The organism is Cohnella sp. CFH 77786, assembly GCF_019400745.1.
Classification (GTDB): Bacteria; Bacillota; Bacilli; order Paenibacillales; family Paenibacillaceae; genus Cohnella.
This window is the reverse complement of sequence record NZ_WJIB01000009.1, coordinates 288,358-331,099: the sequence shown is the minus strand read 5'-3', so window position 1 is coordinate 331,099 and position 42,742 is coordinate 288,358. Positions and strand designations below refer to the sequence as shown.

The 42,742-nt window shown below is 59.2% G+C and carries 38 protein-coding genes (1 of these 38 cut by a window edge); 13 read left to right on the top strand and 25 right to left on the bottom strand.

What is annotated here, in order from left to right:
* Positions 1 to 429: 429 nt before the first annotated feature.
* The 4 genes from GE107_RS15445 to citZ all read right to left on the bottom strand — a co-directional run bounded on the left by GE107_RS15445 (position 430) and on the right by citZ (position 5,183).
* Complete coding sequence (locus tag GE107_RS15445; RefSeq protein WP_219640864.1) at positions 430 to 657, bottom strand: hypothetical protein; 228 nt, start codon at positions 655 to 657, stop codon at positions 430 to 432.
* Between the two features lie 178 nt (positions 658 to 835).
* Positions 836 to 1,780 (bottom strand): malate dehydrogenase, encoded by a 945-nt coding sequence (gene mdh / locus GE107_RS15440; protein ID WP_219640863.1) that lies wholly within the window; start codon positions 1,778 to 1,780, stop codon positions 836 to 838.
* A 697-nt stretch (positions 1,781 to 2,477) separates the two neighbouring features.
* On the bottom strand, positions 2,478 to 3,770 hold the full coding sequence (gene icd / locus GE107_RS15435; RefSeq protein ID WP_219640862.1) for an NADP-dependent isocitrate dehydrogenase: 1,293 nt from the start codon (positions 3,768 to 3,770) through the stop codon (positions 2,478 to 2,480).
* 297 nt (positions 3,771 to 4,067) lie between these two features.
* Entirely contained in the window at positions 4,068 to 5,183 is a 1,116-nt protein-coding gene (gene citZ / locus GE107_RS15430) for a citrate synthase (RefSeq protein WP_219640861.1), read from the bottom strand.
* Between the two features lie 305 nt (positions 5,184 to 5,488).
* On the opposite strand from citZ, the gene GE107_RS15425 reads away from it, so the two are divergent.
* Positions 5,489 to 7,018, top strand: a complete 1,530-nt coding sequence (locus GE107_RS15425; protein WP_219640860.1) for a Ppx/GppA phosphatase family protein — start codon at positions 5,489 to 5,491, stop codon at positions 7,016 to 7,018.
* Here GE107_RS15425 and ppk1 read toward each other — a convergent pair.
* The 8 genes from ppk1 to GE107_RS15385 all read right to left on the bottom strand — a co-directional run bounded on the left by ppk1 (position 6,975) and on the right by GE107_RS15385 (position 18,556).
* Positions 6,975 to 9,131, bottom strand: a complete 2,157-nt coding sequence (ppk1, locus tag GE107_RS15420) for a polyphosphate kinase 1 (protein WP_219640859.1) — start codon at positions 9,129 to 9,131, stop codon at positions 6,975 to 6,977. The genes GE107_RS15425 and ppk1 overlap by 44 nt on opposite strands.
* Positions 9,132 to 9,292: 161 nt before the next feature.
* A complete protein-coding gene (locus GE107_RS15415) occupies positions 9,293 to 9,697 on the bottom strand; it encodes an FxsA family protein (protein WP_219640858.1) in 405 nt (134 codons plus the stop codon).
* A gap of 13 nt (positions 9,698 to 9,710) precedes the next feature.
* The gene (locus GE107_RS15410) at positions 9,711 to 10,190 is read right to left on the bottom strand and encodes an acyl-CoA thioesterase (RefSeq protein WP_219640857.1); all 480 of its coding nucleotides are present in this window, start codon (positions 10,188 to 10,190) and stop codon (positions 9,711 to 9,713) included.
* Positions 10,191 to 10,302: 112 nt separating this feature from the next.
* Entirely contained in the window at positions 10,303 to 12,057 is a 1,755-nt protein-coding gene (gene pyk / locus GE107_RS15405; protein WP_219640856.1) for a pyruvate kinase, read from the bottom strand.
* A gap of 121 nt (positions 12,058 to 12,178) precedes the next feature.
* Positions 12,179 to 13,159, bottom strand: a complete 981-nt coding sequence (locus GE107_RS15400; RefSeq protein ID WP_219640855.1) for an acetyl-CoA carboxylase carboxyltransferase subunit alpha — start codon at positions 13,157 to 13,159, stop codon at positions 12,179 to 12,181.
* Positions 13,149 to 14,030 (bottom strand): acetyl-CoA carboxylase, carboxyltransferase subunit beta, encoded by an 882-nt coding sequence (gene accD / locus GE107_RS15395; RefSeq protein WP_219640854.1) that lies wholly within the window; start codon positions 14,028 to 14,030, stop codon positions 13,149 to 13,151. The genes GE107_RS15400 and accD overlap by 11 nt, the downstream gene beginning before the upstream one ends.
* A gap of 100 nt (positions 14,031 to 14,130) precedes the next feature.
* On the bottom strand, positions 14,131 to 14,319 hold the full coding sequence (locus GE107_RS15390; protein ID WP_219640853.1) for a glutamate decarboxylase: 189 nt from the start codon (positions 14,317 to 14,319) through the stop codon (positions 14,131 to 14,133).
* A gap of 457 nt (positions 14,320 to 14,776) precedes the next feature.
* Positions 14,777 to 18,556 (bottom strand): DNA polymerase III subunit alpha, encoded by a 3,780-nt coding sequence (locus GE107_RS15385; protein ID WP_219640852.1) that lies wholly within the window; start codon positions 18,554 to 18,556, stop codon positions 14,777 to 14,779.
* A gap of 105 nt (positions 18,557 to 18,661) precedes the next feature.
* Between GE107_RS15385 and GE107_RS15380 the strand changes: the two genes are divergently transcribed.
* The 3 genes from GE107_RS15380 (at position 18,662) to GE107_RS15370 (ending at position 20,051) form a co-directional block, all read left to right on the top strand.
* Complete coding sequence (locus tag GE107_RS15380; protein ID WP_219640851.1) at positions 18,662 to 18,988, top strand: YtrH family sporulation protein; 327 nt, start codon at positions 18,662 to 18,664, stop codon at positions 18,986 to 18,988.
* A 6-nt stretch (positions 18,989 to 18,994) separates the two neighbouring features.
* Positions 18,995 to 19,492 (top strand): sporulation membrane protein YtrI, encoded by a 498-nt coding sequence (locus tag GE107_RS15375; protein WP_219640850.1) that lies wholly within the window; start codon positions 18,995 to 18,997, stop codon positions 19,490 to 19,492.
* Between the two features lie 265 nt (positions 19,493 to 19,757).
* A complete protein-coding gene (locus tag GE107_RS15370; protein ID WP_255570502.1) occupies positions 19,758 to 20,051 on the top strand; it encodes a YtpI family protein in 294 nt (97 codons plus the stop codon).
* Between the two features lie 3 nt (positions 20,052 to 20,054).
* Here the strand turns inward: GE107_RS15370 and GE107_RS15365 are convergent, their stop codons facing one another.
* The 8 genes from GE107_RS15365 to GE107_RS15330 form a co-directional block, all read right to left on the bottom strand.
* Positions 20,055 to 21,398 carry a DRTGG domain-containing protein gene (locus GE107_RS15365; RefSeq protein WP_219640849.1) on the bottom strand — a complete coding sequence of 448 codons (1,344 nt, stop codon included), beginning with the start codon at positions 21,396 to 21,398 and terminating at the stop codon, positions 20,055 to 20,057.
* 24 nt (positions 21,399 to 21,422) lie between these two features.
* Positions 21,423 to 22,001 carry a hypothetical protein gene (locus GE107_RS15360; protein ID WP_219640848.1) on the bottom strand — a complete coding sequence of 193 codons (579 nt, stop codon included), beginning with the start codon at positions 21,999 to 22,001 and terminating at the stop codon, positions 21,423 to 21,425.
* A 19-nt stretch (positions 22,002 to 22,020) separates the two neighbouring features.
* Positions 22,021 to 23,823 (bottom strand): ABC transporter ATP-binding protein, encoded by a 1,803-nt coding sequence (locus tag GE107_RS15355; protein ID WP_219640847.1) that lies wholly within the window; start codon positions 23,821 to 23,823, stop codon positions 22,021 to 22,023.
* Between the two features lie 451 nt (positions 23,824 to 24,274).
* Positions 24,275 to 25,126 carry a carbohydrate ABC transporter permease gene (locus GE107_RS15350; protein ID WP_219640846.1) on the bottom strand — a complete coding sequence of 284 codons (852 nt, stop codon included), beginning with the start codon at positions 25,124 to 25,126 and terminating at the stop codon, positions 24,275 to 24,277.
* On the bottom strand, positions 25,120 to 26,019 hold the full coding sequence (locus GE107_RS15345) for an ABC transporter permease (RefSeq protein WP_219640845.1): 900 nt from the start codon (positions 26,017 to 26,019) through the stop codon (positions 25,120 to 25,122). Before GE107_RS15345 ends, GE107_RS15350 begins: the two co-directional genes overlap by 7 nt.
* Positions 26,016 to 27,077, bottom strand: coding sequence for a glycoside hydrolase family 88/105 protein (locus GE107_RS15340; protein WP_219640844.1), 1,062 nt, complete (start codon positions 27,075 to 27,077; stop codon positions 26,016 to 26,018). Before GE107_RS15340 ends, GE107_RS15345 begins: the two co-directional genes overlap by 4 nt.
* The gene (locus GE107_RS15335) at positions 27,061 to 28,812 is read right to left on the bottom strand and encodes a hypothetical protein (protein ID WP_219640843.1); all 1,752 of its coding nucleotides are present in this window, start codon (positions 28,810 to 28,812) and stop codon (positions 27,061 to 27,063) included. Before GE107_RS15335 ends, GE107_RS15340 begins: the two co-directional genes overlap by 17 nt.
* Positions 28,813 to 28,844: 32 nt before the next feature.
* A complete protein-coding gene (locus GE107_RS15330; RefSeq protein ID WP_219640842.1) occupies positions 28,845 to 30,452 on the bottom strand; it encodes an extracellular solute-binding protein in 1,608 nt (535 codons plus the stop codon).
* Between the two features lie 269 nt (positions 30,453 to 30,721).
* Between GE107_RS15330 and GE107_RS15325 the strand changes: the two genes are divergently transcribed.
* The gene (locus GE107_RS15325) at positions 30,722 to 33,040 is read left to right on the top strand and encodes a helix-turn-helix domain-containing protein (protein WP_219640841.1); all 2,319 of its coding nucleotides are present in this window, start codon (positions 30,722 to 30,724) and stop codon (positions 33,038 to 33,040) included.
* Positions 33,041 to 33,064: 24 nt separating this feature from the next.
* Here GE107_RS15325 and GE107_RS15320 read toward each other — a convergent pair whose 3' ends face one another.
* The 3 genes from GE107_RS15320 to GE107_RS15310 form a co-directional block, all read right to left on the bottom strand.
* On the bottom strand, positions 33,065 to 33,514 hold the full coding sequence (locus tag GE107_RS15320) for a stalk domain-containing protein (protein WP_219640840.1): 450 nt from the start codon (positions 33,512 to 33,514) through the stop codon (positions 33,065 to 33,067).
* 157 nt (positions 33,515 to 33,671) lie between these two features.
* Positions 33,672 to 33,896 (bottom strand): helix-turn-helix domain-containing protein, encoded by a 225-nt coding sequence (locus tag GE107_RS15315; protein WP_019422432.1) that lies wholly within the window; start codon positions 33,894 to 33,896, stop codon positions 33,672 to 33,674.
* A 222-nt stretch (positions 33,897 to 34,118) separates the two neighbouring features.
* Complete coding sequence (locus GE107_RS15310) at positions 34,119 to 34,889, bottom strand: YhcN/YlaJ family sporulation lipoprotein (protein WP_219640839.1); 771 nt, start codon at positions 34,887 to 34,889, stop codon at positions 34,119 to 34,121.
* Positions 34,890 to 35,052: 163 nt separating this feature from the next.
* Between GE107_RS15310 and GE107_RS15305 the strand changes: the two genes are divergently transcribed.
* The 7 genes from GE107_RS15305 (at position 35,053) to GE107_RS15275 (ending at position 40,896) form a co-directional block, all read left to right on the top strand.
* Positions 35,053 to 36,057, top strand: a complete 1,005-nt coding sequence (locus GE107_RS15305) for a ketoacyl-ACP synthase III (protein ID WP_219640838.1) — start codon at positions 35,053 to 35,055, stop codon at positions 36,055 to 36,057.
* Between the two features lie 161 nt (positions 36,058 to 36,218).
* Entirely contained in the window at positions 36,219 to 36,629 is a 411-nt protein-coding gene (locus tag GE107_RS15300) for an exosporium protein C (RefSeq protein ID WP_219640837.1), read from the top strand.
* Positions 36,630 to 36,669: 40 nt separating this feature from the next.
* The gene (locus tag GE107_RS15295; protein ID WP_219640836.1) at positions 36,670 to 37,077 is read left to right on the top strand and encodes a hypothetical protein; all 408 of its coding nucleotides are present in this window, start codon (positions 36,670 to 36,672) and stop codon (positions 37,075 to 37,077) included.
* 34 nt (positions 37,078 to 37,111) lie between these two features.
* Positions 37,112 to 37,498, top strand: a complete 387-nt coding sequence (locus GE107_RS15290) for a hypothetical protein (protein ID WP_219640835.1) — start codon at positions 37,112 to 37,114, stop codon at positions 37,496 to 37,498.
* A gap of 187 nt (positions 37,499 to 37,685) precedes the next feature.
* Entirely contained in the window at positions 37,686 to 38,417 is a 732-nt protein-coding gene (locus tag GE107_RS15285; protein WP_219640834.1) for a glycosyltransferase, read from the top strand.
* A 20-nt stretch (positions 38,418 to 38,437) separates the two neighbouring features.
* Entirely contained in the window at positions 38,438 to 39,520 is a 1,083-nt protein-coding gene (locus tag GE107_RS15280; protein ID WP_219640833.1) for a glycosyltransferase family 4 protein, read from the top strand.
* Entirely contained in the window at positions 39,514 to 40,896 is a 1,383-nt protein-coding gene (locus GE107_RS15275) for a glycosyltransferase family 2 protein (protein WP_219640832.1), read from the top strand. Before GE107_RS15280 ends, GE107_RS15275 begins: the two co-directional genes overlap by 7 nt.
* Before the next feature lie 98 nt (positions 40,897 to 40,994).
* Here GE107_RS15275 and clpP read toward each other — a convergent pair whose 3' ends face one another.
* Entirely contained in the window at positions 40,995 to 41,627 is a 633-nt protein-coding gene (clpP, locus tag GE107_RS15270) for an ATP-dependent Clp endopeptidase proteolytic subunit ClpP (RefSeq protein ID WP_370636435.1), read from the bottom strand.
* 170 nt (positions 41,628 to 41,797) lie between these two features.
* On the opposite strand from clpP, the gene GE107_RS15265 reads away from it, so the two are divergent.
* A complete protein-coding gene (locus tag GE107_RS15265) occupies positions 41,798 to 42,523 on the top strand; it encodes an RNA polymerase sigma factor (RefSeq protein WP_219640830.1) in 726 nt (241 codons plus the stop codon).
* Positions 42,524 to 42,545: 22 nt separating this feature from the next.
* Here GE107_RS15265 and GE107_RS15260 read toward each other — a convergent pair whose 3' ends face one another.
* On the bottom strand, positions 42,546 to 42,742 hold the end of the coding sequence (locus tag GE107_RS15260) for an NAD-dependent epimerase/dehydratase family protein (protein ID WP_219640829.1). It continues 757 nt past the right edge of the window; the window shows 197 of its 954 coding nt (coding positions 758–954); its start codon lies beyond the right edge, outside the window; it ends in the stop codon at positions 42,546 to 42,548.

Sequence of the window (42,742 nt, the reverse complement as noted above, 5' to 3'; positions counted from 1 at the left end):
GAAGAAGTACATTGAAATGAACGACTACTACGAACAAAAGAGAGCTAAGGAAAAACAAACCAGCAAGGTTGTATCTATCCGTTAGACAACCCGCCGGGGATTTTACACACAATATTGGACTTGACCTGCATTAATTGCATTTTGGTTCTTAATCATTGGAATATTGCCTCTGTCGGTGAAAATAAAAGTATTATCGCTCTTACGCTTTTTCCCGAAGATTTGAAGACAGGAAAATTGGCGGAAGTTGTTGCCGATTGCGGTGGTTTTGTTTTGGCGGTTTTGGCGGTGTGGGTCATTATAAGATCGCAGGGCATGCCTCCCGCGCCTCCGCTTGGGCTGTGTCCCCCGGCAGAACGATAAAAGAGTCTTAAAAAGAAAATAAGCCCTGGCTATAGGGCCAAGGCTTAAGGATAGGCGCACGCTTCCGAATTATTTGCGGGACGAACGCTTGCGCCGATTCTCGACGCTTGAGCACCATACGTCTTGTTCCCCATACGCGTAGACATGCTGGGGGCAGGGAACGCAATGATGCCGGCGGATGACTTGGATCGGGTGGACGACGGTTACCGGTTGAGGGTGGTAGTAATCTTGATACACGTATTGGGGCGGGTCGACGACCGTCTGCTGCTGGCATTGCGGACATTGACAATCTGACACGGTAGCATCACCTCTGTTGAAAAATGGGAAGCAATGCAATATACGGGACAACCCCGTGAATTGATTGGATGCTTGTCCTCGCAATCCCCAATATACGCCAAAAAAACGCTCCGGCCCGCGATTCGATCGGAGCCGGAGCGTTGAGGGGAACCGGAACGCTTTAACGATCCAGGTGCGATCAGGCGTTCTCGACGATTTTGATGACGTTGCGGACGGATTGTGCGGACTTCTCCAGCGCCGCTTTCTCTTCCGCGGTCAAATCGATTTCGATGATTTTCTCGATGCCGTCGCCGCCGAGTACGGCCAGCACGCCCATGAACAGGTTATCATAGCCGTATTCGCCTTGCAGCAGCGCAATGACCGGAAGGATGCGCTTCTTGTCCTTCAGGATCGCTTCCGTCATCTGAACGAGCGATGCCGCCGGCGCATAGTAGGCGCTGCCGTTGCCGAGCAGATTGACGATCTCTCCGCCTCCTACGCGGGTACGCTGAACAATGGCGTCAATCCGCTCCTTGGGGAGCAGCTTCTCGACCGGGATACCTCCAATCGTCGTATAGCGGACGAGCGGTACCATGTCGTCGCCGTGGCCGCCGAGCACGACCCCGCGCACGTCTTCAACCGATACGTTCAGGGCTTCGGCCAGGAACGTGTTGTAACGCGCCGTGTCGAGCACGCCGGATTGGCCGATGACGCGGTTTTTCGGGAAACCAAGCGCCTTGTAGGCCACGTATGTCATCGCGTCGACCGGGTTGGACAGGATGATGACGTAAGCATTCGGGCTCGTCGCCTTCACTTGCTCGCAGACGGATTTGACGATCCCCGCGTTCGTATTGACGAGATCGTCGCGGCTCATGCCGGGCTTGCGCGCGATCCCCGCCGTGATGATGACGACGTCGGAATTCGCGGAATCCGCGTAATTCGACGTGCCGACGATTCGGGCGTCAACTCCTTGGACCGGCGTGGACTCGAGCATGTCGAGCGCCTTGCCTTTCGTCGGGTTCTCCAACTGCGGGATATCGAGCAGAACGACATCCCCCAGCTCCTTCTGCGCCAGCATGAGCGCCGTCGTAGCTCCCGTGAACCCTGCCCCGATTACCGTAATCTTCGCACGCTTAATGGCCATTTCTTGATTTCCCTCCTTGAATGTAACCGCAATATTATTGCCAGCATCTAATACAAGTAATCCCCGTCAGCAAGGTTAAGCGAAGCGATAACCGTTGACGGGGCACCTGATTCGTTCGTCAACAAGGTTATGCGCAGCAGTAATCCGTTGACTGTCTATGCGATTTACGTCAACAAGGTTAAGCGAAGCGGTAACCGTTGACGATATACGTTCTTCACGTCAACAAGGTTAAGCGAAGCGGCAACCGTTGACGATATACGTTCTTCACGTCAACAAGGTTAAGCGAAGCGGCAACCGTTGACGATATACGTTCTTCACGTCGACAAGGTTAGCGAAGCGGCAACCGTTGACGGTACAATGTTCTTCACGTCAGCAAGGTTAAGCGAAGCGGCAACCGTTGACGATATACGTTCTTCACGTCAGCAAGGTTAAGCGAAGCGGCAACCGTTGACGATATACGTTCTTCACGTCAACAAGGTTAAGCGAAGCGGCAACCGTTGACGTCCCAAACCTACGCACTCCCAAACCTCACCGCACCCCCTCAGCTCCTTCTTCGTCTCCCGAACGTCGAGTCTTTCAGTCCGGGTGTCCAGAGGGCGGAGCGCCTCGGAATCCCCCTCCCAGGCGGGAGGGGGACTTAGGGGGTGGGCGAATCCCTTAGGGGGTGGGCGAATCCCTTAGGAGGTGGGCGAATCCCTTACATGTTATTGATAATTTGATCCGCGAACGCAGAGCATTTGACCTCGGTGGCGCCTTCCATCAAGCGGGCGAAGTCGTAGGTCACCGTTTTGTTGTTGATGGACGTTTCCATCCCTTTGTAGATCAGATCCGCCGCTTCCAGCCAGCCCAGATGCTCGAACATCATGACGCCGGACAGGATGACGGAGCCCGGGTTCACGACGTCTTTGTCCGCGTATTTCGGAGCCGTGCCGTGGGTCGCTTCGAAAATGGCATGCCCGGTCACGTAGTTGATGTTGGCGCCCGGCGCGATGCCGATGCCGCCGACTTGAGCGGCCAAGGCGTCGGACAGGTAGTCGCCGTTCAGGTTCAACGTCGCGATGACGTCGAAGTCGGTCGGACGCGTCAGCACTTGCTGCAATGCGATGTCGGCGATGGCGTCCTTCACGAGGATTTTGCCGGCGTCCAGGGCAGCCTTCTGGGCCGCGTTCGCCGCTTCTTCGCCTTGCTCGGCCTTGATTTTGTCGTATTGTCCCCAGGTGAAGGTTTGGTCCGCGAACTCGGTTTCGGCCACTTCGTAGCCCCAGTTTTTGAACGCGCCTTCCGTGAACTTCATGATGTTGCCTTTATGCACGATGGTGACGGATTTGCGCTTGTGCTTGACCGCGTATTCGATCGCCGCGCGGACGAGGCGTTTCGAGCCGTCGGAGGAAACCGGCTTGATGCCGATGCCGGACGTTTCCGGGAAACGGATCTTCTTGACGCCCATTTCCTTCTGCAGGAACTCGATCACTTTCTTCGCGTCGGCCGACTCCGCTTGGTACTCGATGCCGGCGTAGATGTCTTCCGTGTTCTCGCGGAAAATAACCATGTCGACGAGCTCGGGACGTTTGACCGGGGAAGGCACGCCTTGGAAATAACGTACGGGACGCAGGCAGACGTACAGGTCAAGCTCCTGGCGGAGCGCCACGTTCAGGGAGCGGATGCCGCCGCCGATCGGCGTGGTGAGCGGTCCCTTGATGGCGATGATGTACTCGCGGATCGCGGTCAGCGTGTCGGCCGGAAGCCACTCGCCGTAAGTATTGAACGCTTTCTCCCCGGCGAACACTTCGTACCAGGCGATTTTCTTCTCGCCTTTGTAAGCTTTCTCGACAGCCGCGTCCAGAACGCGCTGCGATGCGCGCCAGATGTCGCGGCCGGTGCCGTCGCCTTCTATGAAGGGGATGATCGGATTGTTCGGGACGTTCAGAACGCCGTTCGTCACCGTAATGGGTTGTCCGGATGCGGGTGCAGCGAATTTTTCAAGTTTCATGCGAAAATGCCTCCATTCGATTTTTCGTAAGGACAATGGCTGCGCCGTCCCTTATCGATCATTCAGGATTTATAAGTTCCACGCCTATAAATTTCTGATATGATCTCGTTAAAAACGACTTTCTCTGTTGACAGTGGGACGACGAAATCGTTATTACTTGGACGGATAGACGTTCGATTCGAAGGGAATCGGATCGGTACTCGTAGATCGAGTACTTACGGATTCACCAAGAAACCGGCGTTCCGCGCCTCTGCCGGAAGTGACAGAAGTCGGACCGCCGGTACGAGCGCCTTGGAATTAACCCCTCTGGGAAATCGGCACGTAGTGCTGGTCGACCGGACCGACGTACTCCGCGCGGGGACGGATCAGCCGGTTGTCGTCGTATTGCTCGAGAATATGGGCCGTCCAGCCGGACACCCGGCTGATCGCGAAAATCGGCGTGAACAGGTCGCGCGGAATGCCGAGCATCGTGTAGCACGAAGCGGAGTAGAAGTCGACGTTCGGCTTCAGTCCCTTCTGCCCGGTGACGAGCTCTTCGATTTGCACGGACATATTGTACAGGGTCATGTTGCCCTTCAGCTCGCCGAGCTGACGGGACATCGCCTGCAGATGTTTGGCCCGCGGGTCGCCGTTCCGGTATACCCGATGGCCGAAGCCCATGATTTTCTCTTTATTGTTCAGCTTGTTCTGGATGTAAGATTCGACGTTCGCCGGAGAACCGATTTCGTCGAGCATGATCATGACCGCTTCGTTGGCGCCGCCGTGCAGCGGTCCCTTGAGGGCGCCGATCGCGGAGGTGACGCCGGAATAAATGTCCGACAGCGTCGCCACCGTGACGCGGGCGGCGAAGGTGGAAGCGTTCAGCTCATGGTCCGCATGAAGCACGAGTGCCTTGTCCATCGCTTGCACGGCAACATCGGCCGGCTCTTCCCCCGTCAACATGTAGAGGAAATTGTGCGCGATGCCGACGCCTTTCTTCGGCGCGACCGGCTCTTTGCCTTCGCGGATGCGGGCGTAAGCGGCCACGATCGTCGGCAGCTGCGCTTGCAGCTTGACCGCCTTGAGAAAATTCGCGTCCCGGTTCATGTTGTCCGCTTCTTTGTCGTACAAGGCAAGGCTGGAGACGGCCGAGCGGAGCGCCGCCATGGAGTTGCTTCCTTTCGGGAACAAGCGAATGCCGGAGATGACCTCGGACGGAATGGCCGCATAATCGCCCAGTTGGGCAATCAAACCGTCCAATTCCGCTTTCGTGGGGAGTTTGCCGTGCCAGAGCAAATAAGCGACCTCTTCGAAGGACGCCTTTTCCGCCAATTCGTCGATGTTGATGCCGCGATACGTCAGCACGCCGTCGATGATGGAGCTGATCGACGAGGAAGCGGCGACGATGCCTTCCAAACCTTTGGTAGCCGTCATGGTTATCTCTCTCCTTTATCCGGTTAATGCCGAAGCCGGCGGAAAGATCGTTGGAACCGCCGGATCGGGGGAGGATTCCCGCCCGCGCGGGAGCCCAGACGACGCCAGACTCCGAAAAACCGCGCAAAACGCAAATATTCCTATGTTTTCAGTCCTTTTTCCATGATAAACGATTTTCGGATCGAAAGAAACCGAACGCCGCATCAAAATGTTTTATCGGCACCATAAAGGTTCTTTTACCCGAACCCGCGGCAATGATACAATAGGCCTTATACTGTTTATCCATCCCGTTCGGAGGTGTCCTTTTGGATTCGACTCAAACGACCGGAATTATCGATATCGGCTCCAATACGGTGCGGCTCGCCGTGTTCCGTTTGTCCGCGGGCGGAGCTCGGCGGATCGTGGACCAAGGCCGGTGGGCCGCACGCCTCAGCCGGAGGCTGTTGCCGGACGGACGGCTTCCGGACGAAGCCGTGGCCGAGCTGACCGAAGTGCTCCATCATTATCTTCGCATCTGCAGGATGCACGGAACGCAGCGGATTCGGGCCGTCGCCACCGCGGCCGTCCGCGCAGCAAGCAACCGCGAGGACGTCATCCGGAGATTGCATGAGACGACCGGTCTGCGCATCGAAGTGCTCACCGGGGAAGAAGAAGCGCATTACGGCAGCCAAGCGATGCTCCGAACGCTGGGCGTGGCGGACGGCTATGTCGTCGACATCGGCGGCGGAAGCACGGAAATCACGCTGCTGCGCGGCCGCAAGAAGGAAGGCGCCGTTTCGTTTCCGGTCGGCTCCGTGAACATGTCCAGCCTGTACGGTTTGGAAGACGAACCGGTGCCCGCCTCCGCGTTGGAGGGCATCGAGCGGGACGTGAACCGGCTGCTGGCGTCCAAAAAGTGGCTTTCCTCCCATCCCGGGCTTCCGCTGATCGGACTCGGCGGCACCGCCCGGGCGTTCGCGAAATTCCGGCAGCGGGAGACGGATTATCCGTTCCCCCAGGTGCACGGTTTCGAACAATCGGACGCGGAGCTCTCCTCCGCTTTGGATAAGCTTGCCGGCATGACCGTTGCCGCGCGGCGCAAGCTCCCGGGACTGTCGAAGGACCGCGCCGACGTCATCGTTCCCGGACTCGCCATTCTCAAGGCGGTGATGCGGCACACGGGCTCCACTCGGCTTGCCGTTTGCGGAACCGGCATCCGCGACGGTCTGTTCTTTGAGACAAGCCTCCCGAAGGTGGAGGAAAACAGGGAAAATCCGGTACTGGAAGAAAGCATTCGCAACTTGACCGCTCTGTATCCCACCGCGCCGCAGGAGCATCTGGAGCAGGTCCGCGCGCTTGCGTGCGCCGTTCTGGACCGCCTCAACGAAGACCAGACCTTGCCCGGTCGGGCCAAGGTCTGGCTGGATGCGGCTGCGCGGCTGTACAAGATCGGGGCGGCGATCGATCTCAACGACTGCGCGGACCATACGTTCTACATGCTGATGCATACGCACTTGTACGGCCTGCCGCACCGGGAAATCCTGCTGACGGCCGGGATTGCTTCCTTCCGGGGCCTGAACGCCTTAAAGCGGAATCTGAATCCCTACCGTTCGATGCTGGAAGACGAGGACTTTGACTCGATCGCCAGGCTCGGCTCTATCCTTCAGCTCGCGGCGGCGCTTGACCGAAGCGAGTCGCAATCCATCCGGAACCTGCATGCCGAAGCGGGCCGGGGCAAACTCGTCCTGACCGCGGAGGCGCAGCATTCCCTGTCGATGGAACGGATGGAGGTCGACTCGCTCGCCAAGGATTTCAAGAAGATTTGGGGGTTGACCCCCGTGCTTCACGTTCGTTAACCGTCGTTCCGTACAAATACTCTCCAACCGTTTTCCACAGCGGAATATCCGCGAGCTCAAACTGGCTGCGGAGCGGCGCGAGCTCGCCCTTCACCCGCTCATAGCCGCCTCCCGGCTTCAATTCCCGCGCTTTGACGTTATCGCTCAGATTGATCCTCAGCAAGTTGAGCAGCATCGCGCGCAGACTGCGGTCGTAAACCGGGCACATGACCTCCACCCGGCGCGTCAGGTTCCGCGTCATCCAGTCGGCGCTGGTGATGTACACTTCCTCTTCCCCTCCGGCCGCCACCGAGAGGATGCGCGAATGCTCCAGGAAACGGTCGACGATGCTGATGATCCGGATATTCTCGCTGAGGCCCGGAACTCCCGGACGCAGGCAGCAGACGCCGCGGACAATGAGCTCGATCGTCACGCCGGCCTGCGAGGCCTCGTACAGCTTGTCGATCATGGCTTGGTTGGACAGCGAGTTCATCTTCGCGGTAATGCGCGCCGGCTGTCCCGCCCGGGCATATTCGATCTCCCTGTCAATGAGATCGAACAACTTCGGCTTAAGCGCGTCCGGAGCCACGGCGAACGCTCTCCAGTCGTGAGGCGTGGAATACCCCGTCATCTCGTTGAACAATGCCGACGCGTCCGCTCCGATATCGGGATGGCAAGTGAACAATCCCGCGTCGGTATAGAACTTGGCCGTGCTTTCGTTGTAATTGCCGGTGCCGACGTGGACGTACCGCCGCAAGGTTCCGTCTTCCCTGCGGACGACCAGCGTGACTTTCGCGTGGGTTTTCAGCCCTGCGAGCCCGTACACGACATGGCAGCCAGCCCTCTCCAGCACCCGCGCCCAGGCGATGTTGCGCTCCTCGTCGAACCGCGCTTTCAGCTCCACGACGACGGTCACCTGCTTGCCAGACTCCGCGGCTTTCACTAACGCCTGAACGAGCACGGAATGCGCGTCCACCCGGTACAGCGTCATTTTGATCGCCAGCACGTCCGGATCCGCAGCGGCATCGATCAGAAAATCGTTCACGACTTCGAACGATTCGTAAGGATGGTACACGAGCACGTCGCGATCGCGGATGACGGCCAGAATGTCGTCCTCGTCGTCGAACTCCGCGGGATAAACCGGCTCCGCTTTCGGGTAGCGCAAATGATCGAAGCCGGCGAGCGAACCGGCGAATTTGGACAGGAACGACAAATCGAGCGGCCCTTCGATCTCGTACGGATCGTCGTCCAGCTCCAGTTCGTCCTTCAGCAGCTCCAGCGCGTCCAGATGCATCCCCTTCTCGATTTCCAGGCGGACGGGAAACCCCCGGCGGCGCCTGCGAAGCTCCTTCTCGAGCTCCTGCAGGAGATCCTCGGCTTCTTCCTCGTTCAGCGTCAGATCGGAATTCCGCGTTACGCGGAACGCGTGGACGGCTTCGGTGGCATACCCGCTGAACAGGAGGCCGATGTGCCGTTTGATCAGATCCTCAAGCAGCAAATACGATTGCTTGCGGCTGTTGCGCCGCCCGGGAACAAGAACCGCCCGGGGCAGGATCGAAGGCACCTGCACGATCGCGCAATAAGTTCGGTCTTCGTTCTTGGGATCGGGGACGAGCGGCCTCAGCACGACGGCCAAATAGACCTCCCGGCTGTGAACGAGAGGGAACGGACGGCTTACGTCTACGGCCATCGGCGTGAGGACGGGGTAAACGATGTCTTGAAAATAGGTCTTGAGCGCTTCGCCCTGCGTGGGAGAGAGTTCGTCCCAAGAGACGATGGACACGCCTTCCCGGCTGAGCAGCCGCATGAGCTCCCGATAAGTGCGGTACTGGTCCCGGACGAAACGCTCCGTCCGTTTCATGATGCGTTTGATCAGTCCCTGGGGCGTGTAACCGGTAAAATCGGTTTTGTTAAGGCCCGCTTTGCGTTGATCCTTCAAGCCGGCCACGCGCACGCCCATGAATTCGTCGAGGTTGCTGGCCGTGATCGACAGGAATTGCAAACGCTCCAAGAGCGGGGTCGAGGGATCTTCCGCCTCCTCCAGCACGCGGCGATTGAATTCGATCCAGCTCAAATCCCGGTTGATGTACTTCTTCCCGTGCCTGGAAGCCGAACGGTACAAAGCCCTCTTCATCCTCTGTCTCCCCTAATCTGCTTCTCCCTCCGCCGCGCTCGTGGGGCGGATTTCCATCCTTCTATTATGTTTACTGAATGTAAATGGGACGTATTCGTTTCGTTAACGGAATGTAAAATGGCCCCGTGATAAACGGCAGTCAAGCTCATCGGTACGGCGACTCACCAACGGCGCGGTCCGCGGCGGATCGACAAGGAGCCGGAACGGATTTTGCGTTCCAGCCATCCGTATAAGAGAAGGCGGTAGAGAGGACGCGTGATCGGAAGCAATAACGTCACGCCGACGAGATCGGTGAAGAAACCGGGCATCATGAGCAGCAGGCCGCCGACCAGCACGCACAAGCCGTCCAGCAAAGCCCGGCCCGGCATTTGCCCGGACTGCAGCTGCCTCTGGGCGTCCAGCCATACTTTGCGGCCTTCCGACCGGGCCAGCCACGCGCCTCCGAAGCCGGTAAGCAGGAGCAGCCCGAACGTCTGCCAGCCCCCGATCCAATGCCCTACTTGGATAATGCCCCACAATTCCGCGGCGGGTACGATGATCATCAAGGCGAGAAGCCATCGGTACATGGCGCGGACCTCCTTATTGGGCCGAATCCGGCATATCGGCCAACGCTTTCAGTTTCCGATAGAGCTCCGGGGCTTCCCGGTCCAGCCGCACGGGCTTCCAGGCGGCATTCACCCATACGTGCCGGGTGCTGCCCGCCACGAGTACCCCGCCGGGCGGCTCCTCCGCCATGAGCGACGGACCGTGGGAAGCGGCCAGATCGCCCATCACGATCCTGGTCTGGAAGCGAACGCGCAGCGCGGACATCTCGGCCGCGCGGGTACAGACCGTCACCCAGTCGTCATACCGCGCGGGCTGCTCGAACGAAGCTTCCAAGTGGGTGACGGGCAGCAGCAGCCCCCGGTCTTCCATGTCGCGATAGCTGATGCCCGCGTGCCGGACCCATTCCGTGCGTCCGATTTCGAACCAATTCAAGTAATTCGCGTGATAAACGACCTTCATGGGATCCGTCTCCTGATACCGGACCCGCAGCGCGTGCAAATACCAAGTGTGCATGGGGAGTTCCTCTCCTTACAAGCCAGAGATGCATAGCGAAACCGATAAAACCTGATGGATGGGAAAAGCGACGGCCCGCGCCGTCGCTTGTCACTTACCGAATCCCTTATGCTTACAGCACTTTGGCTTGGCCGGAGTAAATCAGGCCTTTCTCCGCGTATACGGTCACTTCCATGCCGTCTTGAAGCCGCTTCGTGGCGTCTTCCACGCCGACGACAACCGGGATGCCGAGGTTGAGGCCGACCACGGCCGCATGGCAAGTAATGCCTCCGCATTCCGTGATGACGGCGGCCGCTTTCTCGAATGCGGGCATGTATTCCTTGTCCGTCGAAGGAGCGACCAGGATGGCGCCGGCCGTCATTTTGCGGGCTGCTTCCTCGGGGGAAGTAGCCATGACGACTTTGCCGGTCGCGCTAAGCGAGCCGATGCCTTGTCCCTGGGCGATCAGTTCCCCGACGTTGTGGATTTTGATCAGGTTGGTCGTCCCCGAACGTCCGACCGGCACGCCTGCCGTAATGACGATCGTGTCGCCGAGCTTGACGATCCCGGATTCCAGGGCGCCGTTCACGGCGATGTCGAACATTTCGTCCGTCGTCTCCGCCGGCTTGCCGCTCACCGGAATAACGCCCCACACGAGCTGCAGGCGGCGTTTCACTTGCTCGACCGGCGTCACCGCGATGATCGGCGCTTTCGGGCGGTATTTGGAAACCATGCGCGCCGTATAACCGCTTTCCGTAGAGGTCACGATCGCTTTGGCGTCCAGGTCGAGCGCGGAGTTGGCGACGGCCTGGCTGATCGCTTCGGTGACGGACGTCTGGGCCGCGATCGCCTGTTTCTTGAAAATTTCGCGGTACTGCAGGGCGGACTCCGCGCGCTCCGCGATGCGGGACATCGTCTGCACGGATTCCGTCGGATATTTGCCCGCTGCCGTCTCGCCGGACAGCATGATCGCGTCGGTGCCGTCGAAAATGGCGTTCGCTACGTCGGAGGCTTCCGCGCGCGTCGGGCGCGGGTTGCGCTGCATCGAATCGAGCATTTGGGTCGCGGTGATGACCGGCTTGCCGGCGCGGTTGCACTTCTCGATCATGCGCTTCTGTACGAGCGGCACTTCCTCGGCCGGAATTTCCACGCCCAGGTCTCCCCGCGCGACCATGAGGCCGTCGGACACCTCCAGGATTTCGTCGAGGTTGTCCACGCCCTGCTGGTTTTCGATTTTGGAAATGATCTGAATATGACGGGCCTCGTGGCGCTCGAGCAGCTCGCGGATTTCCAGCACGTCGCTCGCGCGGCGCACGAAGGAAGCGGCGATGAAGTCGATGCCCTGTTCGATGCCGAATTTAATGTCTGCGATATCCTTCTCCGTCAATCCAGGCATCGAAATGGCGACGCCGGGGACGTTCACGCCTTTCTTGCTCTTGATCGGGCCGCTGTTGATGATCTGGCACTTGATTTCCGTGCCCTGAATGTCCACGACGGTCAGGCCGATGAGCCCGTCATCGATGAGGATCGTCGATCCGACATGGACGTCGGACGGCAAATCCGCGTAAGTGACCGGAATCCGGTCCTTGTCGCCGAGGATTTCTTGCGTCGATAGCGTGATGTATTCGCCTTGAACCAGCTCGATTGGCTCTTCCTTCAGCTTGCCGAGCCGGATTTCAGGTCCTTTGGTATCCAACAGGATGGCTACGGTTTTGTTCAATTCCCGGCTGGCTTGCCGAATCGTGTTGATCCGCCTGCCGTGTTCCTCGAAATCGCCGTGCGAGAAATTCAAACGGGCGACGTTCATTCCGGCCAAGATCAGCTTTTTCGTGTTTTCGAGCGACTCGCTGGACGGTCCGATGGTACAGACGATCTTCGTTTTGCGCATGGTTTCTCTTTCCTCCGTTTTATCCATCCGTGGCATAAACCCGAAAACTACCATACACGATTCCCGGCCAATTGTACAGATGGCAATCGGGAAGCTTCGACATGGCAGCTGCAGGATATGGCTATAGGGATCCGCTCTCGGCCTTCGGCGCTTCGGTGAATCGCCCGACTTTGCGGAACTTCTCGTAACGGTCGCTAGTCAATTGTTCCGGCGACATCGCCTTGAGCTCCAGCAAATGCCGCCACAGAGCTTCCTTGATCGCTTCCGCCTGGACGGCGAGATCGCGGTGCGCGCCTCCGTGCGGCTCGGGGATGATCTCCTCGATAACGCCGAAACCGAGCAAATCCTTGGCGGTGATTTTCATCGCTTCCGCGGCTTGGTCCGCTTTGGAGGCGTCTTTCCATAAAATCGAAGCGGCACCGTTCGGCGAAATGACGGAATAGATCGCGTTTTCCAGCATGAGCACGCGATTGCCGACGCCGAGCGCGAGCGCGCCGCCGCTGCCCCCTTCGCCGATCACCACGCAGATGATCGGGACGCCGAACATGGCCATTTCGTGAAGATTGCGGGCGATCGCTTCCGATTGCCCTCGCTCTTCGGCGGTGTCGCCCGGGTAGGCGCCCTTCGTATCGATGAACGTGATGATGGGGCGGCCGAATTTGTTCGCTTGCCGCATGAAGCGCAGCGCCTTGCGGAAGCCCTCCGGGTGCGGACTGCCGAAAAACCGCTGAATGTTGTCCTTCGTGTCTTTCCCGCGCTGGTGGCCGACGACGGTGACCGGAACGCCGTTCAGCTTGGCCAGTCCCCCGACGATCGCGAGATCGTCCGCGAACACTCGGTCTCCGTGCAGTTCAATGAAATCCGTGAAGACGAGCGGAATATAGTCTAGCGTCGTGGGGCGCGCGTGATGGCGTGCCAGATGCATGATCTGAGCGGCCGTCAGGTTCCCGTAGATTTCTTTTTCCAATTCCTCGTATCTGGCCTCGAGACGGGCGATTTCATCCGTGAAATCGATCTCTCTCTCCGTGCCGAACTTCTTCAATTCGTCGATTTTCTTTCGAAGCTCGGCAAGGGGCTTCTCGAAGGGGAGTTCACCTGCCATCGTCCGGTTCCCCTTTCCCCGCATGCATGTCTAACAGTTTGGTTAAAAACGCCTTCATTTCCTTGCGGTGGACAACCTTGTCCAGCTGCCCGTGCTTCAGGTTGAACTCCGCCGTCTGGAAATTGTCGGGCAGCTTCTGGCGAATCGTCTGTTCGATGACGATCCGGCCGGCGAATCCGACGATCGCCCCGGGCTCGGCCAGGTTGTAGTCTCCCAAGCTCGCGAAGCTGGCGGAAACTCCGCCGAGCGTCGGATCGGTGAAGACGGAAATGAACAGCCCGCCTTCGTCCTGGAAACGCGCCAGCGCGGCGCTCGTTTTGGCCATCTGCATCAGGCTCAGGATGCTCTCCTGCATCCTCGCGCCTCCGGAGGTGGAAAACATGATCAGCGGAAGCTTCTTCTCCGTGGCCCGCTCGATCGCGCGGGTGACTTTCTCCCCGACGACCGAACCCATGCTGCCGCTGAAGAAATCGAAGCTCATGACGCCGATGACGACGGGAAAGCCGCCGATCTCCCCTTCTCCGGTGACGATCGCGTCCTTCAGGCCGGAGCTCGCCTTCTGCTGTTCCAGTTTCTTGGCGTAACCCGGAAACTCCAGCGGATCCTCGGAGATCAAATCTTCGTCGATTTCGTCAAGACGTCCGTCGTCGAGCGTCATCGCGATACGCTCCATGGCATTCAGGCGGAAGTGGTGCCCGCAGGTCGAACAGACCTTCAGGTTCTTCTCCAGCTCTTTGCTGAACAGAATCGTGCCGCACTTGGGACACTTGTTCATGAGACCTTCGGGTATTTCGCGCTTGGGACGTTCCGCGTTTACGCGTTCGGAAGGGATGACGGCATACTTCTTCTTCTGAAACAAATCCTTGAACACAGCGACACCTCACAAGGCGAAAAAAATGGCGGTCCGTCCTGCCGTTCAATCGTTCACCGGCTCTTCAACCGCGGCATTATGTATGACAAACGTACTTCGCTTACGGAGTCAGGATGCTTCCCAGCACTTCTTGGACCTCCCGCACTTCGCCGGAAGGAACGAGTATTTCGTACTGCGGTTTGGTCAAGTTGATGGGGCGGACCCGCACGAGAAACCCTTGCTCGGTCAGGCGCTTCTGAATCCGTTCGGCGATCTTCGCGGTCGGCGCAATGTATATGACCGTCCACATGAAGCGGAACCCCCATTGTTTTATGGCTTTGATTAAAAATACTTAAAGAATGCAACAACCGAATCATAGCACATCCACCTTGGGACTAGCAACAAAACCGCATCCCATCCCTTATGGGACGCGGCTTGCGGGGCGGTATAGGCGCATGCGCCATACTTGCCCGTTGTCCCGAGAACTCGCCACGGACGCGGCATGCGCCATACTTGCCGGTTGTCCCGACAATTCGCCACAGACGGGGCATGCGCCATACTTGCCCGTTATTCCGACAATTTGCCACAGACGGGGCATGCGCCATACTTGCCCGTTGTTCCGCCGATCCGTCCCGGAGTCACACGATTCCTGTTTGCTCGTTGTCCCGCGGATCCATGCGCGGCATCCTGCGACTGCGAGAAAACGGAAAGGACTCTTCCAGTCCATAAGACGAAGAGTCCTTTGCCATCACCCGTATGGGTTCAAATCACTTCAAGCGGATGCTGCCTTCCCCCATCAATTGCTCGACTTGGAGGATCAGCTCTTGCGAAGGCCGGATGCGGAAGTCGTCCGATAACGCGACGGTCCGGTGCTCCCGATCGTAGTACAACGCCGTTTGAACGTCTCCCGGATGGGCGGACAAGAGCGCCTTGAGTCGGGCCAAGACTGCGGGTTGCTCATGCGATTCGTCGATGCGGATGAAGGCCCGCTGAATGTTCTCGCTTGTACCGCCTCCGACTTTCGCCGCGCCGCCGGGCGCCCCGTCCATCGCAGGACCTGCGGCGCCTCTGCCAATCCCCGCGCCGACAGGTCCGGCAATCGCCGCTTTCGCAATTGCTCCACCGCCGCTCGGCGAACCCGCGGCTCCCTGCCGCCCGTCGGCGGATCCCCCGCCGTTTCCTCCCGCGGCGAGTTGCCGCTCCCGCGGGGCAACGGCACCGCCTCCGCTCGAACCCGGGGCACCCTGCGGCGCCCGAGATCCGCCGCCGGCCGGCCCTCTCCGCGCGGCGCGATCGGCAGGCGCCGCCTGGGCCAATCTCCGCAGCCGCGCGGCCTGCATCCGCAAATCCGGCGCGGCGAGCGGCAGAATGTCGTCCGCGAGCAGCTTGAAGTCCTCGTCCCCCTGCTGCACCTTCGCGCGGACGAGCACGAGCGAGCCCTTCTTCACGAAGGACGACGCCGTCTTCCACACGGTCGGGAACGCCACCAGCTCGGCCGTCATGATCCGGTCCTCGATTTCGAGGAACGCCATCGTCTGCCCTTTGCGCGTGACGAACGGCTTCAGGGACACGATCATGCCCGCGGTCAGAATCGAAGCGCCGTCCGGCGCCTCCGCCAGATCGACGAGACGCTCCAGCTTCAGCTCCTCCCATGCGTCCTCGTACTCGTCCAGTGGATGGCCGGACAAATACAAGCCCATAAGCTCCCGCTCGAATTCGAGCGTCTGCGCGGCACCGAACGGAGCCACTTCGGGCAGATCGACGTCCCAATTCGGGGACTCCCCGAGATCGAACAGCTCGATCTGCAGCTCCTCCTTCTCCTTCCTCCACTTGGCGGCGGCGTCCACCGCCTCGTCAAGGGCGGCGAGCTGCTGTGCGCGGTGGCCGGGCAGCGACCCCAAGGCGCCCGCGAGCATCAGCGACTCGACGACCCGCTTGTTGCAGACGCGGGGATCGACGCGGCGGCACAAATCGCTGAGCGATTCGAACCGCTTCTCGCGGCGCTCCGCGAGGATCGCTTCAATCGCCTGCGTGCCGACGTTCTTCACCGCCGCCAGGCCGAATCGGATCGCGCCGCCGCCCTCCTCCGTGCGCACGGGCGTAAACAGCACGCCGCTCTCGTTCACGTCCGGGGGCAGCACCGGAATCCCCATATGCCGGCACTCGTCCACATACTCGGCCGTTTTGCGCTGGTTGCCGATCACCGAAGTGAGCATGGAAGCCATGAACGGCACGGGATAGTGCGCCTTCAAATAGGCGGTCTGGAACGCGAGCACCGCATAGGCGGCGGCGTGCGCGCGGGGAAACCCGTAATCCGCGAACCGGAGGATCAAGTCGTAGACCCCGTTCGCTTCTTCTTCCGCGTACCCCATCGCCAGGCTGCCCACCACGAAATGGTTCCGCTGCTCGTCGAGAATTTCCCTTTTCTTCTTGCCGACCGCCCTCCGCAGCAAATCCGCCTGTCCCAGCGTAAAGCCCGCCATAACGGAAGCGATTTGCATAATTTGTTCCTGGTAGACGATGATGCCGTACGTATCCGCCAAAATCGGCTCCAGCTTGGGATGCGGATATTCCACGGCCACCTGGCCGTGTTTGGCGCGGATGAATTGCGGAATGAACTCCATCGGCCCGGGACGGTACAACGCCAGCACGGAAATAATGTCCTCAAAAGAGGACGGCTTCAGCTCCTTGAGCACGCGCCGCATCCCCGAACCCTCGAGCTGGAAGATGCCCGTCGTATCCCCTCGGCTCAGGAGGGCGAATGTCGCCTCGTCCGTATACGGAATCTCCTCCCACCGCACCTGCCGGCCCGTCTCTTCCCGGATCCATCCGAGCGTCCGCTCGATGATCGAAAGCGTCCGCAAACCGAGAAAATCCATTTTCAGAAGGCCGACCGCCTCGAGATGCTCCATGGAATACTGAGTGAGCGGAACGCCTTCGGTCCCTTCCTGGAGCGGTACATAATCGGTCAGCGGCGTAGGCGCGATCACGACGCCCGCCGCGTGCGTCGACGCGTGCCGGGGCATCCCTTCTACCTTGCGCGCCATCGCGATCAGTTCGCCGGCCGGCCCGCCGCCTTCGGCAAGCGCCCGGAATTCGGGGCTTTCCTTCATCGCCCGCTCGATCGACATCCCGGGCATGCCGGGGATCAGCTTCGCCGCTTTGTCCACTTCCCCGTACGGAAGGTTCATCACCCTGCCGACGTCCCGTACCGCGGCGCGCGCGGCCAGCGTCCCGAACGTGATGATCTGCGCCACGCGGTCGTCACCGTAGCGCTCGGACACGTAGCGGATCACCTCGTCACGACGCTCGTCGCTGAAGTCGATGTCGATGTCGGGCATGGTGACCCGCTCCGGGTTCAGGAAGCGCTCGAACAGCAGCTTATGCCGGATCGGGTCGACGTCGGTGATCTTCAGCGTATAGGCGACGAGGCTGCCCGCCGAGGAGCCGCGTCCGGGACCGGTGGCGATTCCTTGCTCCCGCGCGAACCGGATGAAATCCCAAACGATGAGGAAGTAATCCTCGAAGCCCATGCGCGCGATGACGCCGAGCTCGTACAGCAGCCGCTCCTCGGCCTCCCGCCGGAACCCTTCGTCCTGCCACTCCGGCGTGCCGGCGTACCTCATCTCCAGGCCTTCCCGGCATAGCGAAGCCAGATACGCCCCCGCATCCATGCCGCCCGGAAGCGGGGAAAATTCGGGCAGCACGTGCCGGCCGAACTCGAGCTCCAGGCTGCAGCGTTCCGCGATCGCGGCGGAGTTCGCCACCGCTTCCGGCACGTGGCGGAACAAGGCTTCCATCTCCTCGCCGCTTTTCAGGTACAGCTGGGTACTCGCGATTTTCAGCCGGTCGGGATCCTCCAGCGTCTTGCCCGTTCCGATGCAGAGGAGCACCTCCTGAAGGGCGTGGTCCTCCTCACGCAGATAGTGGGAATCGTTCGTCGCCACGAGCGGAATGCCCGTCTCCTCCGCTAGTCTCAGCACGCCCGCGGACACCTTTTTCTGCTCCAGCAAGCCGTGTTCCTGGAGCTCGAGGAAGTAATCGTCCCCGAACAGCTCCCGGTACCGCAGCGCCACCGATTTCGCCGAGTCGTAACGGTCCGAGAGCAAGTGCTGGGACACCTCGCTCGCCAGACACCCGCTGAGGCAGACCAATCCTTCCGCGTACGCGGACAACACCTCGAAATCGATTCTCGGCCGGTAATAGAAGCCTTCCAGATGCCCGGCCGACGACAGCCGCATCAAATTGCGGTAACCGGTCTCGTCCTTGGCCAGCAGCGTCAAATGGTAGATCGGCTGATCCTTGCGCGAAGCCTTGTCGTGCCGGGAGCCGGCGGCGACGTATGCCTCCATCCCGATGATCGGCTTGATCCCCCGCTCCCTGCAGGCTTTATAGAACGGGATGGCCCCGTACATGACGCCGTGGTCCGTAAGCGCCAGCGCCTTCATGCCGAGCCCGGCCGCCAGGTCGGCCATGTCCCGGATGCGCGCCGCGCCGTCCAGCAGGCTGTATTCGCTGTGAACGTGCAGATGAACGAAACCGCACATGCGCCGCAACCCTCTTTCTTCACACGCTTTGGATTCCATTATAGCACATATGTTCGGTATTTGAAGCCGGACCTGTCCCATACATATGAGAGAGGAGGGATGGACATGAGCGAGATATATACCCGAGCGGTATTCTGCTTCTTCATCGCGTTCGGGGTCGTCTTGGGGGGAGCGCTGCTGGCCGGGATGGGCGCCGTTTTCGCCTGGGTGCCGCCGAAGGACGAAATGCTGAAAGTGGCTACCCATCTGAAAATATGGGCGCTCGTCGCCGCGGTCGGAGGCACGATCGATCCGATCCGGGTGATCGAGACCAACATGGCGCAAGGACATATTTCACTCGCGATCCGGCAAATCGGCTATATTCTGTTCGCGTTCCTCGGCGCCCACATGGGCACGGAATTAATCCAATGGATGTGCAGAAGCGGGAGGTGACCCGGCATGCGTGTTCCCTCCTTCGAACGTTTCCGGAAGTTTTCGGCAGCCGGGGCTTTCTTCGTATGCGGAATGGTTGTCGGGGCGGCAGCTTGGAACGGTCTTGAAAGCGAGCATATGAATCAGGTCATGCTGGAAAACTTGAAGCTCAAGGAGCAGCTGACGGATTCCCAGGAAGAGTTGAAACGGGTGCAGAGCGACACCGAAAAAGGCAGCGTGATCCAGAGCATCATGGTGTTCGTCCAGGAACCGGAGGGCCGGAAGAGCATCGACGCCGTCACCGAAAAGGAACTCAAAAAACGCATCAAGGACGACCTCTCCGGTTTTCGCGGACGCAGTATCTATCATATCGGCAAAGACGCGCAATTCGCGGGAAAGATTCTCGAAAACAAAGTCTACACGGACATCGGCGAGAACGACTACGACGTTCGGATCACGACCATTCTCGTGGCCGACGCCGTGCTTCAGGTATGGGTGGAGGCGCAGGTCCACTTGCGGCCTTGAACGTTTCGTAACGAGAACGAGCGCTTCCCCCGCGGGGAGAGCGCTCGTTCTCCGTTTATGGTACAATCAGGGGCAGCAACCAGTCTCCCGAAAGTGACGCCGCTTCTTCGCCGGGGTTCCCTAAAAGTACTCGGCATATACATCGAAGCGAATCTTCACTTTTGTGAGGTTAAAGCAGGGGGAGTCCCGCTATTCAAATGAAATGGCGTTTCATCATTTCCCATACGCACAAAGTCTGACATTATCCCAAAGGAGCTGCTTGTCGTTGGTAACCGTTTTCCAGTGGACGCTCGGCATTCTCATCGCGCTGTCGTCCTTGTCGTCCGTCGTGTTCAGCGTCCGTTCCCGCCGGCAGGCCGACGCGCGCCTTCGGGGCCTGTACGCCGCCCGGATGAACGTCAGCATGGGGCTCATGCTCATCTTCATCGCGCTGATCCAAATGTTCCTGTTCAGCGGATCCACCGTACGGGTAATCGTAGGAGCCTTGTTCCTGCTGATCGGCCTGTTCAACCTCTTCGCGGGGGTCCGCAATCACGCCTATTTCAGCCGCAGCAGCTAGGGCTCACCCCGGATCGATCGTCTGCGCGGTCATCATCGCCTTGGCGATGAGTTCGCCCTCGTGCGACACCTGAACCTCCAGCTTCACGAAACGCCTGCTCGCTTCGATCACGAGCGGCTGGATCGCGATCACCGCCTCGATCGGCACCGTTCGGAGGAAGTAAGTCGTCACGTTCTCAAGCACGTGCTCCCGCCGCCCCATCTCCTCCACCGCCCGGGCGGCCGCCTGCTGCATGAGCGCCGCCAGCACGCCTTCGGAAACGGTGCCGAGCGGTCCCGACATCTGGGGCGTCGCCATTCCCGTGAAGTAGAGCTTCCCTTCCTCGTCCCTCCGCTCGGTCAATCCGCTCCACATCTGCGCGTCGAACGTCTCCCCGAGCTGCGCCGGTCGGCCTTCGAGCTGCATGGCCCGAAGCACCTCCGCGCGTCCGATCGTGCCGATCAGCTTGCGCTGGCGGTCCGTAACGGGCAGCAGATCCAAGCCTTCGGACACCATGCGGTGGGCGGCCGACGCGATCGGCGTCGCCATCGTCACCGTCGTGGGCCGCCGCGTCATGAGCCGGTCCAGCGTATGGGAGGACGCGGACCCGACCACGTCCTTGGACGTGATCATCCCCACCACGCGGTTCCATTCGTCCGTTACCGGGAACCGCGAGCCCCCCGTCTCCGCGCTGAGCTTGAGGAAATCCGCCACCGTCGCCGATTGCTTCAGGGAGCCGATCCGGGAAGACGGTTCGACGAGATCGGCGATCATCATGATTTTGCGCTTGATGAGCCGGTCGTACATCGCCCGGTTGATCATCGAAGCGACGGTGAACGTGTCGTGCCGGCACGTCAGGATCGGCAGCCGCCGGTCGTCCGCGAGCGCCTTCACGTCCTCGCTCGTGCCGAATCCCCCCGTGACGAGCACGCCCGCTCCATGTTCGAGCGCGATGCGGTGGGCATTGTCGCGGTTGCCGACGATCAGCAGGCTGCCGGCGTCGATGTAGCCCTTCATTTCGTCCAGCTCCATCGCGCCGATGACGAACTTGTGCAGCGATTTGTCCAGCCCTTCCTCCCCGCCCAGAAGGCTGCCCTGGACGATTTCGAGCACCTCGGCGAACGTCAGCTGTCCCGGATTGCCGCGGCGCTTCTTGTCGACCCGCACCGTGCCGATCCGTTCCTTCGTGCTGATGATGCCGAGCTGCTCGGCTTCCTTCAGGGCCCGGTAGGCCGTGCCTTCGGACACGCCGCGGTCCTTGGCCATCTGCCTAACGGATATTTTGGTGCCGACCGGCAGCTCCCGTATATATTGCAGCAGCAGCTCATGCTTCGTCGCTTCCCCCGCCTTCGGATCGTTGCCCGACATGCCCGTTCCTCCGTTTCCCTCATTTTAGAAAATCGCGTACACCACGGCCACCGCCGTCGCGTAAATCACCAGTGAAAGCCCCGCGTAAGCGAATCTTCTGGCGCTTCCTACTTCATGCAGATCGGCGGCACGGGAGACGAGAACGACCAGGTTCAACAGCAGCAGCGACAGCATCAGCACCATCGAAATCTTCCACAGCGCCAGCGCCACGAGTCCGTTTACCGCGAACGCCGCGCCGAACCAGGCTTGCGCGCCGCCCAGATGGGCGACCGCTTCCATCCAGTTACGTTTGCGCCCGCCCATGCGGTTGCCCGCGATCGAGAGAACCGCGATGAGCGCGATGATCGAAACGATGCCGATCCACAGGAACCTCCCCGTCGGAGAGCTTCCGACTAAGGCGGTGTAAATCAAATCCGCGAATACGGTGAGCGAACGGACGAACCCGAAATGCACCGCCCACACCCAGAACGCGAACCCGACGGTGCCCATCGCGGCCCCGACGACGCCGTACAGCCAATCGTCCTTCGGTTCCAGCTTCAAGCTGTTGTCCGGATGGATGACCAGCCCGAGCAGCTTTCTCGGTTCAAAGCCCGGAGCCGACATGTCGATGACCCCTTTTCCGTTAATTCTGCAGCATTTTGAGCTGATAAAATTCGCCCCGCAAGGCCATCAATTCCTCGTACGTTCCCATTTCGGCGCAGCGGCCCTGCTTCATCACGACGATCCGGTCCGCGTCCCGGATCGTGGACAAGCGGTGCGCGACGATGAACGTCGTGCGGCCCCGGGTCAGCTTCTTCATCGCTTGCTGCACGTGGTACTCCGATTCATTGTCCAACGCGGAGGTCGCTTCGTCAAGCAGGATCACCTTCGGATCCCGGATCAGCGCCCGCGCGATGGCAATGCGCTGGCGCTGGCCCCCGGACAGCTTGCTCCCGTGCTCGCCCACGGCCGTGTCCAAGCCGTCCGGCAGCTGAGCGATCACATCCTCCAGGTGCGTCATGCGGATGACGGCCGCAAGATCGTCTTCCCGCACGGATGGCAGCCCGTACGTGATATTTTCCCGGATCGAACCGGAGAAGAGCACGGTATTCTGATGAACGACGGCGATATGCCGCCGGTACGCCGCCATATCGATCTCGTCCATCGGGATCCCGTCGATCGCGACGCCGCCCTTCACGGGCCGGTTGAAGCCGATGACCAGGTTCAGCACCGTCGACTTGCCCGCCCCCGACGCTCCGACGAGCGCGATGCACTCCCCCGCTTTCACGTCCAGGTTGAAATCGGACAAGACGTGCCGATCCGAACCGGGATAGCCGAAATGGACGTTCCGGAACGAGAACGCGCCCCGGACCGTGTCCAGCTTCTTCCTCCCTTGATAGGCTTCCTCTTCTTGCGACAGCAAAATCTCCGTCACCGAGTAGATCGACTCGAACCCTTTGGCGATATTCGGATACACGTTGATCAGTTGGTTGACCGATCCGAGGATCATGGCGAAGAAGGACTGGTACAGCACCACGTCCCCGACCGGGATTTGTCCTCGGTAAGCCAGCAGAATCGTAAAGGCCAGGCAGAGCGCCTGGAACACCTGGAACGTCACCCATGCCGAGGAGCCGAAATAGGCCTCCACGATGTCCAGCCGGTAGCCCTTGTTGCGCAGGCGGGTGAGGGTCGCGTCGATTTTGCGGATTTCCGTCTGCTCCAGGCCGTGCGCTCTCGTGACCGGCATCATGCCGACCATTTCGGACACTTTGCCGGACATTGATTCGATGGACTTGCGGAATTCCTGGTTCGTGCGGGCGATTTTCTTGCGGAAGAAATAGACGACGATCAGCGCGGCGGGCACCGTGAAAACGAAAAACGCGCTGACGAGCAAGCTTCGATACATCGTGATGCCGGCGGCGACAATGACGCTGAGGATGGCGGGCATGACGGACAGCATCATCTGCCGCGACAGGAATTCGATCGCTTCCACGTCGCGCAGCACCTTCGCCTGCAGCTTGCCGGCGGCCAGCTCCCCGTGCGCGGCCATGGACAGCCGCTGGAGCTTGCGCACGAGCGTGCTTCGGAGCCCCGCCTCCACGTAGCGGATCGCCTTGCTCATGTAACTGATGTGCAGCACTTGGGTCGGGATGTTCTGGATGATCACGACGAGCAGGACCGCGATATTGATCCATAAGGAACTCGGGCCGTACCGCTCCGGATTGGAGGCGACGTTGATCAAATTAGCCGTGATGATCGGAAGCACGTAGACCGGAGAATGCTTGATCAGGAAAAACAGGGTCGAGAGCGCCAGCTTGCCCCAATGCTGCCGGTACAGCAGCAGGAGAAACCGCGCGGGGCGGCGTTCCGTAATCGATTCGTCCTCCAAAATGTGTTCCAAACCGTACGACGGAGCATCTGTTGCGGATAAGCCTGCGGATGACATGGAAGCCTCTCTCCTCTGAACGCGCGTTAACGACTCCCATTGTCATTCATTTTCCCTGCCGTGTAAACCCCGAACCGCCATATCCGATGTCTGCTGAAAATAAGATAGACCGCTTGCGCGGTCCTGCATTCTCAAACATCCCTGCAGCACACCTAAGGAATTCGCGGAAATAACGCCTCCGGAAGTCACGACAGCGCTCGCAGCTCCGCGAGACACAACCTATTAGTCGCAATATCCGCTTCGCAAGACGAGCAGAACATGAACGGGAGCGCCGGCACCGTAAGAGGATCCCCACCCGCCCGCTTCCCCAAAACCGCTCCCTGGAAACTAATAAACTCTATATTGTCATAAAAAAATCGCCAAGCATTCCATGCTGGAATGCTTGGCGTACCTTCCGGATCCGGAGAGCGCTCTTCCCGATTACGGCTCCCTGCCCGGAACGCTCCCGGGGTCACCCTTTGACCGATCCCAGAAGAACCCCTTTGACGAAATATTTTTGCAGGAACGGATACACGCACAGAATCGGCGCGATCGCGATGACGATCGCCGCGGCCTTGATGCTTTCCGGCTGGATCAGGCTCGCTTCGCTGCTGTCCAACAGCGTTTCGCTCGTCTGTTGGATCATTTGATATAACCGCACCAGAAGCGGCATGAGCTCGGAATCGTTCAGGAAATACACGGCCTGCGAATAAACGTTCCACATGCCGACGGCGTAGAACAGCGAGATTGCCGCCAGAATGGATTTGGACAGTGGGACGACGATATTCCAGAAGATCACCGGATCGCCGGCCCCGTCGATGGTCGCCGATTCCTCCAGCTCCGCGGGCAAGGTTTCGAAGAACGACTTCATGACGAACAGATTGTACGCGCTGACGAGACTCGGCAGCCAAATTGCCCAGAATGAGTCCAGAATCTGCAAATTTCTCAGCAGCAAAAACAGGGGAATCAATCCGCCGCCGAACAGCATCGTAAACAGGATCATCCCCAGAAAAGCCTTTCGTCCCTTCAGCCTTTTCTTGGAGAGCGCGTAAGCGGCCAGCGTGGTCGCCGCCATCTGGAGCAGCGTACCGACAACGGTAATAATGACCGTGTTTTTCATCGCGACGAACAGCTGCCCGTCGTCGATCAGTTTCCCGAAAGCGGCGACGTTGAACTCGACAGGCCAGACGAATACCTCCCCGGCCGCGATCGCCCGGCTGCTGCTGAACGAATAGGCCAGCACGTTCAGGAACGGAAACAGCGTTATGAACGCGAACACCGCAAGAAGCAGCGCGTTGGCGGCCGCCAGGGACCGTTTTACCATAGTCCGTCCTCTCCCATCTTTTTGATGATCTGATTCACCGTCAGTACGAGAATCAGGCCGATGACGCCCTGGAAGAGGCCGACTGCCGTCGCGAAGCTGTACTGGGCCCCCTGCAAGCCGATCCGGTAGACGTACGTGCTGATCACGTCGGAAACGCTGTACACGGCGGCGTTCTGCATGTTGTATACTTGCTCGAAGCCCACGTCCATCATTCGGCCCATTTGAAGGATCAGCAGAATAGCGATCGTGCCGCGGATGCCGGGAAGCGTGATATGCCAAATTTGCCGCGCCTTGCCCGCCCCGTCGATCCTGGCCGCTTCGTACAGTCCCGGATCGATGCCCGCCATGGCCGCCGAATAGAGGATCGTCCCCCAGCCGGCGGTCTGCCAGATGGACGATAAGGTAAACACGATCGGCCACCAGAAAGTGCTGACCATGAAATAGACGGGATCGATCCCGAACACTCGCGCAAGAATGTGATTGACGACCCCGGTGCTCGGGGATAGAACGGTCACCACGATGCCGCCCAGTACGACCCAGGAAATGAAGTTCGGCAAGTACAGCAGATTTTGGACCAAGCGCTTGTACCAGGCGAGCCTCAGCTCGTTCAGGAGCAGCGCCAGCACGATCGGGGCGGGAAAGACGAATACGATGTTGTACAGGTTCAGGAGCAGCGTGTTCCGAAGGATCGTCCAGAACTCCTCGTCATGGAAAAGCCGGTCGAAATGCTTGAACCCGGCCCAAGGGCTGTTCCATATCCCGTCCACGATCCGGAAATCCTTGAACGCAAGAATCTCCCCGTATAACGGCGCGTATTTGAAGAGAAGAAAAAAAGACAGGCCCGGCAGCAAAAACAGATACAGCCATACATCGCGCTTCAGACTGACTTTCATAACCCCGCATCCTTCGCCAGCGCGTATTCGCTGCTGAGGGCCATCAGACCGAGACCCTGCGTGAAAACGGAGTAGCGGTAAGGAATGGCGTTGTAGTCGGCCGCGCCCGGCATGACGCAAGTGCCGTCGGAGCCGCGGTCGATTCTGCCGTTGTCCGCAACGTTCGCAAGCAATGCCCGGACGGCGGAATGCGCACGGCTTCGGTACCCGGACGGCAAATATCCTTTCCGGCTCCCTTCGTGATACGCGAAAGCGAACGCGGCCGTTGCCGACATCTCGGCGTAGGTGCCCGTGTCGTTCATGACGGTATGCCAGGCGCCCTCCTCATTCTGCGTTGCGGCTGCCCCCTGCGCATGCCTGGCGAAATGGTCAAGGACGGCTTCGTACTCCGGCAATCCGGCGAAATCCGCCAGCACTTCCGCGGAAGCGGCGGCAAACCACCCGTTGCCCCGGCCCCAGAGCACGCCTTTGCGCGCCCCTTCGCTGCCGTAATAGCCATGATGGATGAGTCCGGTCGCCGGGTCGCTCAAGTATTTGTAGTGCAGCAGGAACTGCCGGGCCGATTCCTTCACGTAACGTCCGCTGCCCGTATACTTGCCCCACTGGGCCAGGAACAGGCAGCCCATGAACAGCGTATCCGCCCAAATTTCGTTCGGATACACGTTTTCCGTGCAGGAATGCTCGAAGGCGCCTTCCACGGAACGCGGGGCTTCCGCGAGGCACCAATCGGCGAACGCCCCGCAGATCTCGTCATACTTGTCTCCGCCCGTTAGCCGCATCCAATTGAGGGCGGCCAGCAGCGGCGCCGTCGTATTGATGCTCTTGCCGATGCCGCCGCGTTCCAGGCGGCTGTCCAGCCATTGCTCGACATAGGCCGGAATCGTTGGATCTCCCAAGGCTTCGTGGGCTTTGACAAGACCGTAAAGCGCCACCCCTTGCCCCCATTGCCAAGTGTCCATCAAACGCTCATGCTCCGGGGCGGGCTTCATCGTATAAGCGGCCGTACGTTCCAGCGTTTCCCGGAGCGCGCGCGCGGTAAGTTCAGTCTTCGCAGTCATTTCGGTCCCCTCCGTCTTCCTTGCGTTTGCGGCAGCGAATGTGCACGGCGGCATCCAGCGGAGTCATCAGATTGGCGATGACATGCAGGAAATCGGGATCGTGCCGGTCGTTTCGCAGCGCGCGAAATCCGTGTTCCGCGGCTCCGCCCCACAGCTCGATTTCGTCTTCGCCGAACCGGTAAACCGCGCTTCCCGTCTTCCATAGCCGCAACCGGTCCGACAGACTTTCCAGACCCGGCCCGGCAACCTCTCCTTCGGAGTCGAACTGGAACGCCAGTTGGGCAAACAAATGCGGCACTCCGTCCGCCCGGACGCGAAAGTCGACGCCGTCCTCCAGCAGCCGAACCCCGATCGTAACGGGCAGCCTGGTGACGTGCGTCTTCTCCCGGCCCGTCTGGCGGAAATCGTATTCGGAGCGCCCCGTTCGCCCAGGCCGTGAAGCATCCCCCTTCAGCGGGCCTCTATAGCTGCCTTCCAAAACGATGGACAATTCGTAGGCTCGCTCGCCGGTACGTTCCAGTCTCGCCATCGGAACGCCGGCAATGCCGAACCAGCCCAGCGAAAGCTTGACGCCGTGAAGCTTGGCGCGGCCGCATTGGACGTACAGGAATTCGGGCTGGCCGGACATCAGAGTCACGCTCAAATCCCCATTCCGGTAACGCACCAGAGGGGAGCCGGAGTGGTATGCCGTCCGAACATGGGGAATCGCTCCCGAGACCGGCGCCTCCCGCCCTTCGTTCAGAAAGACCTCATAACGGACGGGAAGCGCGGCCGCCTCCGCGGAGCTTCGCATCCGTTCCCGGAAGACGAGCCAGTAAAGCAGCGATTTCCCGGGCTGCGACGGTGATTCCAAAGCCTTCAAGGCCATCGCCTGGAATTCGGCGTCTCCGGTCAGCGAGGCCATCAGCCGGAAAGCGACGTAGTATTCGCCGCTTAGCCGAATCGGTTTTCCGCGGTCCTGACGGCTGGAATACTCCGTCACGATCGTGTCGTCCGGATGAAGCATGTACCTCATCATCATGAGGTTTCGCGCGATCGGCTCGAAAAGATCCTTGTAGCCGAACACCCTTCCCGCGTGGTACAGGAAGATGCCGCAAATGGCGTTATAGATCGCGTTGCTCCGTTCCGTCCACTCTCCCGCCCCGTTCAGATCGAGCCCTTCCCCCAAATAAAGGTCCGCTCGTTCCCGAAGCCGTTCGTCGCCGAAGATCTCGTACAGCAGCGCGAGCGCTCCTGCGATCACCCAGCGGTGGTTCGGCGTATGAATGCCCCCGGTCAGCAAGCATTCCGCCGTACCGCCCAGGAAACGCCGGAGTTTATCCAGCGTCTCCTTCTCGGCGGCGGCTTCGCCATCCTCCCGCGCGGCCAAGCGGTCCAGCGCACGGTAGGAAAGCGCGGCGGCATGAACGGCGAAGCCGGTATCCGGAGGGGAATCGATATTGCAGTTCGCCAGCGAGATGCATCCGGACGGAAACTGGCTGCGCAGCAGGTACTCAACCTGCCCGTCGATGCAGTTCAAGATCTCCCGGTCACGAAACAGGGGAGACGCGGGATGGCAGTAAAGCGGAACCGTCACCGTAAGGAACGCGTCGATCTCCACCAGTCCCGCCGAAGGTTCATCCCCCGGGAGCTCGAACGTGCCGCGCCAGCGGCTGCCGGGATCGGTAATGCGCTTGCCGCGGATCTCCTGCCATTGCCGTTCCAGCGCATCCATCAGCACTTGTTCCTGATTCACTTCTTACTCCTCTTTTCCTGGAAGCGGGTTGGTTACTTAAAGCTCTCTTTGTTCTGCTCGTACCATTGCTGGACTTTCGCTTCGATGTTTTTGCCGCCGAGCGCATCCCATTCCTTGCGGATATCCGCCACCGCGCGGTCGGGCGTGTAGCTCTTGCCGCCAATCGTCGTTCTGGTCGCGATCTCCTCCCATTTCGCCTTGAACTGGCTGGCGATATCGGTATACTCCGGAACGCTGGGCGGATACGGGAAATCTTGGCGGTACGCCGTTTGAGCGACGATGGCGAGCGCCTCGCCAAACAACTGCATGGCCTTCTGCTGATTCGGATCGTCGCCCGCTTGCGCCGCCAGCGATTCTGCCGAGAGCTGCTCCTGGTGAACGAGCCGGTATTCGATCGCGTAACTGACCTCTTTGGCGAACTTCTCCGGATTCTTGGTGACGGGAATGCCGTTTTTCAACTCGTAGTGGATGCCCTCTTCCCCATAGGTCAACGGTTTCCAACCGCTGTCCAGCATCCAATCGATGAATTTCATGGCCGCCTTGGGGTCTTTCATGTCCTTGTTGAAGAGGGTCAGAAGGAAGTTCGGCGCCTCTTTCTGGTATCCGTTCGTTCCGTACTTGGTCGCAATCGGCGGTACGGGCTTCACGACGGCGTTCGGCTGGCTTTTGAAGAATTCCGCGTTAGGCCCTTCGTTCGTCGTGTTGGCAAAGCCGAACAGAATGCCGGATTTGCCGGTCAACCAAAGCTGCTTTTGGCGCGCCCACGTTTTTCTGTCCGTCACGTATTCCTTGTCTACCAGCCCTTCGTCATAGGCCAGCTTCTGGAATGCCAAGGAATCCTTGTACCGCTCGGTGAAGAAGCTCTGGGTCGCCTTGCCGTCCTCAATCATCCATTCCGCGCTTCTGGCTTGGAACCAGTCGTCGACGATTCGGTCATAGGCCAATGTCATCGCAATCGGAATCGTGTCCTTCTCCCCGTTGCCGTCGGGATCCCGATCGCGGAAGGCCCGGGCGACATCGAGAAGCTCGTCCACGGTTGCCGGCATTTTCAGATTCAGCTTATCCAGCCAGTCCTGCCGGATCCAAATCATCGTCTGGGCTCTCGTGTTGCGCATGCTGGCCACCGCGTACATTTTGCCGTCGAACGTGAGGTACGGCTTCAACTCCGGATGCTCTTCCAAATATTTCTTGTAGCTTGTGCTGTATTTTTCGATATACTCGTCGACGGGCTGCGCGACCCCTTGGCTGACGAAGCGGGACAGCATGTTGCGGTCGTAGGAGGTGATCAAATCCGGCGCCTGTCCAGAAGCGATCAGCATATTGTATTTGTCGAACTCCTGGGCGCGCGGAATCGGCGTCCATTTGACGTCTACCCCGGACTGCTCGTTCATCCACCGGGTCCAGCGGTTATCCGCATAGCTGCCTTCCTCCGCCGGCACTCTTCCCCGGTCGTAAATGGACGCCGAGATGCTTCCTCTCTCCTCTTGGGGCGGTGCGGCCTGCTCCGTGCCGTTTCCGCTTGCAGCGCCCTGCGGTGCATTGTCGCCGGACGTGACCTTTCCGTTCGAACAAGCGCCCGCGAGGAGCGCAGTTCCAAGCAGGACCGCCAGAATCGCGTTTCTCCGCAAACTTTTTCCCATTGATTGTTGACCTCCCGTTGAATGTTCTGCCATCGATTCGGGAATTTGATCGGTTCCCGTGTCTTGAATATAGAACTTGGCCGCCAGCGCCCGAAAGTGACCTTTGGCAAGATGAGCTATCCTTTCTTGATCATCCGGGGTTAGATGAAAAAAAGAAAGTCGTCTCTTAAAAAGACACTTGCCCTTTCATCAGGCTTCGCTAAGCTAGTACGTATAAGAAGTACGTTCGGCCTTGACGAATAAATAATAAGGTTTCGGGGGCGTGCCGAATGAAACGGAACATGTCGAATCGGATTCTTCTCATCTACGCTTCACTGTTCGTCGCCGCGATCGTCTCGATCGTCGTAATTTCCTATATCGGATGGAAGCACCGCCTGGAAGATGAAGTCGTTCGATCCAACCTGAACATGCTGGACCAAATCAACAAGCGAATCGACGGCACGCTTCAAGACATGGACCGTACGATCATCGCGTATACGCAATCCGGACAATTCCGCGCCTTTTTCGAATCGCCAAGCTCGACCGAGCCGGACTATTTGATGAATTTGACGGCCATTCAGACGCAATTGGGCAACGCCTTGCATTCGAACGACACCCTCGATTCGATCTTGGTTTATTCCAAGATGAACGGACGTCTGCTGACCGATAACGCTTACGGCCCGCTCAAGGATATGCCGAAATACGATTGGATCCCCGATTGCCTCGGCAGGAAACCCTATTATTTCTGGACGAGCACCCCGTCATCCGGCGCTTCCGCGGCTCTTCCGCATACCGTCAGCTTGATCCGGTATTATCCCCTTGCGGAGAGGCCTGCCAACCGGAAGGGCGTTATCGCCGTGAACGTCAACGAAAGCGCGCTTTCCGGGATGTTCGGCGACCTGACTTTCAGCAGCGGCGACAACGTATTCTTGGTCGATCCCTCGGGGAAGATCGTTTCGCACAAGGACAAGTCGAAAATCGGCGAATCGATCGCCGGGGAGAAGTATGCGGAATTCCTGCTGTCCGAACGGAATCAGGGCTTCGTGCGGGAAACCAGCGGCGCTGCCAACGATTGGGTGTTTTACGTTTCATCCGCCTATACAGGCTGGAAGCTGGTGTACATCGTCTCGCAGAAACAGATCGGCTCCGCCTATCTCGCCATCCGCAACGTGCTGGCCGGTATCGCGGTCTGCCTGGCCTTGCTGTTCGTGCTGACCGTCGCGTTCGTGAACCGGAGATGGTTCCAGCCGATGGAGCGTTTCGTCGGCAAGGTGGAGCAGCTGGTCAATCGGCCATCGCCGACTCCGAAGGACGGCCTTCCCGTTCGGCGCCCATTCGATCTCCATTCGCTGGAGGATCGGGTCCGGAACATCGTTTCCGGATATTCGGAGGCGGAGAAGCACATTCGGGAAAGCAAGCCTGCCTTGAAGTTCCAGATTCTGTTCGATATCCTCACCGGCCACCGGACAAGATACGATATGGCCGCAGCGTACTTCGACCTCGTTGGGATCGACTTGCACTCTCGGCATTACATCGTCATGACGGTCGAACTCGACAACAAGGCGATGCTGGAGCAGATGGAAAACATAGGCCTCTACCTCTATGCGATCGGCAATGTCGCGGAAGAAATCATCCGGGGAAGCGAATACGGCGTCAAAGGCTCCTCCGTCCAAATCAACGAGTTTCAAGTCGCGATCATCCTCAGCTTCAAAGCCGGCCAGGTCCTGCGCAACGCTGCGGCCGCCGTGGAACTCGCCCACTCCATCCGAACGGCGATCGAACGATATTTCAAGTTTACGATCAGCATCGCGATCGGCTCCCATCGGGACGATTTCAAAGAGATCAAATTGTCGTACCAGGAGTCCCAGGAGCGGATCAATTATAAGATGGTGTCGGGCCGCAACACCGTCATTACGGAGGAAGAGATTGCCGAGCTGCAGTCCGAAAGCTTGATGGAGCTGCTGGAGCGGATCGACGATGTGGCGGCGGCGGTCAAGCAATTGAACGCCGAACGGGCGGACGAACTGCTGGATCTTGCGTTCGAAAGCGCGGTCCGCAATGACTTCTCCCGGAAAACGCTCGTCGGTTTATCGATGCAGATCATTTATAAAGCGATTCGGACCGCCGGAGATCCGAGCGTGATCCTGCGTGCCCGAAACGGGCATCCCGAGATGGAACGGGGCTTGAACGGCTGCGAGACGATCGGGGAGATGAAGGCCTTTTTGCGCCCGATCCTGCTGGATATCATCCAGGCGCTGAACGATAAGCGGAACGCCAGAAGCCGGACGGAAAGCTCCATCCGGCGAATCATAGACTTTATTCACGAAAACTACGGGCAGAGCGACATTTCGCTAAGCTCCCTGTCGGATCGGTTTCAGATCAGCCCCGGCTATCTGAGCAAGATATTCAAAGACCATACTTCGGCCAATTTCGTCGATTACCTCATCGCCGTCCGCATGAATGCCGCCCAGACGCTGCTCGTGGAATCGGAGCTGAACGTCCACGAAATTTCCGAAAAGGTCGGCTATCCGAACTTGACCAGCTTCCTTCGCATTTTCAAAAAATACAGCGGGATGACCCCTTCCGATTACCGGCATACGTACAGATAGGAGCCCCCCTTACGCAAGCCGGTTTCAAGAAGAAACGGCCTCCCGTTTCGGTCTGTCTATCGTCGCGATTTTGTTTCTGGCGTCCCATTTATATCCGTAGGTCGTTTGGGATACGAGCCATTTCAGGGGCACCCACGCCGTTTTCTTGTCTTTGCGCACCGGCGGTTCGATCGTCTCCCGGCCCGTTCTCAAGATCAATTTGCTCTGTTGGAAATCGATCTCATAACCGGGGGCGAGGACGAGCAAGTCGGCGTTTTTCTTGTCCCACGCCGGCTTGAGCCCCAAGATGGCTTCGGCCGCGGGAACGGCGGGAACGTACACTTCCCCGTCGATGATTTTCGGCTTCTTCTTCCCGAACTCGATCGGCTGTCCCTGGAACCGCACGGTAATGCCGCCCGATGCGGCCGCTTGGACGGACATGCCCAGCAGAATACCGCACACGATGAGCGCGAGCAGTCTTATGTAAACCTTCATTCTCTCTCCCCCCTGCATGAAGCATACTCCTATTTTGACGCTGTGTTAACGGGTTTGGTTGCTCATGGACGAAAACTCAAAAAACCTTCCCCCTCGCCCCTCCGGAAAGGCAACGAAAAAGAAGGCCTGAGTCGATTCCGCATCGACAAGCATGGGCTTAGATCTTCAACTCTCCGAGTTTGATCAGCTCGACTACCGCTTGAGAACGACCTTTGACATTCAGCTTTTGCATCACATTCGAAATGTGGTTGCGGACCGTTTTCTCGCTGATGAACAATTGCTGGGCAATGTCGCGAGTCGTTTTGTCCTGCACAAGCAGTTCGAACACTTCGCGTTCCCGATTCGTGAGAAGGAATTTGCTCTTGTGGTCGCTGCCTTTCAACGTGTGTCACCCCTCCTTGCCCGGGCTGGAATCAATACAAGGGATAGGGATACAGTCAACTTTATCTTATGAAAGGGTTTTTGGAGTGGTGCGGTGCGGAGTCATAAATGGGCGGGGCTAAAAACGATTGCGTGGTCTATTCCGCGCGATAAAAGAAAACCCCCAAGGCCGGACCGCGAAGCGGCTCGTTCGAGGGGGCTTCGAAACGCCGGATCCGCGGAATCAGCGGAACCCGGTCGTGCCGAGGGGGCCGTAAGCACGATGCGTGCCATAAGTGCCGAATCTGTTCAGGGCAGAGGGGGAGCGACCGGTACCCGTATCCATGCCCGTATCCGCGCTAAGGTCCGTTCCGTTGCCGGTCGTGCCGGAGGCGGCGGTCGCCGGAAAGATCCGCGTGACGAGAGCGTTGAACTCGGTCAAATACTCCTGCACGGGATGCCCGGCACCGGCGGCTTGGTTGTAGTAGCGCACCCGTCCGACGAATTCGGGGTTCGCCGTCACGTACACGTTCTGGACCGCGGGCGCCATCGCTTTGACCCGGTCGGCGATCTTGTCCTTCAACCTGCCGCCTGCATCTGCCGATTGAGGAGCGATCCCTCCGGCTCGTTTCTCCGTTATGCCGACGTACGCGTTATGGTCGGTCAGCAAGACGTAAGCGGCGTCCACTTCCGGCATCGCCGCCAGCTCCCGAGCGATCCGGTCGTTCGTCCGCAGATGGTAGTTGTCGTGGACGCCTACGATATTGTTGTTCAGCCGGTTGCCGCCCATCCGCCGGTTCTGCTCGTTCGCTTGGTCGCTGGCGAATCGGGTCGGGTAGGTCCTGCTTCCGTACGAATGCGTCCCGTTGATGGAGAGTCTGTGGTTGACGTAATCGTTCGTATGATTCGGACGAAGATTTTTCTGGCCGACATCCCCCGTCTTGTCGTTCACGCAACCCGCGACCGCGAGCGCTGCCGAAAGCAGTACCATTGAAGCGACGAAGCTTTTCCGCATCGAATCCCTCCTCGTAAGTAGACGGCTGCCACCAATCCTTATCCTGTTCCCGGCCGCGAACGGCTATACCGCTTGCGGATTGGGAATGGTTGTAGTACGATGGAAAATGAATATAGAACCTGGTACTAATACCTAATCCTAAATCCGAAAGCGAGGAAATACGATGAATGCCTCTCCCGCTTTACAATCCCGAGCGGCGATCACCGCCATCGGCAGCCACGTGCCCGAAGGAACGATCACGAACGACGAACTGGAGCGGCTCGTCGACACGAATCACGAATGGATCGTGCGCCGGACCGGCATCGTGACAAGGCATCGGGCGGCCGATGACGAATTTTCCAGCCATCTGGCCATTGCGGCAGTCCGCGACCTTATGCAGCGATATTCGGTGCAGGCGGATGACGTGGACGGCATCATCGTCGCGACGACGACGCCGGATATGCCGTTTCCATCCGTCGCTTCGCAGGTGCAGAGGGCGTTCGGAATGGCCCGGGCCTTGGCCGTGGACATCAACGCCGCCTGCGCCGGTTTCGTGACGGGACTCCAGATGGCGAACGGTCTTATTCTTACCGGCGCTTACCGTAAAATTCTCGTGATCGGAGCGGAGACGCTCACCAAAATCACGGATTATACGGACCGTACGACGTGCGTGCTATTCGGCGACGGAGCCGGAGCCGTGCTCGTCGAACAAGTCGGGGAAGGCGCTTTTCTCTCCGCTTACGCGGCTACGGAAGGGACCGGCGGAAACCAGGTGTACATCACCGGGCTGTCCAAGCTGTGGGAGGGCCAGGTATTGCCCAAGGAAGGAAAACTCGTCCAGAACGGACGCGAAGTGTACAAATGGGCGGTTTCTTCCATTCCGGACGCGGTGAGCGAGCTAACCGCCAGCGCGGGATGCGGCGTGCAGGACCTCGATTGGTTCGTGCCGCACAGCGCGAATCTGCGCATGATCGAGGCGATCTGCGAACGGCTGGAGCTCCCTTCGGAGAAGGCTCTGCAAAGCGTCGTGGATAACGGCAATACGTCGGCCGCCTCCATCCCCCTCGCGCTTGACGCGGGCGTGCGGGACGGCAAGCTGAAGCCCGGCCATCTCGTCGCCCTCTTCGGTTTCGGATCCGGGCTTACGCAATCCGGTCTCGTCCTGCGCTGGACTGCCCAACAACGGTAAAGAGCGCGCGGAAAGCAAAAGATACGATCCCCTCACGCGGAAAGCGGAGGGGATTTTCGCTTTGCGAAGGGATGCGGCTTTAAGTCGAGTGTTGTTGTCGGATTGTCCAAGCCTTACCCTGTCAACTTCATATAATGCTATCAAGAAAGGAGGTGGTTTCTATGGCGCAAATTATCGCCTATCAAGCCTCCGTGCCTTCCGGTATATTTGGAGGAACGAACGTAGCCATTCCTGTCGCACCGGGGTTCGTCACCCTGGCGGATTTCGGGATCAACCTGCCAAGCCCCGCGAACCTGGTTGAATTGAAAGGAACCATAGGTTTGAGCAGTCAAGGCAGTCTCGTCGTTCAAGTGACCATCCGCATCCTGCGGGACGGCTTTCCGATTTATACAACCGTTCAAGGGATAGAAAATAACACTTTTGAAGTTCATTACACCGTTTCGGAGTTGGCGATCGATTTCGACGTGCCGGCCGGTTTTCACGTTTATTCGCTGCAAGCGCAAATCGCCGGCGGTTCGGCCAGCACGCAAGGACCCATCGAGTTCAGCGGTACCGCCATTACCATTCCGTAATGGATTGAAACCTTATATCAGGATAAGGGAGGTGATGGGCATGGCACAGGTGATCAGCTATAACGTCAGTGTTCCGAGCAGCGTCAAGGGAGGAAATCCGATCGTCGTCGGAGCCGGCTTCACCACTATCGCGACTCTGGGTCTCGACGTATTCCTTACCCCCAACATCGTACGCTTGATTGCAAACGTAGGCATTACGCAAACAGGGGACATCGGAAATGTCACATTACGCGTTCTGCGGGATGGGTTTCCGATTTACTCCTCGATTCAAGGCGTTCAAGACGGTGCGGGCGCGGAAAGCAACTATAATACGGTTCTCCAGGCTCTGGACTTCAACGTGCCGGTCGGTTTCCACGTTTATTCGCTACAGGCGACGAGCGATGCGGGGACGACGACGTTGAGCCCGCGGGAATTCGACGGACTGGCTATTCAAACCAATCCTTCTTAAAGTGAATGATGAGAATGTTCGGGAGGTGATTCCAATGGCAGTGAACGTTCTGGATTTCCGGGCCAGTGCGCCCAGTACGCTCAGCGGTTCCAACCCGGTCGGAGTCGGTACATCCCCGACTTTTCTGGCGGATGTAGGCATCTTTCTGCCCGCCGTAAGCCCGAACCGCGTGGAAGTCGTGGCGACGGTCGAACTCGCTGGAGCGTTTGAGCGAGTCTTTCTCCAAATCTTGCGGGACGGCCAGGTGTTATACAGTTCCATTCAGGGCCTCGAGGAAGTTTATACCGTGACTTTGGAGGCGATCGACTTCAATGTCCCGGCCGGGTTCCACGTTTATACGTTCCAGGCTTCGAAATTCGATGGGATCCCGGTTTTCGCCAGCACGCGAACGCTGAGCGCCTTGGCGCTCGGCCCGATTTAAACGGAACCGGGCGCGAAAACGCGATCAACGCCGCAAGCCGGCCTCGGGAGCCGGCTTGCGGCGTTCGTTCTTTCATACCCGGCCGCGCAAAACAGGCCCGTGATGGGGAACAAGAGTCGTGACGCTCGCCGTCTTGTCCCCGTACATTGTGATAGTCCTTTCTGCCACCCGGAACAGGAGGCGTTCTATGAGTCTGCCCGATTCGCCGCTCGTCAGCGTCGTCGTCCCCTTTTACAACTGCCCCTTCATCGATCAATGCTTGGAAAGCATCCTCGGTCAAACCTATCCCCATATCGAAATCGTCGTCGTGGATGACGGGTCGGAGCGGCATCTGAAGAAACTCGAACCTTACCTGGACCGAATCCGCTGCGTCCGGAAGCCGAACGGGGGAACCTCGAGCGCTCTCAACCGGGGGATCCGGGCGGCTCAAGGCGAATATATCGCATGGCTCAGTTCGGACGACATCATGTTGCCCCGGAAGATCGAAACCCAAGTGGCCTACATGCAGCACCATGATGCGTTGATCTGTTGCACCAACTACCATTACATCAACGAGGATAACGATATTGTTTCGGAGGACCGGTCGGCCCTATTCCCAAGCGCCTACCAGTTTATCGAAGGTTTTCTGCACTTCTGTCCCGTTAACGGCTCGACCGTCATGATGCACCGGAAGCTGCCTCCGTTCATCGGATGGTTTGACGAATCCTTGAGAGGCCCGCAGGATTACGAATATTGGATACGGGTGCTCCTGGCTCGCGTTGATTTCCATTTTCTGAACGAATCGTTGACGTTATACCGCTGGCACGACGGGATGGGAACGCTGAGAATGAAAGAGCGGAACGAGAGGGAGTTCATACAGGTGCGCGACCGTTATGCTCCGCGTCTTAAAGCCTTGCTGAGCCTCTTGCCATCTACATGACACTAGGGAGGCAATCGGAATTGAAGGTTCTGTTTATTTTTATCCTTCCAAGCGGAGGCATGAACACGCTCAACCGCCTTCGGGTGCGCGCTTTGAGAAGCCGCGGGATCGAGGGTCATCTGCTCTATTTCCAAACCGGCAGCGGATCGGGCGACATCGAGCCGGACATTCCCGTCTTCTATTCATCGGACCCCGGGGAGATCGGACGGATCCTTCAGGTCCACCGATATGACGCGGTCGTGATGACGTCGTTCTTCCTCCAGTTGCCCATGCTGCGCAGTCTGGGATACGCCGGTAAGATCATTTTCGAAAATCAGGGTTTCGGACCGCCGGAAGAGGCGAGGAGGATCATGCATGAGGCCAAGCCGTATTTGGACGCCTATGCGGATGCCTTGCTGTATCCGATGACCGCGCATATCGGGGACATTATGCGGGATCTGTATCCGCACAAGCCCCATTTCTCGTTCTATAATCCGTTCGATCCCGATTCGTTCGGCTATTGGCCGTCTGACCGGAACCCGGACCGCCCGGTGCTGGCCTGGATGGGGAGGCTGGAGCCGAACAAAAACTGGCGCGATTTTCTGAAGGTCGGGGCGGAGACCGCCAAATCGGTGCCGAATGTCCATCTCTGGATGTTCACCGACCCCGCCATCGCCAGACCCGGAGAGCCGGAGCAGCTCCAGCTGTTGGCCCGCCGGCTCGACCTGCAATACCGAATCACGCATTACCACGATATCCCGAACCGGCTGATGCCCGACTACCTGTCGAGAGTGGGGGATTCCGGCGGCGTTCTGCTCATCACTTCCAGGGCGGAAAGCGGTTCGTACGCGGCCGCGGAAGCGATCAGCTGCCGGTGTCCGGTCGTCACGACGGACTCGGAAGGCGTCCGCTCGGCGGTCGTGGATGAAGCAACCGGGTTATACTTTCGCCACGGGGATATCGGCGCGGGGGCGAGACAGGTGCTGCGGCTGATCGGGCAGCCTTCGTTAAGGGAAAGACTGATCCGGCAAGGGATGGCGCGGATCCGGACGGAATTGTCCATGGAACGGTACGCAGGGAACTTCTCGCAAATGCTGCAGGCGCTGGGTGTCGGCCCGTGCTGACCAGCATCGTGATCGTGACGCTGAACAATCTGGCCTTAACCCAGAGGTGCTTGCACAGCATCCGACTCTATACGGACGCCCCATATGAAATCATCGCGGTCGATAACGGCTCCACCGACGGAACCGTGGCCTGGCTGTCCGGGCAGACGGATATCAGGCTGATCGCCAACGGCGACAACCGGGGATTCGCCGCCGCTTGCAACCAAGGTGCCGCCGTCGCGGCCGGGGAACAGATTCTGCTGCTCAATAACGATACCGTCGTCTCCTGGCGCTGGCTGTCCCAGCTGCTGGCGGCCATGCGCGATGACGATCGCGTCGGCATCGTCGGACCGAAGTCCAACCAGGTGCTTCGGATGCAGCTCGTGGAAGCGGCGTTCCCGAGCGAGGACGACATCCATCGGTTCAGCGAGTCGTTTAATCGCCGCCAACCCTCCAAATGGCAGGAAGCCTGCGCGATCAGCGGTTTTTGCATGCTCGTTCGGCGGACGGTCTGGAACTCGCTGGGCGGACTGGATGAAGCTTACGGAATCGGCGGCTTCGAGGATATCGACTTCGGCTATCAGGCCCTGAAAGCCGGCTTCGCCTTGCGTATCGCCGGGGATACGTTCGTGTATCACGAAGGGAGCCGAAGCTTCGCGGCCAATGCCCTTGACATTCATGCCATTGGCGGCGTAAACCGGCGGTTGTTCCTCCGGAAATGGGGGTTTAATCCCGAACGCCTTTTCTTTGCGGAGCTCCCGTTTCTGCCCGGAAGGCACGCCCATGCTCACCCCCATCATATGCCTGCCGCGCAGGAGATCCCGAACGGATGGTATGCAAGGGTTCAGAATGGAGGGGTATACCGGATCGAAAACGGAAGCAAACGCCCCGTCGCTTCCCTGGATACGCTTCTGCGGCTGAAGGTGCCGCCGGAGAGGATCGCTTCCGTGCCCTTGTCGTCCTTGCGGCATCTTCCCGACGGGGTCCCGCTGAACGCCAACGTTTTTCCGCACGGCTATCCGGATGTCTACTTGGCACGGGATCCGGCCGGGGGCATGCACCTCATTTCCCGCGGAATCCGGTATCCGATCGGCAGCGAAGCCGCTTTCTCCGCGCTGGGATACCGATGGGACGAGGCGGTTTCCCTGACTTATCCGCAAATCGTCTCCATTGTTCTAGGATGGCCGGTTACGGGTAACGTATGGGAGGAGCACGAGCTGATCGACTACCGGCTTTATCGGGGACCCGACGGGGGTTTGTATTACGGGGAGGGCCAGAGGCTGCGGGCGGTTCCGGATGAAGGCGCGCTGCGCAGGTACGGATTGGGCGCCCTCGACGCCGTTCCTCTGCCGGCGGAGTTGTTCTGCCGGATTCCGAGAGGGTTCGGGCTTCCTTGACCCGGATTGGAGGATAAAGTTCAGGAAGGCTGCGTTGGCCGTGAAAAGACGGAACGGAGTGAGGCATCCTTTCTTCCGCAACCCCGTTCCGTCATGCATTACAGCTTCGTGATCACTTGGTCGATGATCCCGTATTCCAACGCTTCCTGGGCGGACATGAAGTAATCCCGATCCATGTCCTGCTCGATTCTCTCCAGCGGCCGGCCGGTCCGTTCGGCATAAATGTTGTTGATCCTTTCCCGAAGCTGTAGAATCCGCTTGGCGCTGATCGCGATATCGCTGGCCTGTCCCCGGGCGCCTCCGCTCGGCTGGTGGATCATGATTTCGCTGTTGGGGAGCGCGAACCGTTTCCCCTTCTCCCCGGCAACCAGAAGCAGAGACCCGAAAGAAGCGGCGAACCCCGTGCAGATGGTGTGAACGGGCGGTTTGATGAATTGCATCGTGTCGTAAATCGCGAAACCCGCCGTGGTGGATCCGCCCGGACTGTTAATGTACATATGGATTTCCTTGTCCGGATCTTCCGCCGCCAGGAACAGCAGCTGCGCCACGACGCTGTTGGCCAATGGGTCGTCGATTTCCGACCCAACGAAGATGATCCGGTCCTTCAGCAGGCGGGAATAAATGTCGTAGGATCGTTCCCCCCGATTCGACTGTTCAACCACATAAGGAATTACGTTCATGCTGCACGCCTCCGTTTTGCTTGATTTGGATTCTTGCGCTTTGTAAACGATCCGGAGCCGTCGAAAGATACGGGGCCTCGAGGTATAATGGGTTCACGCGGACCGAAAATCGGGCTGCTCGTTTTTTTCGTCGCCGCGTATCTTTCGGAGCGCCCGATTCGTTTACTCAAGTACGGATAACGGCTTCGCCGTCATCGACTACAGGCAAGGAGTGTGCCGGAATGATCGGATCTGCGTCAACGGAGAGAAATACGACCGAAACGGGAAGCCCCGGCTGGTCCCGGCTGCACGCGTCGCTCGCGAGGTACTGCCTGTCCCTCACGGGCTCGCGCTGGGATGCGGAAGACTTGGTTCAAGACACTTGGGTCAAGGCGCTCGGGACGCTGCAAGGCACCGGACACCGGAATGCCGAAGCGTTCATGCTGCGAATCGCGAAAAATACGTGGATCGACCAAACGCGCAGAAAAAAGGCCCTGTCCCAGCTGCTGCGGCTGGTCAGGCCCGAATCGGCGGAGGCGGACGGCGGCGCCTTTGAACTCGAAAGCGCCTTTGCCGCTTTGGTGAAGCATTTGTCTCCCCTTCAGCGGACCGTATTCCTGCTGCGGGACGTATTCGGATATTCGAATGCCGAAACGGCCGGTATGCTCCGCACGACGGAAGGGGCGGCGAAAGCCGCGCTCCGCCGGGCGCGGCTGGCCCTGAACGCCGTCAAAGAAGATTTGCGGAACGGATGGCTTCCCGAGCCGAAGGACGAAGATTTGAAGATCTTTCTCCGTGCGCTGGCTGCCGCTTACCGGAACGGAGATATCGCGAGACTGGCGGAATTGGCGCAGCAGGATGTGCTGCACCCGGTATCGGCCGTCGGAATCGCGCAAGGGCGCCTGCTTCGCATCCGTCAAACGGATCCGCGGCCTTCCGCTCATCCGACCGCCCGGATGGCGGCCTAAAGGAGCGAGCCCGCAGCCTGATTCAAGGCTTCGGCAACCGCCCCCCGCCCTCCCGAATCCGGCGCCGTTCCTCGTCCAACGTCTCCTTCACGGATTGGCGGAAAGGAATTCGCGGCCGCCACCCGAGACTGCGAATCGGACCCGTGTCCCTCGAAACCGGAGAAATCGCGGGCGAATTCCCGATCAACCATTGGAGCGGCAGCCGCGCTTCCTCCTCGA

Bases quoted from the DNA above. Each gene is read 5' to 3' on its own strand.
- mdh (WP_219640863.1), bottom strand. From the start codon at position 1,780: ATGGCCATTAAGCGTGCGAAGATTACGGTAATCGGGGCAGGGTTCACG.
- icd (WP_219640862.1), bottom strand. From the start codon at position 3,770: ATGAAACTTGAAAAATTCGCTGCACCCGCATCCGGACAACCCATTACG.
- citZ (WP_219640861.1), bottom strand. From the start codon at position 5,183: ATGACGGCTACCAAAGGTTTGGAAGGCATCGTCGCCGCTTCCTCGTCG.
- ppk1 (WP_219640859.1), bottom strand. From the start codon at position 9,131: ATGAAGAGGGCTTTGTACCGTTCGGCTTCCAGGCACGGGAAGAAGTAC.
- GE107_RS15415 (WP_219640858.1), bottom strand. From the start codon at position 9,697: ATGTACCGATGGCTTCTCGCCTTGATGATCATCGTACCCGCCGCGGAA.
- GE107_RS15410 (WP_219640857.1), bottom strand. From the start codon at position 10,190: ATGCACACTTGGTATTTGCACGCGCTGCGGGTCCGGTATCAGGAGACG.
- pyk (WP_219640856.1), bottom strand. From the start codon at position 12,057: ATGCGCAAAACGAAGATCGTCTGTACCATCGGACCGTCCAGCGAGTCG.
- GE107_RS15400 (WP_219640855.1), bottom strand. From the start codon at position 13,159: ATGGCAGGTGAACTCCCCTTCGAGAAGCCCCTTGCCGAGCTTCGAAAG.
- GE107_RS15390 (WP_219640853.1), bottom strand. From the start codon at position 14,319: ATGTGGACGGTCATATACATTGCGCCGACCGCGAAGATCGCCGAACGG.
- GE107_RS15385 (WP_219640852.1), bottom strand. From the start codon at position 18,556: ATGTGCGGTTTCGTTCATCTGCACGTTCACAGCGAATACAGCCTGCTG.
- GE107_RS15380 (WP_219640851.1), top strand. From the start codon at position 18,662: ATGAGCGAGATATATACCCGAGCGGTATTCTGCTTCTTCATCGCGTTC.
- GE107_RS15375 (WP_219640850.1), top strand. From the start codon at position 18,995: ATGCGTGTTCCCTCCTTCGAACGTTTCCGGAAGTTTTCGGCAGCCGGG.
- GE107_RS15365 (WP_219640849.1), bottom strand. From the start codon at position 21,398: ATGTCGGGCAACGATCCGAAGGCGGGGGAAGCGACGAAGCATGAGCTG.
- GE107_RS15360 (WP_219640848.1), bottom strand. From the start codon at position 22,001: ATGTCGGCTCCGGGCTTTGAACCGAGAAAGCTGCTCGGGCTGGTCATC.
- GE107_RS15355 (WP_219640847.1), bottom strand. From the start codon at position 23,823: ATGTCATCCGCAGGCTTATCCGCAACAGATGCTCCGTCGTACGGTTTG.
- GE107_RS15350 (WP_219640846.1), bottom strand. From the start codon at position 25,126: ATGGTAAAACGGTCCCTGGCGGCCGCCAACGCGCTGCTTCTTGCGGTG.
- GE107_RS15345 (WP_219640845.1), bottom strand. From the start codon at position 26,019: ATGAAAGTCAGTCTGAAGCGCGATGTATGGCTGTATCTGTTTTTGCTG.
- GE107_RS15340 (WP_219640844.1), bottom strand. From the start codon at position 27,077: ATGACTGCGAAGACTGAACTTACCGCGCGCGCGCTCCGGGAAACGCTG.
- GE107_RS15330 (WP_219640842.1), bottom strand. From the start codon at position 30,452: ATGGGAAAAAGTTTGCGGAGAAACGCGATTCTGGCGGTCCTGCTTGGA.
- GE107_RS15325 (WP_219640841.1), top strand. From the start codon at position 30,722: ATGAAACGGAACATGTCGAATCGGATTCTTCTCATCTACGCTTCACTG.
- GE107_RS15320 (WP_219640840.1), bottom strand. From the start codon at position 33,514: ATGAAGGTTTACATAAGACTGCTCGCGCTCATCGTGTGCGGTATTCTG.
- GE107_RS15310 (WP_219640839.1), bottom strand. From the start codon at position 34,889: ATGCGGAAAAGCTTCGTCGCTTCAATGGTACTGCTTTCGGCAGCGCTC.
- GE107_RS15305 (WP_219640838.1), top strand. From the start codon at position 35,053: ATGAATGCCTCTCCCGCTTTACAATCCCGAGCGGCGATCACCGCCATC.
- GE107_RS15300 (WP_219640837.1), top strand. From the start codon at position 36,219: ATGGCGCAAATTATCGCCTATCAAGCCTCCGTGCCTTCCGGTATATTT.
- GE107_RS15295 (WP_219640836.1), top strand. From the start codon at position 36,670: ATGGCACAGGTGATCAGCTATAACGTCAGTGTTCCGAGCAGCGTCAAG.
- GE107_RS15290 (WP_219640835.1), top strand. From the start codon at position 37,112: ATGGCAGTGAACGTTCTGGATTTCCGGGCCAGTGCGCCCAGTACGCTC.
- GE107_RS15285 (WP_219640834.1), top strand. From the start codon at position 37,686: ATGAGTCTGCCCGATTCGCCGCTCGTCAGCGTCGTCGTCCCCTTTTAC.
- GE107_RS15265 (WP_219640830.1), top strand. From the start codon at position 41,798: ATGATCGGATCTGCGTCAACGGAGAGAAATACGACCGAAACGGGAAGC.